Origin of the sequence: Streptomyces flavusporus, assembly GCF_046267975.1 — a bacterium.
Taxonomy (GTDB): Bacteria; Actinomycetota; Actinomycetes; order Streptomycetales; family Streptomycetaceae; genus Streptomyces; species Streptomyces flavusporus.
Genome location: NZ_CP176503.1, coordinates 9433571 through 9489695, shown reverse-complemented (window position 1 = coordinate 9489695; position 56125 = coordinate 9433571). Strand labels below are relative to the sequence as shown.

Below are 56125 nucleotides of genomic sequence, written 5' to 3'. Positions count from 1 at the left end.
CCTACCGGTATCGGCCCGCGCAGTCGGGCGTCGGCGGCGACTGGTTCGACGTACTGCCCCTGTCCGGCGCCCGGGTCGCCCTCGTCGTGGGCGACGTGGTGGGCCACGGGCTGCACGCCGCCGCCACCATGGGGCGCCTGCGCACGGCGGTGCACAACTTCTCCGCCCTCGACCTCGCGCCCGACGAACTGCTCGGCCTGCTCGACGAACTGGTCGCCCGGATCGACCTGGACGAGGTCGACGAGAGCGATGCGGCGGAGGGCGGCAACGCTCCGGTCACGGGCGCGACCTGTCTGTACGCGATCTACGATCCGGTCGTGCAGCGCTGTTCGATCGCCCGCGCCGGTCATCCGCCGCCGGCGCTGGTCCGGCCGGACGGCAGTGTGGAGTTCCTCGACGTGCCCGCCGGTCCCCCGCTCGGGCTCGGCGGTCTGCCGTTCGAGACGGTCGACGTGGAGGTGGCCGAGGACAGCCGGCTGGTCCTCTACACCGACGGGCTGGTCGAGGACCGGGAGTGGGACATCGACACCGGCCTGGATCTGCTGCGCACCGCCCTGGAGCAGGCGGGCACATCGCCCGAGGACACCTGCCGGGCTGTGCTGGACTCCCGGCTGCCGGCCCGGCCGAGCGACGACGTCGCCCTGATCGTCGCGCGCACGCGGGCGCTCGGGCCCGACCGGGTCGCCGCCTGGGACGTGCCGTCCGATCCGGCGGCCGTCGCGGAGGTGCGCGCCTCCGTCATCCGGCGGCTGACGGAGTGGGGGCTCGAGGACCTGACGTTCACCACGGAGCTGATCCTGAGCGAGCTGGTCACCAACGCGATCCGGTACGGCGGGTCACCCATCCGCGTACGGGTGCTGCGCGACCGGAGCCTGATCTGCGAGGTGTTCGACAGCAGCAGCACCGCACCCCATCTGCGATACGCGGCGATGACCGACGAGGGCGGGCGGGGTCTGTTCCTCGTCGCGCAGCTCGCCGAGCGCTGGGGCACGCGCTACCTGCCCGGCGGCAAGGTCATCTGGGCCGAACAGCCGCTGCTGTGAGGTGACCGGCTGACGGCCGTACGCGGCACCGGGCCCGGACACCGGCGTGCCGGCGTCCGGGCCCGGTCTTGCGGCGGACCGGTGTCAGCCGCCGTCGAGCCTGCTGCGCAGGAGTGTCTTGCCCAGTTCGGCGCCCTTGCGGCTGTCCGCCTGGGCCTTGCGGAACAGGTCCACGACCTCGGTGTCCTTGTCGCGTTCGGCGTCCTGGATGTAGGTCTCCAGGCGCAGCGCGTTGCTCAGGCATGCCTCCACGTACCAGATCAGGTTGTAGTCCTTGTCCGGCGTGCCGGTCACGCCGCCGGTCTCCGTGCCGCTGGTCATGCGGGCCTCCTCCTTAGCTCTGCCGAGGCGAGTACGTCAGCGCGGCACGGGTACCCCGCTGTCCGCCGTACACACGGTCGGAGCGGATCGACCCGGGGCGTGTCGAGCACATGCCCGACCGTCGAACGGAACCGCCCCAAACGCCAGCCGCGCCACCCCTTCCGCCGGATAGAAATATCTACAAGCATGCATATGCCTGGTCGGCATGCGGCCGACGGAGATCCTCCGGAGCGGAACATGAGCGATCTGATCTGGACGCGCGGAGTGGAGTGGCTGGCCGCCGCCGCGCCGGACCCCAAGGAGTGCAAGCGGGAGTGGGACCGCGGCGACGGTGTCGCCCTCTTGGCGGCCGGGCGTTTCTGGGACGTACTGACCGTCCCCGATCAGCTGGGCCTGTTCACCCTGGATCTGCTGTGGCGGCCCTCGCTGCCGGTTCCGGGTCCGACACTGATGGACACCGCCGCACACCGGGTGGGGTTCTTCCTCCCGCCGGACCCGGACAGCCGGTGGATCGGCGCCGGTCTGCGGCACGCGGGCAAGGGCTCCTGGGTGGCGGTTCCTCCGCCGTACCGGTCGGCCCGGTTCCTGGAGTGGCTGATCCCGCCCGACGGGACCGGGGCGCTGCACGCGCCCGCCACCCTGGAGCTCGCCCTGCGTCAGGCGAACGGCACTCTCTCCGTGCTGGAGCCCCTGTGCGGCCAGTAGCGCGTCAGAAGCTCCGCTCCGCTCTGCAGGTCCTCGCCGGCAGGGCGGCGAAGGAGACCCACTGGACTTCCGGATGGGCGGGCACACACCGCCCCTCGGCCCGCCACTGAGCGACGAGTTGGGCGTAGATCAGCGAGCGGCACCAGCCCCCGCCGGTCAGTTGAGCATAGGGGCCGGGTACGGGATCGCTTGCCGGCCGGCGCCGCGGCGCCCGGGAAGGTCGGTCCATGCCGAGGGCAACGCCCGAGGCCGTACCGGTGGTACGCGAACACGCCGGGCACTCACCGGACCGGGTGAGCGCACCCCCCGATTGGAGTAACGCCGGCCTACCTGTACCCGGCCGACCGGGTTCGTCACTCTCAACTCGCCCGCTGAGTACGGCAATTCCGACAGATTGCCACCGAAGTGAACAGCGAACAGGCAGTTTCGACCCCAAGCCTCATCACCTCATGCAAGAACGGTCGCTGCCGGTTGTAGTGTGCTGTAAGTGCCCCCAGGACAGAGACTTTTCGAGCCTGTCCTGCCCGACCTCCCTCCTGGAACCCATTCGATGATCGAATTACCGGACCTGGTCGTCGGCGGTCTGGCCGTCGGCACACTGTCCGCGCTGGCCCTCGGCGGCGGGCTGCTCCGGTCCCGCCGGCAACAGGCCCTGCAGCAGGCCGAGATCGCCGCGCTGCGCCGCCAACTCGACGGCACCCTCCAGGCGTTCATCGCGGAAGTCGGGTACCTCGCGGCGCAGCGCGTTCCCGCGGCCGCGCGGCAGCTGGCCCATCCGCATGTCGCGATGCCGGGCCCGCGGCATCCGCATTTCGCCGACACACCACTCGGCGGCGCCCTGGACGACGTACTCACCGCCCTGCGCCTCGAGTTGACCGGCCAGCGCACCCGGATCGACGCGGCGGCCCAGGCCGGGATGCGCGGTGCGACCCGGGAGATCCAAGCGGCCCTGTACCGGCTGCAGGACGCCCTACGGGGACTGCAACAGCAGTACGACGACCCCGAGTTGGCCCAGACCCTGTTCGAACTGGACCACGAGAACGAACAGTCGCTGCGTCGGGCGCAGATCGCCGCGGTGGTGTGCGGGGCCTGGGTGGGGCTCGCCCGTGAGGAGTCCCACCTGGTCGACGCGGTGACCGGCGGTCAGGCCCGGCTCGCGGGCTATCACCGGGTGCGGGTGCACAACCATCTCGCGGCGGGCACGGCCCTGGTGTCGCACGCCGTCGAGCCGGTCGCGATCATCGTCGCGGAGCTCCTCGACAACGCGCTGCGGCACTCCGCGCCGGACACCGACGTGACGGTCAACCTGGAGCACGTCCACCACGGCGTCTGCGTCACGATCGACGATGCCGGCCTCGGCATGACCCAGGACGAACGGGCCCGCGCCCAGCGGCTGGTGGCCGGTTCCGAGCCGATCCTGCTGACCGACCTCGGTGATCCGCCCCGGATGGGTCTGGCCGCGATCGGCCAGCTCACCCGGCAGTTCGACCTGAGCGTGGACCTCTCCTCGCCCTCCCCGTACGGGGGCGTGCGCGCGGTGCTGCTGGTCGACAGCCATCTGCTCAGCCGTATCGACCCCGAGGAGCGTCCGCCGGCGGCCAGCGCCCCGCGGTCGACCCGCCGGGAGCCGGATGCCGGGACCGACGAGGCCGTCACGTCCGCCCCGGCCCACGCGTACGGCATCGAGCAGGACGACGACGCCGACGGTGTCGTGTCCGAGCACGACGGTCCACGGGACGCAGGGGGGCTCCCGCAGCGGCGTCGCCGCAGCCGTGCCACTGCCCCCGACACGCCCGCGCCCCGGAGACCGGCGCGCCGGCCCGAGGAGGCCGCGGCCGCCCTCGGCGCCCTGCAGTCCGGTACCGCGGCGGCCCGCTCCGGGACCGGGACCACCGGTGGGGAGACCCGGCCACGGGGGTGGGCCGAGGCAACCGCCGACGACACGGAGATGACCGACCAATGACCGACTACGAAGGGGGAGCGGCTCGATGACCAGCCGCGATGCGGGCGACACGGCATGGGTGCTCGAACCGATCCTGCAGGTACCGCATGTCGTGGCCGCCGTTCTGCTCACCCGGGACGGGCTCGTCACCGGGTACACCGACGCGCTGACCCGGCCGTCGGCCGAGCGGGTGGCGGCCATCACCAGCACCGTACAGGGCGCCTGCCGGACGGCCGCGGCGGCGTTCGCCGACCGGGAGCGGGCCGAGGTGCGCCAGGTGGTCATCGAGTCCGACCACGGCTATGTGCTGATCGTGCCGACGGACCACGGCACGGTCGTCGCCGCGTACGGGGACGCCGAGGTGCGTCTGGACCTGCTGGCGCACCGGGTGCACTCGCAGGTGGCGCGGCTCGGCGAGAAGGCGATGGCCGCCGCGCCCCGGGGAGCCGACGGCGGCGCGTCGGCATGACCGGCCGCCCCGGCGGCCGCCCCCTGGTTCCCGCGTATCTGTCGACCGGCGGCGTGGCGCGGCCGAGCCGTCCGCAGCTGGAGCGGCTGTCGGTGCTCACCGGCACCGGCGAGCCGGCGCCCGGCGATCTGCCGGCCGCCCAACTGGCCCTGCTGGAGGAGCTGGACGACGGATCGCTGACGGTGGTGGAGGCCGCGGCGCTGCTCCGGCTGCCGGTCTCCGCGGTGCGGGTGCTGGCCGCCGGCCTCGTCGACCGGAACCTGGTGCTCGCCCGCGCGCCGATCCCACCCGCCGAACGGTTCGACCCCGACCTGCTGAAGAGAGTGGCCGATGGCCTCCGCGCCCTCAAGCACAACTAGCGGCATCCACCTGCCCCACAGCGCCCGTGACCTGGTGAAGATCCTGGCCGCGGGGCCGTTCGGGGTGGGCAAGACGACCCTCATCGACTCCGTCTCCGAGATCCGCCCGCTGCACACCGAGGAGCAGCTCACCGAGGCGTCCGCGCAGGTGGACGATCTCGCCGGGGTGCGGGAGAAGTCGACGACCACGGTCGCCATCGACTTCGGCCGGATCAGCCTGCCCGGCGGGATCGTGCTGTATCTGTTCGGCACGCCCGGGCAGGAGCGGTTCCGGTCGCTGTGGGACGACATCGCCTACGGGGCGCTCGGCGCGCTCGTTCTGGTGGACAGCCGCCGTGTCGACGCCTCGTTCGACGTGCTCGGTCTGGTGGAGGAGAGCGGCCTGCCGTACGCGGTCGCCTTCAACGCCTTCCCCGACGCGCCCCGCCACCACACCGAGGAGCAGCTGCGCGCCGCCCTGGACCTGGAGGCGGACACGCCGATGGTGACGTGCGACGCCCGGGAGAAGGACTCCTCCATCGACGCGCTGCTCGCCCTGGTCCAGCATCTGATCGACCGCCACCCTCCGGAGCGCCGGTGACCACCCATCCCCCTGCCCAGCAGACCTTCTCCCGTTCGGTGCCCGTGCGGCTGTGGGAGGACGGCTTCGCGCTGGATCCGTACCGCTACTACGCCGACCTGCGCGCCCAGGGCCCGATCGGCTGGGCGGAACTCGCGCCGGGTGTGCCGGCGTACGTCGTCACGGACCGGCGGGCCGCGCTGGACCTGCTGCACGACACCGAGACGTTCTCGCACGACCCCCGGCCGTGGGAGGCCACCGTCGCCGACGACTCGCCGGTCCTGGGGATGATGCGCTGGCGTCCCAACACCCTGTTCGCCGACGGTGCCGCGCACCGTCGCTACCGCACCTCGCTGATCGACACCTTCGACCTGGTCGAGCCGCACGATCTGCGGGCGCGGGTGCACCGGGCGGTGCATGTGCTGGTGAGCCGGTTCGGGCCGCGGGGCGAAGCCGACCTGGTGGGTGACTTCGCCCGGCCGCTGATGGCCCTGGTGTTCAACAGCCTGTTCGGGCTGCCGGACAGCCAGAGCGACCGGCTCAACGCCGCCCTGGGCAAGATGATGGAGGGCGGCGCACAGGCGGCCGAGGGCGAGGCGGAGTTCGGCGGATACGTCCTGGAGCTGATCGCGGCCAAGGCCGAGGAGCGCGGCGACGACCTGCCGAGCCGGCTGCTGGACCATCCGACCGGGCTCACCCCGGAGGAGGTCACCTGGCAGGTGTTCCTCACCCTCGGCGCCGGGCACGAACCGACCGCGAACCTGGTGTCGAACGCGCTGTCGCGGATCCTCGGCAACCCGGACTACTACTCCACCCTGACGAGCGGCGCCCGTCCCGTGACGGACGCGGTCGTGGAGGTGCTGCACCACGAGACGCCCCTGGCCAACTACGGCATCCACTTCGCCCGCAGGCCGCTGTCCTTCCACGACGTGTGGATCCGGGCCGCGGTGCCGGTGGTCATCTCCTACGGGGCGCTGGCGTACTTCGCCGAGCAGGAGCACGGGGCCGACCGGCACCCGGGCGACGCCTCGCACCTGTCGTGGTCGGCCGGCCCGCACACCTGTCCGGTCAAGCAGCACACGCTGCTCATCGCCACCGAGGCGATCGAGCGGCTCACCCAGTGGCTGCCGGATCTGGAGCCCGTCCTGCCCCGTGAGCGTCTGACCTGGCGGCCGGGTCCCTTCCACCGGTCGCTCACCGCGCTGCCCGTGCGTTTCACCCCTCGCTCCCCCGACCAGCCAGGAGACCGCCCGTGACCGTGACCGACCGCATCGCCCTCGACCCGTTCGGCGCCGACATTCCCGGCGAGAGCGCCCGGCTGCGCGCCCTCGGTCCCGTCGTGCCCGTGGAGCTGCCCGGCGGCATCCCCGCCTGGGCTCCGACCGGCTACGACGTGCTCAAGCAGCTGATCCTCGACCCGCAGGTCAGCAAGGACCCGCGGCAGCACTGGAAACTGTGGCCGCAGATCGGGGACCACCCGTCCTGGGGCTGGATCCTGGGCTGGGTCGGCGTGGTCAACATGCTCTCCTCGTACGGCGCCGACCACACGCGGCTGCGCAAGCTGGTCTCGCCCAGCTTCACGCACCGGCGCACCGAGGCGATGCGTCCGCGCGTCGAGGCGGTCACGGCCGAGCTGCTCGACGCACTGGAGTCGGCCAGGGCCGACGGTGGCGTGGTGGACGTGAAAGCGGGCTTCGCCCAGCCGCTGCCCATGCGCATCATCTCCGACCTGTTCGGTGTGCCGGACGAGCTGCGCGAGGACACCGCGCGGCTCATCGCGGCGATCATGGACACCACGGATCCCAGTCCGGAGCACGCCGCGCTCGTGCAGCAGCAGATCGGCACGGTACTGCCCGCCCTCATCGCCCACCGCAGCGAACACCCCGGCGACGACCTGACCACCGAGCTGATCCGGGTGCGCGACGAGGACGGCGACCGGCTCAGCGACGAGGAGCTGCTGTACACGCTGCTGCTGGTGATCGGGGCCGGTTTCGAGACCACCGTCAACCTCATCGGCAACGCGGTCGTCGCCCTGCTGCGCCGGCCGGAGCAGCTGGCGGCAGTGCGGGCCGGGGAGATCACCTGGGATGCGGTCGTCGACGAGACTCTGCGGGTGCATCCGTCCATCGCCGCGCTGCCGCTGCGATTCGCCGTCACGGACCTCGAGGTCGGGGATGTCACCATTCCGGCCGGGGACGCCATCATCACGACGTACGCCGCCGCCGGTCTGGATCCGGCGCACTACGGGCCGGACGCGGATGTCTTCGACGCCTCGCGGGGCGCCGACGACCATCTGGCGTTCGGGATCGGTGTGCACCGGTGCATCGGCGCGCCGCTGGCCCGCATGGAGGCGCTGACCGCGCTGCCCGCCCTGTTCGAGCGTTTCCCCGAGCTGCGGCTGGCCGTCGGTGAGGGCGAGTTGCGGCAGGTGCCGTCGTTCATCGCGTTCGGGTGGCAGGAGGTGCCGGTGCGGCTGGACGTGTGAGGCCCGGCTCCGGACTCGGTGTGGCAGGGACGCGACCGGTCCCCCGTTCCGGTCGTGCCCCTGCGGCTCGTTGAACCTACGTGCAGGGCGGATGGATTGTGAACCGCGTCGATGCCCGCTTCGCGGGCCGGAGGACTCAACCGTGCACAGGTGAGTCCGGATGGCCCGGATTCGCCCCCTGCAGGCCGGGCTGGTCGAGGTCGCCCAGCGCGAGGTGCGCCAGAACCACTTCGTAGAGGTCGCTGCCGCCGGAGAGCAGCTGCCGTTCGAGGACGGGCTCGGCGCTGCGCACATGCTCCCGTACGGTCTGCGCGTGGACGCCCAGCAGCTGCGCGGCCCGTTCGGCGTTACCGCCGGCCGCGATCCAGGTGCGCAGGGTACGGCGCAGGTCCCTGGCGTCGGTGTCGAGGCGTCCCAGCAGGTCGCGGGCCCAGGTACGCACGGCGGGCCCGGCCAGCAGCTCGTCGAACCCGGTGCAGACCGCATCGCCGAGATCGCCGACGTCGCCGGGGACCTCCACGAGGCCGGCCTGTGTGTTCAGCGCCAGATGGACGGCTGCCCGGACGGTGAGGTCCGACAGGTCCGTGCGCAGCAGGCCCTCGACGCGTTCCATGCGGGCACGGACGGTGTTGCGGCTGACACCGAGGACCCTGGCCGTGTTGACGGCGGTGAACTCCAGGCCGAGTCGGGTGGTGGCGAGGAGTTCGGCGCGGGTGTGGTGCGGCACGGTGTCCAGGGGCCGCAGCAGACCGACCGTCCAGTCGCGCAGCGCGGTCGGGTCCATCAGGCGCTCGGGGTGGGTGCGCTCGGCGTACACGGCCGCCTTGTCCGGGCGGAAGTGCGCCACGGCGAGGGCGCTGACGGCCTGGCCGTACGCGGTGGCGGTCTGGGCGAGGCTCTGCCGGGCGCTGCCGCCGAGGAAGGTGTCCGGGCGGCCGTCGACCAGCGAGCGCAGCTCCGCGGCCGCGGCCTCGCCGGGGGTCAGGACGATCACATGCGAGTCCACGGCCGGGCAGCGCACCACGAGGGCCTGTTCCGAGGTCGCGTTCAGGCATTCCTCGGCGAGCCGGTCGCGGTCGTCGGGGCGGCTCTCGGCCACGTAGACGCAGGCGGTGTCCGTGTCCAGGAGGCCGGGCCAGAGGCCGGCGGCGACCCGGCGGGCGGAGACGGTGTCCTCGACCATGAGCAGTTGCAGGATCGCCAGGCGCAGGTCGGAGGCGGCCCTGCGCAGACGGTGTCCGGCCGCGGCGCTCTCCCGCGCCCGCAGCAGGAGTTCGAGCACTCCAGCGGTGTGGGTGACGATGTCGGAGGTGCGCCGGTCGAAGGGGGCCGGGCGGGTCACCGCCAGCACGCCGGCCGACGCGGGCCGCGGCAGCTCGACCCTGACCAGCCGCTGGTGGTGTCCGCCGTCCTGCAGCGCGGCGGAGGCGATCCGGCCGACGGCGATGTCCGCGACCAGGTCCTCGTCGAGCGGTGTCCGCGTTCCGGCGAGGAGGGTACCGGCGTTGTCCTGCAGTGACACGTCCGCGTCCGCGGCGTCCGCGAGCCAGGCGACGACCCTGCGGACGTCCCGCGCGGACGGTCTGAGATGGTCGAGTAACTGCTGTGCCCACGTCGGATCCGTGCCGTCCGCCACGTCCACGCGACGGCCCTCGTCATCTCGGCCAGCCACGTCGGCCCTGCCTCCTTCTGCTCGTTCCGTACCCCACGTCGGGGTCACCGGTCGGGGACGTTACCTCAAGCGTGGTCGAGCGTCCCTGTGGCTTTCACGGGCCGGACGGCATACGGCGGCAGGAAACGGGCCCGACCAAGGCCCGGCCGCGGCCCTCGACGCGACTCCCGTGCGGGCACGGGCCAGTCTGCCCGTTCGTCGCCGCTTCCCGGGCATAAGCTCGGTAGATGGCGAAGTACTACGACGTGCACCCCGACAACCCCCAGCCGCGCACCATCGCCCAGGTCGCCGACAGTGTCCGCTCGGGGGCGCTCATCGCATATCCCACGGACTCCTGCTACGCGCTCGGCTGCCGACTGGGCAGCCGGGACGGCATCGAGCGGATCCGGACCATCCGCAAGCTGGACGACCGGCATCACTTCACCCTCGTCTGCCAGGACTTCGCGCAGCTCGGCCAGTTCGTGCGGGTCGACAACGACGTGTTCCGCACGATCAAGGCGTCGACGCCCGGCAGCTACACGTTCATCCTGCCGGCGACGAAGGAGGTGCCGCGCATGCTGCAGCACCCGAAGAAGAAGACCGTCGGCGTGCGCATCCCCGACCATGTCGTCACCCAGGCCCTGCTCACCGAACTCGGTGAACCGCTGCTGTCCAGCACCCTGCTCCTGCCGGACGAGGACGAGCCGATGACCCAGGGCTGGGAGATCAAGGACCGGCTCGACCACGTGCTGGACGGCGTGGTCGACTCCGGCGACTGCGGGACCGAACCGACGACGGTGATCGACTTCTCCGGGGGCGAGGCGGAGATCGTCCGGCGCGGGGCGGGTGACACCACGCGGTTCGAGTGAGCGGCGGGGCAACGGGTTTCTTACCCGCACATGTCACGATGGCCGCCGCGGGCCTGTCGAGCCGACGGGCCCCACGTCGCCGACCGCGCAGAAGGCAGCCAGCCATGACCGCCGTACAGGGAACGGACGTTGACATCCCCACCGAGGACGGCACCGCCGACGCCTATCTGACCCACCCCGGCGACGGCGGCCCGCATCCGGCGGTCCTGTTCTACATGGACGCCTTCGGGCTGCGGCCGCAGCTCAGGTCGATGGCCGACCGGCTGGCCGGAGCCGGGTACACCGTCCTGGTGCCGAACGTCTTCCATCGTCACGGGCGCGCCCCGGTCGTGGAGTTGCCCGAGTTCATCGACGATGCGGCACGCGGCGGGCTGTTCGAGCAGATCCGCCCGGCGGCGCAGTCCCTGACGCCAGAGGTCGCGATGCGGGACGCCGGCGTGTACCTGCGGTGGCTTGCGGACCGCCCCGAGGCGGCGGACGGCCCGGTCGCGGTGACCGGCTACTGCTTCGGCGCGCGGCTGGCGCTGCTCACCGCCGGGACGTATCCGGAGCGCGTCGCGGCGGCGGCCGGTTTCCACGGCGCACAGCTGGCGACCGACGCGCCGGACAGTCCGCATCTGGTGGCGGACCGCATCACCGCGGAGCTCTACTTCGGACATGCCGACGAGGACCCGTCCATGCCCCTGGAGCAGATTCAGCGCCTGGAGGACGCGCTGACCGCGGCGGGCGTCCGGCACCGCTGCGAGGTCTACTCGGGCGCGCCGCACGGGTTCACGCAGGCCGACACCTCGTCGTACCACGCCGAGGGGGACAAGCGTCACTGGGCGGCACTGCTGGACCTGTTGGACCGCACCTTCTGATCCGCCGGCGGCGCCCGCGGTCCCGAGCCGCCGGCGCCGCCGTCAACGTCTTTCTCTGCCGCACTCATTGACATGCTCGCGCCTTGACGCAACGCTGAGAGCGCTCTCAACACCAGGTACGGACCAACTCCCCCCACACCCGCACGGAGGTGGAGAGTGCTCGCAATCCTCAGACACCGGTGGCCGGCCGTGGCCGCGGCGGCGGCCCTGCTCGGCGCGCTGCTCACGTTCGGCACAACGCCGCCCGCGGACGCGGCGGTGCCCGCGACGATCCCGCTCCAGATCACCAACAACTCCGGTCGCGGCGATCCGCTCCACGTCTACATCCTCGGCACCTCGCTGACGACGGGTCAGCAGGGCTGGGCCGACGCGAACGGTACGTTCCATCCGTGGCCGGCGGGCGGCAACCCACCGACGCCCGCCCCGGACGCGTCCGTCCCCGGACCGGCCGCCGGGCAGTCCAGTACCATCCGGATCCCCAAGCTCTCCGGCCGGATCTACTTCTCGTACGGCCAGAAGCTCGTGTTCAAACTGGCCACGGGCGGTCTGGTGCAGCCGGCCGTGCAGAACCCGAGCGACCCGAACCGCGACATCCTCTTCAACTGGTCCGAGTACACGCTCAACGACTCGGGCCTGTGGCTGAACAGCACGCAGGTCGACATGTTCTCCGCGCCGTACTCGGTCGGCGTGCAGCGCGCCGACGGCAGTGCGAGCAGCACCGGCCGGCTGGAGCCGGGCGGCTACAACGGGGTGTTCAGCGCGCTGCGGGCCCAGTCGGGCGGCTGGGGCGGACTGATCCAGACGCGGTCCGACGGCACCGTGCTGCGGGCGCTGTCCCCGCTGTACGGGCTGGAGACCGGGACCCTTCCCACTTCGGCCATGGACGACTACATCGACCGGGTCTGGCAGAAGTACGCCACGACGACGCTGACGGTCACGCCGTTCGCGAATCAGCCGGACACCAAGTACTACGGGCGCGTCTCCGGCGGCGTCCTGAACTTCACCAACGGCTCCGGGACGGTCGTCACCAGCTTCCAGAAGCCCGACGCGAGCAGCGTCTTCGGCTGCCACCGGCTCCTCGACGCCCCCAACGACGAGGTGCGCGGCCCGATCTCCCGCACCCTGTGCGCGGGCTTCAACCGCTCGACGCTGCTCACCAACCCGAACCAGCCGGACACCTCGGCGGCGAACTTCTACCAGGACGCCGTGACCAACCACTACGCCCGGATCATCCATGACCGGATGGCCGACGGAAAGGCCTATGCGTTCGCCTTCGACGACGTCGGCCACCACGAGTCACTCGTCCACGACGGCGACCCGCGGCAGGCCTATCTGACCCTCGATCCCTTCAACTGAGCTGTCCCTCCAAACGACCGGTGCGCCGTTGGTGCGGTGCACCGGTCGAGCGGCGATCTCGGGAGCGTCACCAGTGCCCCGGCTCGGTGCCGACGACCGGCTCCGACGGCTTGCCGTCCACCCCGACCGGCACGTCCCCGGCGAGCATCACCCGGTGCATGATCCGGGGGAAGCCGAGGTGGGCGTTGTCGCTGGGCGCGAGGTGGATGGTGGCCCGGTTGTCCCAGAAGGCCACGCTGCCCGGCTCCCAGCGGAAACGGACGGTGTACTCGGGGCGGACCGCCTGCTCCAGCAGCATGTCCAGGATCGCCCGGCTCTCGGCGCGGGAGAGGTCGGCGATCTGCTCGACGTAGTAGCCGTTGACGTACAGCACCCGCTCCCCCGTCTCCGGGTGCACGCGCACCAGCGGGTGCACGGAGGCGACCTGATGGTCCAGCAGATGCCGGACATAGGCGTCGTCGCCGGGCCGCGGCTGGTAGCCGACGCCGAGCCGGTGCTCGGCCCGCAGCCCGTCCACGAACTCACGTACCGGGGCGGACAGTCCGGCGTACGCCGCCGCCAGATTCGACCAGGTGGTGTCGCCGCCGTACGGCGGGGCGGTCTCGGCGCGCAGGATGGTCGCGGCAGGCGGGTCGACACGGGCACCGTGGTCGCAGTGCCAGCCGCGCAGCAGGGTGTGCCGGCGGCGCTGCAGCCACTCGTCGTGCTCCATGCCGAACCGCCCGCCGAGCTCCAGCCGGTCGGCGGTCGTCTCGATCTCCGGGAAGTCGGCCGGTGACGCTCCCCCGCGCCGCCCGAGGACGACCGGTTCGCCGAACCGGCGCGCGAACGCCACATGCGCGGCATGGTCCAGCCGCTGCCCGCGGAAGAAGACGACCTTCCAGCGCAGCACCGCCGCCCGGATCACGGCCACCTGGGCGTCGTCCAGGCCGTCGGCCAGATCGACGCCCGCGATCTCGGCCCCGATGTGCCCGGCGACCGGCTGCACCTCCAGCCCGGCGTCCCGCGCCGCCTGGTCCGTCGTACGGCTGTCCGTCGTCATGCGCACTCCGTTGGTCGTGGATGTCTCGACTTCCGGAGAGATCGTGACAGCGATCGCCGACCGAGGCGACAGCGCCACACTTCAAGACGACGGACCCGCCGGTCTCACACCGTGAACTCCCGTATCACCGTGTTCCGGAACACCGCCCGGCCGCCGATCGTGAACAGTGCGAGCCGGTCGTCGAGGAGATACGGGAAGACCTCCGACGAGTGCACGTACCGGCCGTCGTCGACGAACATCTCCACCGACGTGCGGTCGACGAGGATCCGCAGCCGCACCCGGCGGGCGGAGGGGTCGAAGGGGCTCTTGCTCTCCTGCCATCGGCCGGAGGCGTCGGGGTTCACGGTGGGCCGGCGGTTGAGGAAGGCGTAGTCGCCGTAGACGCCGGCGTCGATGTGGCGGACACCGTCGGGGGAACGGCGCAACTGGAGGCCGGCGCCGGTCAGTTGGTCCCAGGTGATCTCGCACGTCACCTCGTAGGCCGTGCCCCGGTGGTCGAGGACTCGGGTGCCGTCCACCTCCAGGTCGCCGAGGTTCAGCGTGCGGGACACGTACGAGTCCAGTGCGGCAACGGGACGTGAGGCGAAGTAGTACATGCCGGACGGAGCGCGCTTGAGCACGATCTCGCGGACGATCGAGTCGGTGCCGTTGAAGCCGTCGCAGTCGATCGTGGGTGTGGTGTTGGCGTAGTCCCAGTTGTTCAGCCAGCCGATGGCGTACCGCGTGCCCTCGTCGAGTCGGCCGTCCGCGTCCCGTTTGTCGAAGGTGACCGCCCCGTACCAGTCCCAGCCGTGGTCCAGCCACTGCGGCTCGGACGCGTCGGGCGTGAAGGTGGTGCCGTCGAAGGCTCCGGTCCAGTAGGCGTAGGTGTTGGGCAGTCCTGAGCCCTTGCCGTTGGCGCTCGCCCCCAGCACCCAGCGCACGGTGCCGTCCTCGGCCCTGATGCGGAACAGGTCGGGGCACTCCAGCACGCCGATGCCGTCCTTGACGAAGCCGCTCACATAGGTCCAGGACCTGAGGTTCGACGAGTGGTAGAAGCCGATCTTGTTGTTCTCGGCGAGCGCCATCACCCACCGGCCGCGCTCCCCGTCGCGGATCACCTTCGGGTCGCGGAAGTCGCGCACGCCGGGGTTGGCCAGCACCGGATCGGTGCCGTGGTGGGTGAAGGTGCGGCCGCCGTCGGTGGAGTAGTACAGGTACTGGGCCTGCGAGTCGGCGCCCTCCACGGGTTCCATGGTGGCGAGCACGACGACCGCGCCCGCCCCGAAGCCCGCGGTGTCGTCGGTGTCCACGACCGCCGAGCCGGACCACACGTCGCCGTTGGGTGTGGTGTCCTTGGGCACGGCGATCCCTCGGTCCGTGAAGCGGACCAGGTCGGTGCTGGTGGCCAGGCGCCAGGCGGTGCCCGCGGTGGTGCCGCCGGTGAAGTAGTCCGGGTTGTACAGGTAGTAGTAGTGGTACTCGCCGTCGACCCAGATCGGGCGCTGAGGGTCGTTCTTCCACTGGTCGGGGACCGTGAAGTGATACCGGGCACGGTAACTCGCGCAGTCGGCCCGGGTCTTGGGCCCGGCCGTGGCGGGCACGGCAGGCAGTAACGCGGCCGCGGTCCCCGCGGCCGAACCGGCGAACAGTGCTCTTCTGGTCATCCCACGCATCACGCATCGTTCCTCTCGTCAGAACGGCGGCTCCGTGGACCAGGACTGTGCGGCCTAACTCGTTAAAGGTCAAGTGTTCGCGGGCCTTGACAGGCAGGTGACACGCTTCTCATCATCTGGGGCATCACACCTTGGCTAACACGAGTTAGGCCCTCCGAATGACCGACTCGCACCTCACTCGCCGCGCGCTGCTGCGGTACGGCGCCTACGGCGCGGGTGCCGCCGCGCTGGCCGGCACCGCAGCGAGCTGGGACCGGCTCACCGGAGCCGACATCCCCGGCCGGGACGACGGCTCCCTCGTCGTCGCCACCCTCGGCCCCGCCTACGGGCCGGAGGCCGTCCGCACGCTCACCGAAGGTTTCAAGCAGGTCCACCCCGACATCAAGCTGCGGATCAACGCCGTGCAGGCCGTCGACTGGTCGGACTTCTTCGCGAAGATCCTCACCCAGATCGCGGCAGGCACCGCGCCCGACCTCGTCTACGTCGCCACCGAGGGCGTGCAGTTGTTCGCGCAGCGCCTCGGGGTCCCGCTGGACGACTGGGTGAAGCGGGACGCCGGGGAGCTGCGTGAGTACTTCGCCGACGTCCATCCCTCGCTGGTGGAGTCGATGATGTACGAGGGCAGCCTGTACCAGCTGCCGGTCGAGTTCAACGCGGCCGACATCTACCTCAACACCCAGGTGCTCAAGCGCGCGGGCGCGGACTTCCCGGCGGCCGACTGGACCCGCGACGACTTCACCGCGCTGCTGCGGGACATGAAGAAGTCCAGCGGCTCGCAGTTCACCCCGTACTTCTGGACCAACCGGCTGTGGGGCGGCGTGGTGCCCTGGTTGTTCGCCAACGACACCAACCTGCTCGCCGAGTCCAAGGCGCCGGGCGGCGCCTGGCTGTGGGACTCCTTCTATCCGGCCGCCCAGCGGCAGGGGCGCGGGGGCGGTTTCCGCTGGACCACCCCGCAGGCCACCGACGCCCGCGTGGAGGAGGCGTACGACTATCTCGCCTCCCTCATCCAGGAGGGCCTGTGCACCCGCCCCGAGGGCGGCAACGGCCAGAACCTCATCGGTGTGTTCTCCACCGGACGGGTCGGCGTCACGCCCGCGGGCGGCTTCTGGGCGGGCGGCCTGCACCTGGCGGGCATGCAGGCCGACGGCTTCGACGTGCAGTACTTCCCGCGCTGGCGCACCCAGCGCATGCAGTACGGCGCCGCCGGCTACGCGCTGCTGCGCACGTCGAAGCGGCAGGAGGAGGCCTGGGAGTTCATCAAGTACGCCGCCCGCCGGGACACCCTGATGCGACTGTTCGAGACCAACCAGACCACCCCGGCCCGCCGTTCGATGCTGACCGCCGACCGCTACCGGGAGATCGGCCCCAAGCACTGGCAGGTCTTCTACGACACCCTCGACAAGTTCCCCGACACCGGGCCGATCCCCGCGCCGCCGCAGGTCGCCGAGGTCGAGCAGGTGCTGCTCAAGCACACCGGTACCGCCCTGGCCTCCCGGCGCTCGGTGGCCCCCGCGCTGCGCCGCATGCAGGGCGACCTGGAGAAGGCCATGGAGCGTGACGTATGACGAACACCCAGATACCGGCCGTACGGCCGGAGCAGCCGACGGCACCACCGCCTGTCGCGCCCCGGCCCTCCGCCCGTGACCGTGGCACCCGACTGCTGGCCACGCTGTTCCTGGCGCCCACCGTCGTCGGCATCGTCGTCTTCACAGTCGTGCCGATCGTCGGCTCAGTGGTCCTCAGCCTCTTCCACTGGAACGTGATCGACGACCCGAGCTTCGCCGGGGCCGCCAACTACCGTGAGGTGTTCGGCGATTCGACCGTTCTGGTCTCCTTCCGCAACACGCTCGTGTTCATGGTGTTCGCGGTCGCGCTGCAACTGCTCATCGCCCTGATGCTGGCCCTGGCGGTGAACGGGCGCATGCCGGTGTGGCTGCGGTCGGTGTTCCGCTCGGCGTTCTTCTTCCCGCTGGTGCTGTCCGCCGCGTCGATCTCGGTGGTGATGAAGTACCTGTTCAACCAGGACTTCGGGGTCGTGAACTGGCTGCTCGGCTTCGTCGGGATCGCGCCGGTGCCGTGGCTGACGTCCGAGAACGCGGCGATGGCGACGGTCGTCCTGGTCTATGTCTGGCAGCAGTTCGGGTTCTCGTTCCTGCTGTTCGTCGGCGGCCTGAACAACATCCCCAAGGAGATCCACGAGGCCGCCTCGCTCGACGGCGCGACCGGACTGCGCAAGCACCTCGCCGTCACGCTGCCGCTGCTGTCGCCCACCCTGCTGGTCGCGTCGGTGGTCGGCATCATCAACGCGCTGCAGGTTTTCGAGCAGCCGTACGTCCTCACCAATGGCGGGCCCGGTGACGCCACCCGGACCGTGGTGATGGTCATCTACGAGAGCGCGTTCGAGCAGCTCCGCTTCGGTGAGGCGTCGGCGGTGGGCGTGCTGCTGTTCGTGCTGATCATGGCGGTCACCGCACTCCAGTTCCGGCTCAGCCGGCGTTTCGTCCACTACCAGTGAGCCGGGTGAGTCCCTTGAGCCAAGCAACCCTGTCCCTGAGCCGTACGCGGTACTCGCTCGCGCCGTGGGCTCGGATCGTCGGGCTGACCGTGTGCGCCCTGCTGACCCTGGGCCCGGTCATCTGGACCGTCTCCACCTCGCTGCGCACCCCGGCCGAGGCCTTCGACCTGCCCCCGAAGCTCATCCCGACGGACCCGTCCGCCGACGCCTACCGCGGGGTTTTCGACCAGATCGACGTCTGGCTGCTCGCTCTCAACTCGACGCTGGTGACCGCGCTGATCGCGGTGGGCCAGATGATCACGGCCGGGCTGGCGGGATACGCCTTCGCCCGCCTCGAGTTCCGGTTCAAGAAACCGCTGTTCGGGCTGGTCCTGGCGACCATGATGGTGCCGCTGCAGGTCACCATCGTGCCGGTGTTCCTGGTACTGAAGTCGATGAGCCTGACCGACACCCTGCTCGGCCTGATCATCCCGGCCTTCCCGACCGCCTTCGGGACCTTCCTGATGCGCCAGTACTTCCTGGGCATGCCGAAGGACCTGGGCGAGGCGGCAATGCTGGACGGCTGCGGGCCCTGGCGGACCTTCCGGTCCGTGTACGCCCCGCTGGCCGCACCCGGACTCGCGATCGTCGGCGTACTGGCCTTCAACTACCACTGGAACGAGTTCTTCCGCCCGCTGATCCTCGAGACCTCCGGCCAGAACTACACCCTCCCCCTGGGCCTGGTCTCCCTCCAGGGCAACCTCGGCACCGGCTCCATCTCGGTGGTGCTCGCCGGTGTCGTCCTCTCCATGATCCCCGCCGTCGCCGTGTTCGTCGTCGGCCAGCGCCCTCTCCGTGAGGGCATCACGTCCGCAGGAGTCAACCGTTGAGCCTCACCGCTCAGTCCACGGACCCCGGCGCCCCGCGCTTCCGGGTCCGTCCCCCCGCCAACTGGATCAACGACCCGAACGGCCCCTTCCGCTGGCGGGACCGGTACCACCTCTTCTACCAGCACAACCCCGACGCCCCGGTGCACACGAACGTCCACTGGGGCCATGTCTCCAGCGCCGATCTCGTCCACTGGGAGCACCATCCGATCGCGCTCTCCCCGACCCCCGGCGGCCCGGACGAGGCAGGCTGCTGGTCGGGCTGCGTGGTCGACGACGACGGCGTGCCGACGGCCGTGTACACGGGCGTCGACCGGCAGCACACCGGCCTCGGCTCGATCTGCCTGGCGCGGGCGTTGATGCCGGAGGACGAGACACTGACCGACTGGAGGCCACTGCCCACGCCGGTAGTGACCGGGCCGCCCGGCGACCTGGACGTGGTGATGTTCCGCGACCCGTTCGTGTTCCACAGCGGTGGCCGGCGGTGGGCCCTGGTCGGCGCGGGGCACGCCGACGGGACTCCGTCGGTGCTGCTGTACGACTGTGACGACCTGGCCGACTGGCGGTTCGCCGGGGTGCTCCTCGACGGCAACGACCCTGTCGCGGCGGACGCGTTCGGGGACAAGGCGGTCGGCTGGGAGTGCCCGCAGCTGTACGCGACGGCGGGCGGGGAGTGGGTGCTGGTGGTGTCGCTGTGGGACGGAAACCCGTGCGCCACCGGTTATCTGACGGGTCGCCTCCAGCCGTACGGCGAGGACGCGTTGCGCTTCGAGGCCCGCACCGGCGGGCGGCTCGACCACGGTCGGGACTTCTACGCGCCCGCCGTACTCCAGGAGCCGGACCGGGCGCTCATGTGGGGCTGGTCCTGGGAGGCACGTGAGCAGAGCGAGGTCGATCGTGCGGGGTGGGCCGGTGTCCTGACCGCGCCGCGGGTGGTGGACGTCCATCCCGACGGCGCCCTGCGGGTCGTACCGGCTCCGGAACTCGAACTGCTGCGTGCGGCCGAGCCGTTCGTCACCTCACCGGGTCATCGCACGCCGCTGCCGGAGGCGTACGACCTGACCGTGACCGCATCCGGCCGGACCACCGTGAGTCTGCTGCGGTCCGCCTCGGGCGCGGAGCTGACGGTCCTGCTGGACCCGGACGCGGGCACGGTGACACTCGACCGCGGTGACTGGCCGCGAACTCGGCCGGACGGTTCGGCGCCGATCATGATGCGGGCGCCGGCCGACGAGGTGCGGATCCTCGTCGACGGCTCGCTGTTCGAGCTGTTCGTCGGCGACCGGGCCACGGTCACCGAGCGGGTCTACCGGCGACCGGACGATGTGCCCGAGCTCGTCGTCACGGGTTCCGGGGCCACGGTCACCGGCTGGGAGCTGGTCCCACCGACGCACGGCTGATCACGGGGCAGGCGAGGCGCCGTACCGTCGCGGGCGGCGTCCTGCCCGTGTCGATGGAGTCGAGGACCAGCCGTGCGGCGGCCTCGCCCATCGCCCGGTGGGGCAGCGCGACAGTGGTGAGGGGCGGCGTGAGGAACTCGGCCATGTGTTCCTGGTCGTCGTAGCCGACCACCGACAGCTCGCCGGGGACGGCGATGCCGAGCCGGGTCGCGGCATGCAGGACACCTGCCGCGACCCGGTCGTTGTAGCAGAAGATCCCGGTGGGGCGCCGGTCGGCAGGGGCGCCGGCCAGGATGTGGAGCGCGCCCTCGTGCCCTCCGGTGATCTCGCCTCCGCTCCGTACCACCCATTCCTTGGGGACGGTGATGCCCTCGGCACGCAGGGCGTCCCGGAAGCCGCGCAGGCGGTCGACGGAGGCGATGTCGTCCTGGCCGCCCACCATGGCGACCCTGCGGTGCCCCTCGTCCAGCAGCAGCCGGGCCGCCGTACGGCCTCCCGCACGCTCGGCGGGGATGACGGCGGGCAGCGAGTCGTCCTCGGGCAGGCAGTTGGCGAGGACGGAGTGGGTGCGGTGCAGGCCCTCGGGGACGCGGACGCGGCGCAGCGACATGGCCGCGTAGATGATGCCGTCCACGCGTCGGTCGAGGAGTTCGGCGACGGCCGCGTCCTCCTTGGCCGGATCGCCGCCGGAGTCGATGGTCAGGACGAGGTGCTCGCTGTCCCAGGCGGTCTCCATCGCGCCGCGCAGCAGCCGGCCGGCGAACGGCGACGAAGCGATCTCGTCGGTGACCAGGCCGATCACGGCCGTACGGCGGCGGCGCAGGCCTCGGGCGACAGGGTCGGGGCGGTAGCCGAGCTCGGCGGCGGCCCGGCGGATGCGCTCCTGGGTGGCGGGCGAGAGATTGCCCTCGGCGCGGCCGTTGAAAACGAAGGAGACAGCCGTGTGCGACACACCGGCGAGCCGGGCGACGTCCCGTGACGTGGGACGCCCCGATCCCGTCGGCTGCTTCTCCTCGGTGCCGCCCATGCCGTCCGCTGCCCTCATCCCCCACCCGTCCGGTTGATCAATCCTCACCCTATCCGTGACGCTGGATGTACGGCACAGTCGAGGGAAGGTCGGACGGTGATCAGCATCCCGCTGCACACGCTCAACGACGGTACGAAGATCCCCGCCATCGGTCTGGGTACCTGGCCGCTGGACGACGCACAGGCGGAACAGGCAGTTCTCGACGCCCTGGAGCTGGGCTACCGCCTCGTCGACACGGCGACGAACTACCGCAACGAGACGGGGGTCGGCCGTGCCGTCGCCCGCAGCGGTGTCCCGCGCGAGGAGGTGGTGGTGACGACGAAGCTCCCGGGCCGGCACCACGGCTACGAGGAGACCCTCGCCTCCTTCGAGGAGTCCCGCGCCCGTCTCGGCCTGGACTATGTGGACCTCTATCTCATCCACTGGCCGCTGCCCCGCCTCGACAAGTACGTGGACTCCTGGAAGGCCATGATCAAGCTGCGTGAGGACGGCCTCGTCCGGTCGATCGGCGTCTCCAACTTCACGGCCGAGCACATCGAACGGCTGGAGAAGGAGACCGGAGTCCTGCCCTCGGTCAACCAGATCGAGCTGCACCCGCTGTTCCCACAGGACGACCTGCGCGCCTTCCACACCGGCAAGGGCATCCTCACCGAGAGCTGGAGCCCCCTGGCCCCCGGCACCGACGTCCTGGACGATCCCGTCGTGACCGGCATCGCCGACGCCCTCGGGGTGACCCCCGGCCAGGTCGTCCTGCGCTGGCACATACAGTTGGGCGCCCTGCCCGTCCCGAAGTCGGCGAACCGGGAGCGGCAGCGCGAGAACCTCGACATCTTCGGCTTCACCCTGGATCCCGGCCGGATGAGCGCCCTTGCCGACCGGGCTCATCGGCGCCTCGGCGGGGCTCCCGAGGTGCACGAGGAGTTCTGAGCGGGCGTTGCGGGCAGCGCGTCGGCGGGGTTACTCGGGGCGCTCGGGAAGGAGGCGCTCGTGGGCGAGGAGGACCGGCTGCGGGACTAGCGCGGCAAGCGTGACTTCGGGCGGACCCGTGAGCCGGAGGGGCGTGCGGCGACTCCCGGCGCGGAGCCGTTGAGCCACGACCGCAAGGGGCGGGCGGCGCACAAGGGCGGGGTACGCCGGATCCCCGTCGGGCCCGTTCGGTGCGAAGCGGTCGTACGCTCGGCCAGGTGGCCGCGGACGTCCGGGAGGACTGAGCGCCCGTCGCGCGTTCAGCGCAGGTGGCGTTCGAAGTGGTCCATGGTGGTGTCCATCGAGTCCCGCCACCGCGAGGAGAAGGTGTGCCCCTCGCCGGGATGCTGCACCAGCCGGACGTCCTTGCCCGCCGTCTCGAACGCGGCGGCGGTCTGCTCCGACCACCTCGGGGGGCAGGTGTCGTCGGCGGTGCCGTGGTGGATCAGCAGCGGCTCGGTCACGCGGTCGACGTAGGTGAGGGGTGAGATCTCCTTCCAGAAGGCGGGGTTCTCCCGGGGGCTGCCGTGTTCGGCCTCGATCTCGGCGACGACCGGGTCGCCATTGCGGCGCTGGAAGTGGTCGAGGTTCTCGGCGGGGCGCGAGCTGACCGGTGCGTAGACCACGGCGGCGTCCACCAGGCCCGGTGCCACCACCAGCGTGTTGTACACGACGCCGCCGCCCATCGACCGGCCGAGCAGGCCGATGCGGTCGTTGTCGATCTGGGGGAGGCCGGACGAGCGCAGGGCCTGCACGGCGGCGATGACGTCCTCGGTGTAGCCGAGGCGGAGGTTGACGTCGTTGTCGGGGTCGTCGTCGGAGCCGGCGTGGTTGCGGTAGTCGGTGTGCAGGGCGACATAGCCGTTGCGGGCCAGCAGGTCCTGCTCCCGGGCGAGTCCGCGACCGGTGGTGTAGACGTCGGGATCGATGTAGCCGTGCGCCAGCACCAGCGCCGGGAAGGGGCCCCTGCCCTCGGGAACGTTCATGAGGCCGGAGATGGTCAGGCCGTTCGCCTCATAGGTGATCGCGTACTGGGTGTAGGCGTCGGTGCGCAGCCGTACAGTGCCGAGCCGGAGGCCGGATCCGCGGTGCTCCCGGGCGATGAGGCCGGGGATCGACACGGGGTCGGGCGGCTTGGACGTGGGGGCGCTGGGGGCCGGCGACGCGGTGCGGGTGGGCGTCGGCGGGGCGGTGTGTGCGGGGTCGCCGTCCCCGTCCGTGCAGCCGACGGCGGCCGCCAGCACCAGGCAGACGGTGACGCAGGCCTTGCCCACCAACCGCATGCCGCCAGTATCACCGACGGGGCGCGGTCGCGTCGGGCTCTCGTACGATCAGGCCCGATGTGCGCGCAGGGCGATCAGGGCACGGTCGGCGTGTGTGTTCATGCGAAGTTCGCTGCGGACGACCTCGAGGACCGTGCGGTCCTGCGCGATGACGAAGGTGACGCGCTTGGTGGAGGCCAGCTGGAACCCCCGCTTCACGCCGAAGCGTTCACGGACCGTGCCGTCGGCGTCGGACAGCAGCGGCATGCCGAGCGTGTGGCGTCCGGCGAACTCCTGCTGCCGCTCCACCGGGTCGCCGCTCACGCCCACCGGCCGTGCGCCGACGGCGGCGAACTCCGCGGCCAGATCACGGAAGTGGCAGGCTTCGGCGGTGCAGCCGGGGGTCATGGCGGCGGGGTAGAAGAACAGCACCACCGGCCCCTCGGCGAGGAGTTCGGACAGGCGCCGCGGCGTACCGGTCTCGTCGGGCAGTTCGAAGTCCTCGACCTTGTCGCCGACGACCGGCTGGGACGGGGGCACGGTTCCTCCTCTGGTGGCCTGGCGCGTGAGCTTACTGGACGGTAAAGAGGTGTCCGGAAGGCGCCCTCCACGAACGGCGGTTGTGAGCCGTGGCTCAGGAGGGGGCCGCCTGGGCGGTGGGTCGCTGCTCGGTGTCGTCGTCGACGGCCGCGGCGAGGAAGTCGTCGACCATGCGGTGGAAAAGGGTGGCGAGCTGCCGCAGTTCCTCCGGCGACCAGTCGGCCAGGGCCAGCTGCATGCCCCGGGCGCCGACGTCCCGGATCCGCTCGATGGCCTGCCGGCCGGTCTCGGTCAGCTCGATGCGCTGGGCGCGCCGGTCGTCGGGGTCGGGTACGCGGGTGACGTATCCGGCCTTCTGCAGCTGCTGCACGGTGCGGGTGACGTGCGAGGCCTCCACGCCGAGCCGGTTGGCCAGCTCCCCCGGGCGCATCGGCTCCGAGTCCGCGACCTGGCGCAGCAGCGCCACGGCGGCGCGATCCAGCGGCACCTCGGCCAGGGCCATCAGCCGGTCGTGCTGCCGGGCGCGGGTGCTGAGGTAGGTGATACGGGTCAGCGCCCGCTCGATCTCGGTCACTTCCGGGGAAGCGGGCGCGGCGGGGATCGGGGGTGTGGGCATGGGACCCACTTTACCATCTCATTGCGTAACTCAAGTAATTTACCCGCACCCTCGGCCGCGGGCACGGACTCCTGCCAGCCCGCGCCCACCGCGATGTCCTGCCGCCACACCCGGATCGCCCGCGGCGGCATCCTGTCGATACAGCCCCGCGCCCCTTTGGGGCGCTGCCCGGACCACCGCTGGGCCGACCAGCTGACGGTCACCAGCACCGGCGACGGCCCCGCACCACTGCCGACGGCGCCCCGGCACCGTCGGCAGTGACCTCCACGCGGGGCACCCTCCCCGGGGGGAATCGAGGTCACCACCCGACTGACGCCGTACCCCACCGCCCAGGCAGGGGAAGACGGAACCCATGACCATCCGCGTGCTGCTCGCCGACGACCAGGCCCTGCTGCGGGCCACCTTCCGCATTCTGATCGACTCCTGCGAGGACATGGAGGTGGTGGGCGAGGCCACCGACGGTGCCCAGGCGATCGACCTCGCCCGTACCCACCGGCCCGACCTCGTCCTGATGGACATCCGTATGCCCGGCACCGACGGCCTGGCCGCAACGTCCGCCATCTGCGCCGACCCGGAGCTGTCCGCGACCCGCGTGCTGATCCTGACGACCCTCGAGATCGACGAGGACGTCGCCGAGGCGCTGCGGGCCGGCGCGAGCGGCTTCCTCGGCAAGGACGTCACCGCCGATGGGTTCCTGGACGCCCTGCGGACCGTGGCCTCGGGCGAGTCCCTGCTCTGCCCACTCGCCACCCGCGCCCTGATCACCCGCTTCCTGGCCACGCCCGCCGAGGGCTCCCGGCTGGCCACCCCGGAGGACCTCACCGCGCTCACCGCCCGCGAACGCGAGGTGATGGGCCGGGTGGCCGAGGGGCACTCCAACGAGGAGATCGCCCAGAAGCTCCTGCTCAGCCCGCTGACCGTGCGCGCACACGTCCACACGGCGATGACGAAGCTGGGCGCCCGGGACCGGGCCCAACTGGTCGTCATCGCCTACCAGTCGGGCCTGGTCCGGGCCGTACCGCCCCCCTCCGTCGGCCGCTGACCCCACCCGCCGTTCAGGGGAATCCTGCGGGCGGGGCGCGTGGCACCGCCCCGCCCCGTCGACACCTAGGCCCGTGACCCTGCCGCTGATCGCCCCGATGCTCGCCACGCCCGGCACGCTGCCGCCCGCCGCACAGGACGCGCGGTGGGCCTACGAGACCAAGCAGGACGGTCAGCGTGCGGTGGTCTACCTGGCCGGCGACGGCAGTGTGCTGCTGCGCGCCCGGTCCGGCGAGGACATCACCGCCACCTACCCGGAGCTGCTGCCGCTGGGCGGCGCCCTCGGCAGCACGCCCGCGGTGCTGGACGGGGAGGTCCTGGCACTGGACGAACAGGGGCGCGCCGACTTCCAGTTGCTGCAGTCCCGTATGGTCCTCGCACACGCGCCGTCCCGAGCGGCCCGCCGGGCGGCGGAGCAGCCGGTCCACCTCGTACTGTTCGACGTGATGCACCTGGCGGGGCACTCACTGATCGGGCAGTCCTACGTCCGGCGGCGCGCCCAGTTGGAGGGGCTGGGCCTCGACGGACCGTTCTGGTCGACGCCGGGCGCGCTCGTGGGGCACGGCGAGCAGGCGCTGCAAGCCACTCTCGAGCACGGCCTGGAGGGCCTGGTCTGCAAACGGCTGGACTCGGTGTACGAGCCGGGGGTGCGCTCCCGGGCCTGGATCAAGGTCCGCAACATGCGCGGCGAGGACGTCGTCGTGGGCGGCTGGCTGCCCGGCAAGGGGCGGCTGACCGGCCTGCCCGGCTCGGTACTGCTCGGCCAGCGCGACTCCGCCGGACGGCTGCGCTACGTGGGCAACGTGGGCACCGGCTGGAGCGAGGCCGAGCGGACGGAACTGGCGGCGCTGCTGCGGACGCTCACGACCGACGTGTGCCCCTTCCACCCCGTGCCCCCCGTGGCGGGCGCCCGCTGGGTGCTGCCTCGGCTGGTCGGCGAGGTCCGCTACAGCACCCGCACCACGGCCGGGCTGCTGCGCCAGCCGTCGTGGCTGCGGCTGCGGCAGGACCTCACGCCCGAGGAGTCCACCGCCGACCTGCCCGAACACCTCGCCTGACACTGCGTCAGCAGGAAGTTGTCGGCTGTCCTTCACCAGGGGGACACTTGTGACCTCTTGGCCTGGAAGGGAATCCCGGGGAAGCTGAACTGCCCTTTCCCCCACAGCCGTTGGGCTGCGCCCGAATCAGGAGGAGGACGCAGTGTCGTCACCGAAGTCCACTCTGCACCGCAGGAGATGGCTCACCGGCCTGGCCGGCGCCGTCGCGCTCGTCATCGCCTTCCCCGCCACCGCCTTTGCCGCCCCGCCGCCCGCGCTGCCCATGAACGCCGACAGCCAGGAGCGGACGTATCAGCCGGCCTTCGACTACGACACGGACGGCTGCTACTCCACGCCCGCCATCGGCCCCGACGGCACCGTCAACGGCGGCCTCAACCCGACCGGCGCACTCAACGGCAACTGCCGGGACGCCTCCGACCTCGACAACACCAACAGTTACTCGCGCTACAAGTGCAACAACGGCTGGTGCGCCTACATGTACGGCCTGTACTTCGAGAAGGACCAGGCCGTGGCGGGCAGCAGCCTCGGCGGTCACCGCCATGACTGGGAGCACGTCGTGGTGTGGGTGCAGAACAACCAGGTGCAGTACGTCTCGACGTCCAACCACGGTTCCTTCACCGTGCACACCGCGTCGCAGATCCGTTTCGACGGCACCCACGCGAAGATCGTCTACCACAAGGACGGCGTCAGCACGCACTGCTTCCGTGCCGCCAACTCCAATGACGAGCCGCCGGAGAACCACAAGGGCACCTGGCAGTACCCGCCGCTGGTCGGCTGGAACGGCTACCCGGCCGGCGTGCGCGACAAGCTGACCTCGTACAACTTCGGCAGCGCCAGCTTCGGTCTGAAGGACGGCAGCTTCAACTCCCACCTCGCCTCGGCGAAGCCGTCGGGCATCGCGTTCGACCCCAACGCCTGATCCGCGGTCTCGGGAGCGACGGGGACCGGCAACGGTCTATCGTGTCCGCATGCCGGTCCCCGATCTGATCCGCATCGTCTCCCGCGACTCCCCCATGGCGCTCGCCCAAGTGGAGCGTGTACGCGCCGAGTTGGCGGCCCTGCACCCGGACGTGCGCACCGAGGTCGTGCCGGTGAAGACCACCGGTGACAAGTGGATGGGCGATCTCGCCAAGGTCGAGGGCAAGGGCGCGTTCACCAAGGAGGTCGACGCGGCACTGCTGGCCGGTGCGGCCGATCTCGCGGTGCACTGCGTCAAGGACATCCCCGCCGACCGGCCGCTCCCGGCGGGCACGGTGTTCGCCGCGTTCCTCAAGCGCGACGACATCCGCGACGCCCTCGTACACCCGGGTGGCCACACCCTCGACGAACTCCCGCCCGGCACCCGGGTCGGCACCTCCTCCGTACGCCGCGTCGCCCAACTGGCCGCCACCCACCCGCACCTGGAGTGCGTCCCGTTCCGCGGCAACGCCAACCGGCGGCTGGCGAAGCTGGCCGCCGGCGAGGCGGACGCGCTGCTGCTCGCCGTCTCCGGCCTGGAACGCATCGGGCGCCGCGACGTGATCAGCGAGGTCCTCTCCCCCGAGACGATGATGCCGCCGATCGGCGCGGGCATCCTCGCCCTGCAGTGCCGCGAGGGCGACACTGACCTCATCGGCGCCGTCAGCGCGCTCGGTGACCCGGACACGCACCGGGAAGCGACGGCGGAGCGCATGTTCCTGCACGTCCTGCAGGGCCACTGCAACAGCCCGATCGCCGGGTTCGCCCGGGTGGACCGCGGCGGCGAGCTGTCCCTGCGGGCCTGTGTGTTCACCCCCGACGGCAAGACGCGGCTCAACGCCCACGAGTGGGCCGGCCGCCTCGACCCGGCCACCCTCGGCACCTCGGTCGCCGTGGCCCTGCTGCGTCAGGGCGCCCGCGAGATCATCGACGGCATCCCGCACTGACCCGTCCGGTCAGGCGGTGCCCTCCTCCGCCTGGCCGCGCAGGAAGTTGCTCACCTGGTGGGCGAGGCTCTCCCGGCCCGCCGTGGAGGGGGCACAGGAAGAACCCTCGGACAGGCCGGTGCCGCCCGCCCACAGCCGGCGGTCGGTCCAGTCGTCGTCCACCCGCAGCTGCACCTGGACGTCGACCCGGTCCAGGGCGGCCTCGGGTCCGGCCGCGTACAGCACGGCGGTGGCGCGGCGCAGCGGGTAGACGTCGTAGCCCTCGATGAACTGTGAGTTGCGCCAGTCCAGGAACGCGCTCTCCCCGTCGGGGCCGATCCGTACGTCGATCTGGCCGTCCTCGAGGTGGATGCCGAACCTTCGCTCGCCGCGGTTCTCGACGGTCACGCGGACCCGGAAGTACGTCAGTCCTTCGGCGGCGTCGTCGCGTCCCCGCGGCGGGTCGGCCCGCTCCAGTCGGTGGACGCGGACGCGCAGGCCGGCATGCTCGTCGTACTCCTGCCAGTCCCCGACCACGTTCGGCTCGTACACGGTGCACCTCTCGAACTCTCGAAGCTGCTTCCTATCCGTGGGCTCAGCGCACTGTCAAATGAGCGGAATGCGCTGTGGCCAGGGAATTCCCCCGTTTGATCGCTGATCAAGCCGTGCCCAGGGAGAACCGGCACGGGCGGGTTCACCGGCGTGCCGCACATCACGTCCGGACACGAGATCAGCGGACCAGCCGTCGGCCGGATGTCGACGGTGGAGAACCGCCTGGTCGCAAGGTGTCATGCCATTCACGAAAGGTGTTTCATCCCGGTTTGTCCAGGGAATCTGCATGGCAGTGCTTCGGACAGGAGGCACGTTCGTGGGAACCGGCTCGCCGGCCCCGGTGTTTCCGTGCGGTCCGAGCGCGCCTCCCACGGTGTCTGTCCACCCGGCACCTGCTGAGGGAGGCGCGCGGATGCGTACCGCCGGCAGAACGAAACAACACCCTCACGACGACGCCCCCGACACCGCCGCCGACTTCGAACGGCTCCAGCAGCTCCCCGAGGGTCCGGAACGCAAGGCTCTCCGCGACGAGCTGGTGCGACTCTGGCTGCCCATGGCGGAGCGCATCGCCGTCCGGTTCCGGGGCCGCGGCGAGGCCCTCGAGGACCTGTACCAGGTAGCGGCACTCGGCCTCGTCAAGGCCGTCGACCACTACGACCCCTCCCGCGGCCGCGCCTTCGAGGCGTACGCCGTGCCGACCGTCACCGGCGAGATCAAACGCCACTTCCGTGACCACATGTGGACGCTGCACGTACCCCGGCGCGTCCAGGACCTGCGCAACCGGGTGCGCCGCTCCGTGAAGGAACTGGCGCACACGACCCCGGGGCGGGCCCCGACCATCGCCGAGATCGCCGCACACGCGCAGCTGAGCGAGGACGAGGTGCGCATCGGGATGGAGGCCCTGGAGTGCTTCACCGCGCTGTCTCTGGAGGCGGAGATGCCGGGCACCGACGGTTACGCCCTCGCGGACGCGATCGGCGGTCCCGACCCGCGCTACGACGTCGTCGTCGACCGAGTGGCGGTGGCGCCCTGTCTGCAGGCACTGCCGGAACGTGAGCGCACCATCCTGTACCTGCGCTTCTTCCAGGGCATGACCCAGAGCTGCATCGCAGAGCAGTTGGGCATCTCCCAGATGCACGTCTCCCGGCTGCTCAGCGCCTGCTTCGCCCGGCTCCGCGAGGAACTGCTGGCCGGGACGGCCCGCTGAGGAGGCTTCACTGAGGGGGCGCGCCGGGAATCTGCGTCGGACCGTGCCGGTCGAGGGCGTCCTCCAGTTCGACGCGGATCTCCGGGGGCAGCTCCCCCCTGCGGCCCCAGATCAGAATCAGTTCCGCGACATTGCGGAGCTTGATGTTCGTGTGCTGGGAGACCTGTTTCAGCACCGCCCACCCCTGGTCCGGCGTCACCCGCCCCAGCGCGACCATCATGCCGATGGCCTGGTCCACCACGGCATGGGAGGCGAGGGCTTCCTTGAGCTGGGCCACTTCGTCCTGCAGTGCCTGGACCTGGTCCGTGGCGTCCGGCGGTACGCGTGTCACCTCTCCATCCTCCCACCGGTACTGCCGCCTGCCACCGGGGTACTCGGCAGGCGCCAGGACCGGTTCCGGTTGGACACTGGTGCCAGACCGGTAGCTGCCGGTCGACGAGACCAGGACGACTGCCATGAAACATGACTCGACACCCGCCTTCCCTACGACGGACGTCATGTCCACGCACACCAATGTGGGTGCGCCCTGCTGGGTGAGTCTGACCAGCCACGATGTGCGGGCCACCGAGGAGTTCTACACCGCTGTGCTGGGCTGGGAGTGGCGGAAGGTCAAACTCGGCGAGCACTTCCGGATCGCCATGGCGGACGGGGTACCGGTCGCGGGGATCGCGGCGGTGGCCACCATGTGGCAGATGGCGGTGGCCTGGACGCCGTACTTCGCGGTCCGCAGTGCCGACGAGGCGGTGGGCCGGGTCCAGGAGCGCGGCGGTACGACGGCGGTCGGGCCGATCTCCCTGCCGCCCGGACGGGCGGCGCTGCTCGCCGACCGGGACGGCGCGACCTTCGGCGTCTGGGAGGGGGAGCTGCCCTCCGACTGGGAGACCTGGCGCCGCGCGGCATCGGCCTTCATCCGGCTGCACACCCGCGACGCCTTCGACGCCGCGATCTTCTACGGCGAGGTGCTCGACTGGGCGTCCGCGCCCCCCGGGTGCTGCGAGATCAACTACGAGGGGGAGGAAGTCGTCATGCGCATGCGCGGCGAGGTCGTGGCGCGGATCGAGTCCGGCGCGCTGGGCGCGGCCCCGGACCCCAGCATCCGGCCGCACTGGCAGGTCCACTTCACGGTCGGCGACGTGGCCGCCTGCGCCCGGGCCGCGGTGACGCACGGCGGGAGCGTGCTGAGCGAGGGGGCCGAGGAGGCGGTCCTGCGCGACCCCGACGGCGCCCAGTTCACGGTGACGTCGCGTCGCGCACGGTGACGCCGGGCCGGGAGCCGCGCGCGGCGGACGCCCGGCCCGGTCCGCTCACTCCGCGTTGCGTGACGGCCGCGAGAGCAGCACGAGACTGCGGGCCTCGACGGTCACACCGGTGCCGGCCTTGTGCTCCCGCTCGTCCGGGGTGCCCTGGGGGTCAGCGGTGTCGATCAGGGCCGTCCAGCGTTCGCCGTAGGTGATGTCCGGCAGCCGGAAGTCCACCGGCTCCCAGTAGCTGTTGAGGAGCAGCAGGAAGGAGTCGTCGATCACGGGGCGGCCGTACGCGTCGGGTTCGGCGATGGCGTCGCCGTTGAGGAAGACACCGACGGAGTGCGCGTCGGAGCGCTGCCAGTCCTGGTCGGTCATCTCGCGGGCGTCCGGCAGCAGCCAGACCAGGTCGGGCAGCGGCTGTCCGGCGTGCGTCACCGTCTCGCCGCGGAAGAAGCGGCGCCGGCGCAGCACCGGGTGCGCGGCGCGCAGTGCGATGACGTACCGCGTGAAGTCCCGCAGCTCGCGCTGCTCCTCGGTCAGCCGCCAGTCGATCCAGGAGACGTCGTTGTCCTGGCAGTAGGCGTTGTTGTTGCCGCCCTGGGTGCGGCCGAGTTCGTCTCCGTGGCAGAGCATGGGAATGCCCTGCGACAGTAGCAGCGTGGCGAGGAAGTTGCGCTGCTGGCGGGCCCGCAGCTCCAGGACGTCCGCGTCGCGGGTCGGGCCCTCGGCGCCGCAGTTCCAGGACCGGTTGACGCTCTCGCCGTCCCGGTTGCCCTCACCGTTGGCCTCGTTGTGCTTGTCGTTGTACGACACGAGGTCGCGCAGGGTGAACCCGTCGTGCGCGGTGACGAAGTTGACGCTGGCCCGCGGCCTGCGTCTGCTGTGCTGGTACAGGTCGGAGGAGCCGGTCAGCCGGGACGCGAACTCGCCCAGCGTGTGTTCGCCGCCCCGCCAGAAGTCCCGTACCGCGTCCCGGTACTTGCCGTTCCATTCCGACCACAGCGGCGGGAAGTTGCCCACCTGGTAGCCGCCCTCCCCCACGTCCCAGGGCTCGGCGATCAGCTTGACGCGGCTGATCACCGGGTCCTGCTGGATCAGGTCGAAGAACGCCGACAGCCGGTCCACCTCGTGGAACTGCCGGGCCAGGGTGGCCGCGAGGTCGAAGCGGAAGCCGTCGACGTGCATCACGGTGACCCAGTACCGCAGCGAGTCCATGATCAGCTGCAGGACGTAGGGGTGGCGCATCAGCAGGCTGTTCCCGGTGCCGGTGGTGTCGTAGTAGTGCCCCCAGTCGCCGTCCACCAGGCGGTAGTACGAGGCGTTGTCGATGCCGCGGAAGGACAACGTGGGGCCCTTCTCGTTGCCCTCGGCGGTGTGGTTGTAGACCACGTCGAGGATCACTTCGAGGCCGGCCGCGTGCAGCGCCTTGACCATCGTCTTGAACTCGGCGACCTGCTCACCGCGGGTGCCGTGGGCGGCGTAGGCGTTGTGGGGGGCGAAGAAGCCGATCGTGTTGTAGCCCCAGTAGTTGGACAGGCCGCGGTCCTGCAGATGGCCGTCCTGCACGAACTGGTGCACCGGCATCAGTTCGACGGCGGTCACGCCCAGCGAGGTCAGGTGGTCGACGACCGCGGGATGGGCGAGTCCGGCGTAGGTGCCGCGCAGTTCGGGCGGCACGTCCGGGTGGGTGCGGCTGAGCCCTCGTACATGCGCCTCGTAGATCACGGTGTCGGCGTACGGCCGCCGGGGCGGGCGGTCGTCGCCCCAGTCGAAGGCCGGGTCGGTGACGACGCCGAGCATGGTGTGGCCGGCACTGTCGGCCGGGTCGGGGCCGGCCGTGGAACGCTCGTACAGCGAGGGGTGGTTGTCGATCTGGCCGTCCACTGCGGTGGCGTACGGGTCGAGCAGCAGCTTGGCCGGGTTGCAGCGCTGTCCGAGGGTCGGGTGCCACGGGCCGTGCACCCGGTAGCCGTAGCGTTGCCCGGGGCCGGTCCCGGGCAGATAGCAGTGCCAGACGAAACCGTCGACCTCGGTCAGCGGGACGCTGCGGTGCCGCCCGCAGTCGTCGACCAGGACGAGTTCGACCCGTTCGGCGACCTCGCTGAACAGGGCGAAGTTGGTGCCCTTGCCGTCGTAGGCGGCACCCAAGGGATAGGGGTGCCCGCTCCACGCGGGCACCCCGGTCTTCCGGTTCGGCTGCTGCGTCACCGCGCGTCCTCCAGAGCGCCGTCGTCCGCCGGGTTCGGCGGGGCGCCCAGTGCGGTGACCGGGAGCTCGCGGGGCACCTGAAGCCCCTCGCGCAGGTTCGGCGCGGGCGCCTTCGGCACCAGCGGGACGCGCTGGCCGGCGCGGGCCCGCTGCGAGAACCAGATGACCTTGCTGCCGGTGTCCGTGGCGCAGCAGCCCCAGCCGTCGCTCATCGCGGCGATGTGCTCCAGGCAGGCACGGAGATCCTGGTCCGGGCGGAGCCCGTGGTCGTCGCCGCCGACGGCGGTGATCAGGTGCTGGCGGTTCCACCACATCTCGATCGAGGTGTGCTTGTCCGACGCGTGTTCGTCGATGGCCTTCAGCAGCAGCTCGGCGCTGTGGCAGACGGGCTTGACGAGCAGTTCGAGGTCCCAGTACCTGAGGTGGGCCGCCAGGATGCGGCTGACCTGTCCGACGCGTTCCGGGCTGACCTCCACGTCGAGGTGGTAGTAGCAGGGCACTGCGGTCTTCATCGTCGTGGCTCCTCACCGGCGAGGCTCTCGCTCCTCCTCGCCCTAGCGGGCCGACCCCCGAACACGAAGCGTGAGCGCTGATCGCTTCTGAGTCACCCTTAACAGTGCGGCCGCTAGTCCATTCGTGCAACACGAGCACAACACACCGAGGTTGTTGAAGCTCTAACAAGACGCTGGGTCGCCGTGCATGCACTATGAGTGAAGGCCTCGATCGCCGCAACGGATCCGTGTCGCCGTGCGCACGGCCGCCGGCCCGACCGTCGGGAACGTGCCCATCGAGCGCCCGGAAGGTGACACGGCGCCATGATGCTGCTACCCGCCAGAGCCGAAGTCGCCCGGCAGCTGCGGCGGTACCGGGCCTGGGAGCGCGTGATGCTCGCGGCCCCCGCCGACCGCACGGTGCGGGCCACCTTCGAGGACTCGGGTTACACCCTCTGCGTACTGATGGGAAAGCGCTGCGCGCGCGAGGCGGCCGAGGCGGCCGAGCGCTATCTGCGCACCAGCCAGGCCACCTACCTGCTGGAGCAGCACGGCCGTCCGCGCCCGACCCGAGTCCACCGGCGGGGACCCCCGTCGGGTCGGCGTTCCCGGGCAAGGCGGTAGTCCCCTTTCCGGTGCAGGATCCCGAGCCGGGCCCCAGGGGCCCGGCTATGAGTACGACGGAGGTGAGACCCATGAGTACGACCGCGGCCATCGGCCGCATCCCGGTACGGGACGTCCACCCGGCGGTGGACGGCGGCAGGCGCCCGGCGAAGGCAGTGCCTGGAGAGACGTTCCAGGTCACCGCCACCGTGTTCCGCGAGGGGCACGACGCGGTCGCCGCCAACGTCGTCCTGCGGGATCCGCAGGGCCGCCCCGGCCCGTGGACGCCGATGCGTGAACTCGCCCCCGGCACCGACCGCTGGGGGGCCGAGGTCACCCCGGACACCGAGGGCCGCTGGACGTACACCGTGGAGGCCTGGAGCGATCCGCTCACCACCTGGCGCCGGACCGCCCGGATCAAGGTCCCGGCCGGAATCGACACCGGCCTGGTCCTCGAGGAGGGCGCGAACCTGTACGAGCGGGCCGCCGACGACGTGCCCGAGCGGACGGCACGCACGGTGCTGCTGGACGCGGCAAGGGCCCTGCGGGACGATTCGCTTCCGGTCGCGACGCGCCTTGCGGCGGCGTTGACGCCGGAGGTGGACGGTGTGCTGGCGCGGTATCCGCTACGGGAGTTGGTGACGGCCTGCGAGCCGCTGCCGCTGCTGGTGGAGCGGGAGCGGGCGCTGTTCGGGTCGTGGTACGAGTTCTTCCCGCGCTCCGAGGGCACGGCGGAGCGGGCGCACGGCACGTTCCGCACGGCCGCGCGCCGGCTGCCGGTGATCGCCGGGATGGGTTTCGACGTGGTGTACCTGCCGCCGATCCACCCGATCGGCAGCACCTTCCGCAAGGGCCGCAACAACACCCTGTCCCCCGCCCCCGAGGACGTGGGGGTGCCGTGGGCGATCGGCTCGCCGGAGGGCGGGCACGACGCCGTGCACCCGCAGCTGGGCACGATCGAAGACTTCGACTGGTTCGTGGCCCAGGCGCGGGCGCACGGTCTGGAGGTGGCGCTGGACTTCGCGTTGCAGTGTTCGCCGGATCATCCGTGGGTGGACAAGCACCCGGAGTGGTTCCGTCACCGCCCCGACGGGTCGATCGCGTATGCGGAGAACCCGCCGAAGAAGTACCAGGACATCTATCCGATCGCGTTCGACCGGGACATGGACGGCCTGGTCGCGGAGACGGTGCGGGTGCTGCGGCACTGGATGGCGCACGGGGTGCGGATCTTCCGGGTGGACAATCCGCACACCAAGCCGGTGGTGTTCTGGGAGCGGGTGATCGCGGACGTCAACCGCACGGACCCGGATGTGGTCTTCCTGGCGGAGGCGTTCACCCGGCCGGCGATGATGCACACCCTGGCGCAGATCGGGTTCCAGCAGTCGTACACGTACTTCACCTGGCGCACCACCAAGCAGGAGCTGACGGAGTATCTGACGGAGCTGTCGGGTGAGGCGGCGGCCTACATGCGGCCGAACTTCTTCGTCAACACGCCCGACATCCTGCACGCCTACCTGCAGCACGGCGGCCGCCCGGCGTTCGAGGTCCGCGCGGTCCTCGCCGCGACCCTGTCGCCCACGTGGGGGGTGTACTCGGGCTACGAGCTGTGCGAGAACACGCCGCTGCGCGAGGGCAGCGAGGAGTACCTGGACTCGGAGAAGTACCAGCTCAAGCCCCGCGACTGGGACGCCGCCGAACGCGAGGGACGCACCATCACCCCCCTCATCACCAAGCTCAACACCATCCGCAGGGAGCACCCCGCACTCCGCCGGCTCAGGAACCTCCGCTTCCACCGGACCGACAACGACGCACTCATCGCGTACAGCAAACGCACGGGCACCGACATCGTTCTGGTGGTCGCGAACCTCGACCCCCACCACACCCAGGAGGCCACGGTCTCGTTGGACATGCCGCAACTCGGCCTGGACTGGCACGAGTCGGTGCCGGTGCGCGACGAGCTCACCGGCGAGACCTATCACTGGGGCAGCGCCAACTATGTGCGCCTGGAACCCGGCAGGGCCCCGGCCCACGTGTTCCACGTCCAGCGGTCGCCCGCCGCGCCGCAGAACGGAGGGCCAGCAGCGTCATGACTGTCAACGAGCCCGTCCCGGACACCTTCGAGGACACGCCCGCCAAGGACCGTGACCCGGAGTGGTTCAAGCGCGCCGTCTTCTACGAGGTTCTGGTCCGCTCCTTCCAGGACAGCAACGGCGACGGCATCGGCGACCTCAAGGGCCTGACCGCCAAGCTCGACTATCTGCAGTGGCTCGGCGTGGACTGCCTGTGGCTCCCGCCGTTCTTCAAGTCGCCGCTGCGCGACGGCGGTTACGACGTCTCCGACTACACCGCCGTGCTGCCGGACTTCGGTGACCTGGCCGACTTCGTGGAGTTCGTCGACGCCGCCCACCAGCGCGGTATGCGCGTCATCATCGACTTCGTCATGAACCACACCAGCGACCAGCACCCGTGGTTCCAGGAGTCCCGCAAGGACCCCGACGGCCCCTACGGGGACTACTACATGTGGGCCGACGACGACAAGCAGTACCAGGACGCCCGCATCATCTTCGTCGACACCGAGTCCTCGAACTGGACGTACGACCCGGTCCGCGGCCAGTACTTCTTCCACCGGTTCTTCTCCCACCAGCCGGACCTCAACTACGAGAACCCGGCCGTACAGGAGGAGATCCTGGCCGCTCTCCGCTTCTGGCTGGACCTGGGCATCGACGGCTACCGGCTGGACGCCGTGCCCTACCTGTACGCCGAGGAGGGAACCAACTGCGAGAACCTGCCGGCCACCCACGAGTTCCTCAGACGGGTCCGCCGCGAGATCGACGCGCTGTACCCGGACACGGTCCTGCTGGCGGAGGCCAACCAGTGGCCCGAGGACGTGGTCGACTACTTCGGCGACTTCCGCGCCGGCGGCGACGAATGCCATATGGCGTTCCACTTCCCGGTCATGCCGCGGATCTTCATGGCCGTCCGCCGGGAGTCCCGCTATCCGGTCTCGGAAATCCTGGCCAAGACCCCGGCCATCCCGTCCGGCTGTCAGTGGGGCATCTTCCTGCGCAACCACGACGAGCTCACGCTCGAGATGGTCACCGACGAAGAGCGCGACTACATGTACGCGGAGTACGCCAAGGACCCGCGTATGCGCGCCAACATCGGCATCCGCCGCCGACTCGCCCCCCTGCTGGACAACGACCGCCACACGATCGAGCTGTTCGCCGCCCTGCTGCTGTCGCTGCCCGGCTCGCCGATCCTGTACTACGGCGACGAGATCGGCATGGGCGACAACATCTGGCTCGGCGACCGCGACGCGGTACGCACCCCGATGCAGTGGACCCCGGACCGCAACGCGGGCTTCTCCACCTGCGATCCGGGCCGCCTCTACCTGCCCACGATCATGGATCCGGTCTACGGCTACCAGGTCACCAACGTCGAGGCGTCCATGGCGTCGCCGTCGTCGCTGCTGCACTGGACCCGCCGGATGATCGAGATCCGCAAGCAGAACCCCGCCTTCGGTCTCGGCTCGTACACCGAACTCCAGTCTTCCAACCCGGCCGTACTGGCGTTCCTGCGGGAGTACGAGGACGACCTGGTGCTGTGTGTGAGCAACTTCGCCCGTTTCGCCCAGCCGACCGAGCTGGACCTGCGCGAGTTCAGCGGCCGCCATCCGGTCGAGCTGTTCGGCGGGGTCCGTTTCCCCGCCATCGGCGAACTGCCGTACCTGCTGACCCTGGGGGGCCACGGCTTCTACTGGTTCCGGCTCGTCCGCGTCGCATCTCGCATCGCCAGACGGCTGTGAGAGTGCGCCGACGAAAGGAGGCGTCACCATGACGAAGACCGCAACTCTCCGCCCCAGCAGGTATGAGCTCACGCAGTCCATGGCCTCGCTGGACGGGCTGCTGCGCGAATGGCTGCCCCGGCAGCGCTGGTTCGCCGGCAAGGACCGGCCCGTCACCGACCTGCGCCTGCTGTCGCTGACGGAGCTGTTCCCGGGCTGTCTGCATCTTCTGGTGCACGCCGGTCACACGGGCGGCCACGCCGGTCTCGCGGGGGTGCCCGCCCCCGGCGGCACTCCCCCGCCCGGCGACTGCTACCAGCTGCTCCTCGGGATCCGCGAGCACGCCTCACCACGCCTCGGCCGGGCCCTGATCGGCCGCGTCCACCAGGGCCCGCTGGCCGACATGACGGTCTACGACGCCCTGCAGGACCCCCGGACGGCGCAGCTGCTCCTGGAGCGGCTGCGGCACCCCGGCACGGCGGGGCCCCTGCGCTTCGAGGCCGACCCGGCCAAGGCGGTCCCGGCCGGTCTGGTGCCCCGCGTGCTGGACGCCGAACAGTCGAACTCCTCACTGGTGTACGGCGACGAGTTCATTCTGAAGGTCTTCCGGCGCATCCAACCCGGCGTCAACCCCGACCTGGAGGTGCCGGGCGCGCTGGCCGGGCAGGGCTGCGACCGGGTCCCGGCTCCCGTGGCCTGGTTCCGGACGACCCAGCCGCAGAAGGCGACACTCGGCGTGCTGCAGCCCTTCCTGCGGGACGCCTCCGACGGCTGGACGCTGGCCCTGCACGCGCTCGGCACCGGCGACGACTTCACCTCCCAGGCCCGTGAGCTGGGCCGGGCCACCGCGGAGGTGCACCTCGCGCTGGCCGTGGCCTTCCCGTCCGGCGGGCGCTGCGAGAACGGCCGTACGGCGGCCGCGATGACCGACCGGCTGGACGACGCGGCGCACAGCGTGCCGGGGCTGCGGCCGTTCGTGCCCGGGCTGCGGTCCGCGTTCAGCGCCCTGCTGACCTGCGATCCGGGGCCGCCCGCCCAGCGGATCCACGGCGATCTGCACCTGGGGCAGGTGTTGCGGGCGGGCCGTGAGTGGTTCGTCATCGACTTCGAGGGCGAACCGTCCCGCCCGCTCGCCGAGCGGCGCAGCGCCCAGTCGCCCGTCCGGGACATCGCGGGGATGCTGCGTTCCTTCGACTACGCGGCCCGCCAGCGCCGCCCGTGGCGTCCGCGGTGGGCGCGCCGGTGCCGGGAGGCCTACTGCGCGGGCTATGCCGCCCGGGCCGGCTGGGACCCGCGAAAGAAGCACGGCCTGCTCCGGGCCTACGAGACCGACCGGGCCGTTTACGAGGTGCTCTACGAAGCCAGGCACCGTCCGGACTGGCTCCCCGTACCGATGGCGGCGATCGAACGACTCGCCGTGAGAGGAGACTGAAGCCGTGGCGCTGCGCGACATCTCAATCCCGGAGCCCTCGGGCCCGCTCCCGCCCGCACGGAAGGCGGGCGGGAGCGCCCCGCCCCTGGACCCGGCCGACCGGGAGCGCCTGCTGGCCGGCTCCCACCACGACCCGCACGCCCTGCTCGGCGCGCACCCCGTCCCCGGCGGGATCGCCGTGCGGGCGCTGCGGCCGTTCGCCCGCGCGGTGAGCGTGCTGGTCGACGGCAAGCGCATCGGCCTCGTCTCGGAGGGTGACGGCCTGTTCTCCGGCGTACTGCCGACAAAGACGATCCCCGACTACACGCTTCTGGTGGCGTACGAGGACGCGGAGCACGAGGTCCATGACCCGTACCGCTTCCTGCCCGCCCTGGGCGAGCTCGATCTGCATCTGATCAGGGAGGGCCGGCACGAGCAGCTGTGGCAGGCGCTCGGCGCCGAGCCGATGACCCACCAGGGCGTCACCGGCACCCGCTTCACCGTGTGGGCGCCCAACGCCCGCGGCGTCCGCGTCACCGGGGACTTCTGCTGCTGGGACGGGACGGCGTTCCCGATGCGGTCGATGGGCGCGTCGGGTGTGTGGGAGCTGTTCCTGCCGGGCATCGGCGAGGGAAGCCGCTACAAGTTCGAGATCACGTCCCAGTACGGCGGCCGGTTCCTGAAGGCCGACCCGATGGCGCGCCGCACCGAGGTGCCGCCCGCGACGGCGTCCGTCGTGACGGCCTCGCACTACGAGTGGGGCGACCAGGAGTGGCTGTCCCACCGCGCGGACACCCCGGTCCACGAGGCGCCGTTCTCCGTCTACGAGGTCCACCTCCCGTCCTGGCGGCCGGGACTGACGTACCGTGAACTCGCCGAGCAGCTGCCGCCGTACGTCAAGGACCTCGGCTTCACGCACGTCGAGCTGATGCCGGTCGCCGAGCACCCCTTCGGCGGCTCCTGGGGCTACCAGGTCACCTCGTACTACGCGCCGACCGCGCGGCTCGGCAGCCCGGACGACTTCCGGTTCTTCGTCGACTCCCTGCACCGGGCGGGCATCGGCGTGATCATGGACTGGGTTCCGGCGCACTTCCCGAAGGACGACTGGGCGCTGGCCCGGTTCGACGGGGATCCGCTGTACGAGCCGGGGAACGCGCAGCGGGCCGAGCATCCGGACTGGGGGACGTACGAGTTCGACTTCGGGCGGACCGAGGTGCGCAACTTCCTGGTCGCCAACGCCGTGTACTGGTGCGAGGAGTTCCACATCGACGGTCTGCGCGTGGACGCGGTGGCGTCGATGCTGTACCTCGACTACTCGCGCGAGCCCGGCCAGTGGACGCCGAACGCCTTCGGCGGGCGGGAGGACCTGGACGCGATGGCGTTCCTGCAGGAGATGAACGCGACCGTGTACCGGCGGGCGCCGGGCGTGGTGACGATCGCGGAGGAGTCCACCGCCTGGGGCGGGGTGACCCGGCCGACCGACAGCGGCGGACTGGGCTTCGGGCTGAAGTGGAACATGGGCTGGATGCACGACTCGCTGGAGTACATGAGCAAGGAGCCGATCCACCGCAAGTACCACCACCACGAGATGACCTTCTCGATGATCTACGCCTACAGCGAGAACTACGTGCTGCCCATCTCGCACGACGAGGTCGTCCACGGCAAGCAGGCCCTGGTGTCGAAGATGCCCGGCGACTGGTGGCAGCGGCGCGCCAACCACCGCGCGTATCTGGGCTTCATGTGGGCCCATCCGGGCAAGCAACTGCTCTTCATGGGCCAGGAGTTCGCCCAGGGCGGGGAATGGTCCGAGGCGCACGGCCCGGAGTGGTGGCTCCTCGACCCGGACTACTGCGCCGCGGGTGATCACCGCGGGATCCAGGACCTGGTCCGCGACCTCAACGCGCACTACCTGCGTATCCCGGCCCTCTGGCAGCGCGACACCGACCCGGCCGGTTTCCAGTGGGTGGAGTGCGAGGCGGCCGACGACAACGTCTTCGCGTTCCTGCGGTACGACGCCGCGGGCACGCCCCTGCTGGCGGTGTCGAACTTCTCCCCGGTCGTCCGCCACGACCACCGTCTCGGCGTCCCCGGCGACATCCCCGCCTGGCAGGAGATCCTCAACACCGACGCCGCCCGCTACGGCGGCAGCGACATCACCCGGCCCGACCCGGTCAAGGCGGAGGCGGAGGGCTCGCACGGCCGTCCGGCGAGCATCCGGCTGACCCTGCCGCCGCTGGCCACGGTCTGGCTGCGGCCGTCCTGACGGGGCGGTTTCCGGGCTACAGGTGTCCGGGCGGCCTTCCGGGGCAGTCGGGGGACGTACGACGGGATGTCCCCCGTGGTCGTAGAGGGTCGTCGAAGGGCCGCTTGACGTGCGCACGGTCGGAGTGGAGGAGGAGCTCCTCCTGGTGGACCCGGAGACCGGAGAGGCGCGGGCCCGGTCCGGCGCGGTGCTCGCCCGGGTCGCTCAGGACGACGTGGACCAGGACGTGTTCGAGAAGGAACTCCATGAGCAGATGCTGGAGTTCGCCACACACCCGCAGTCGGACATGGGCGACCTGGGCGCGGAGATCGTCCGCTGCCGCAAGGAGGCAGCCCGGCATGCCGGGAAGATCGGGTGCGCGGTCGCGGCGCTCGCCACGTCGCCGCTGCCGGTCAGCCCCGCCGTCGGTATCCACCGCCGCTACCAGTGGATGGAGGAGCAGTACGGGATCGCCACCCAGGAACAGCTTGTGCTCGGCTGCCACGTCCATGTCTGCGTCGAGTCCGACGAGGAGGGCGTCGCCGTCGTCGACCGGGTGCGGCCCTGGCTCGCGGTGCTGTCGGCGCTGAGCGCCAACTCCCCCTTCTGGCAGGGCAAGGACACCAGCTACAGCAGTTATCGCAGCCGGGTCTGGCAGCGCTGGCCGTCGGCCGGACCGACGGAGATCTTCGGCTCGGCACAGCGGTATCACCAGCGGGTCGCGGACATGCTGGCCACCGGCACCATCCTCGACGAGGCGATGGCCTACTTCGACGCCCGCCTGTCCCGGAACTACCCCACGGTCGAGATCCGGGTCGCGGACGTCTGTCTGCACGCGGAGACCGCCGTCCTCGTCGCGACCCTCGCCCGAGGGCTCGTGGAGACGGCGGCGCGCGAGTGGCGGGCGGGCCGGGAACCGGCCGATCACAGCGTGAGCCTGCTGCGGCTGGCCGCCTGGCGGGCCGCCCGCTCGGGGCTGACGGAGGTGCTGCTGCACCCGGCGGTGATGCGGCCGGCGCCCGCCGAGACGGTCGTACGGGCGCTGCTGGAACACGTCGGGGAGGCGCTCGCCGACAGCGGGGACCTCGACCGGGCGCAGGAGTCCTGCGACAGGCTGCTGCGGCGCGGCAACGGCGCCCGGGTGCAGCGCGAGCTGCTGAAGCGGACGGGCAGCCTGCGGGACGTCGTCGTCGAGTGCGTACGCCACACCCAGACGTGACAGGCCCTACAGCATCAGCACCACGCCGTACGCCAGGAAGAAGGCCGCGACCAGCACGGCGAGAACGATGATCAGTGTGAGCGGGCCCTTGGCCCAGCCCTTGGTCGGGTTGTGCGTCTCCCGGGGGCCCGCGCCGGGCAGGCTGCTCTCCGCGGGTGGGGTTTCCCCTGGGGGTACGCCGCCGCCCGGTTCCAGGCCTGTCGTGCGCTCGGGCTCCGGATCGGGATTGGTGTGACTCATGCCCTCCGAGTCCCCCGAACACGCCGAGATCATCAGGACGGGTTCAGTTCTCCGTTCCTGGCACGAACCGGTCTCACCTGGGCTAGATTCGACCACCGTCGATAACAGTTCTCGTCGGCGGGGTCACAGCCCGTACACATCAGGAGCAGCGCATGCGCGACTTCGCCCTCGCTCCCCCGAGCGTTTCGCCGCTGACCGGCGGGCTCGCCGACAGCCTCTTCGAGACGGCGGCCCGCAATCCGACCCTGCCGCTGATCGCACGCCGCCCCGACGCCGCCTCCACTGTCTGGGAGGAGGTCACCGCGGTCGAACTGCGGGACGAAGTGGTCGATCTGGCCAAGGGTCTGGTCGCGTCCGGCATCTCCCCGGGCCACCGCGTGGCGATCATGGCCCGGACCCGTTACGAGTGGACGGTGCTCAGCTACGCCCTGTGGGCGGTGGGCGCGGAGGTCGTGCCGATCTATCCGACGTCGTCGCGCGAGCAGGTCGAGTGGATCCTCCGGGACGCGGGCTGTGTGGCCGTGGTGGTCGAGGACGAGCAGGGCGTGATGACGGTCGGGTCCGTGTGTGCGACGCTCGGGTCCCTGCGGCAGGTGTGGCAGCTGGACGCGGGCGCTCTGGAGGAGCTTGCCGCGCGCGGCCAGTTCATCCCGTCGGCGACGGTCGACTCGCTGCGCCGGATCGTGCTGCCGGACTCCACCGCGGTGATCGCCTACACCTCGGGCACGTCGGGCCGTCAGCTGGGCTGTGCGCTGAGCCATCGGAACCTGGCCAGTCCCTGCGACACCCTCCTCGCGGGCTGGGGCCACACGGCGGCACCCCCCGGGGAGCAGGGGCGGGTTCTCGCTTTCCTCCCCTTCTCCCATGTGTACGGCCTGATGATCCAGGGCCTGTGCGTCCGCGGGGGCCTGCTGATGGGCCTTGAACCCGATGTGAGCCCTCAGTCGCTGTCGTCGGCGCTGCGCTCGTTCCGGCCCACGTACTTCTACGCCGTACCGTCGGTCTTCGAGAAGATCTACAAGAACTTCCTTCGGACGGCCCAGCAGGCGGGCCGCGGCGCGCTGTTCGAGCGGGCCGCGGAGACCGCCCGGGACTTCGCCACGGCCACCGAGCGGCAGCGGCTGGGCCGGGGGTCGGGACCCGGTCTGGATCTACGGCTGCAGCACGCGCTGTACGAGCGGACGGTGTACCGCAGGCTGCGGGCCGCGCTGGGCGGAAGGGCGGCCCGGGGGACGTCGGGAGGCTCGCCGCTCAGCCGTGAACTGTCCCTCTTCTACGAGGGCATCGGCATGTACGTGCACGACGGGTACGGGCTGACCGAGACCGGCGCCGCGGTCACCATGCAGCCGCTGGGCCGGGAGAAGTCGGGCACCGTCGGGCAGGCGCTGCCGGGCATGGAGCTCGAGGTGGCCGCGGACGGGGAGATCCTGGTGCGCGGGCCGTCGGTGTTCCAGGGCTACGTCAACGACCCGGCCGCGACGGCGGCCGCGCTGAGGAACGGCTGGCTGGCCACCGGCGACCTCGGCCGGCTGGACTCCGAGGGCTATCTGACGATCACCGGCCGCAAGAAGGACGTCATCATCACCAGCAGCGGCAAGAGTGTCGCGCCGACGGCGCTGGAGCAGCGGCTGCGGATGCATCCGCTCATCCACCAGGCGGTCGTCGTGGGCGACAACCGTCCGTGCGTGGGGGCCCTGATCACCCTGGACCCGGAGTTCCTCGTGCACTGGCGGGCGGGTCTGATCATGCAGGGCGACACGCCGTTGCGGGAGGCCCGGGAGGAGAACGCGCTGCGCGAGGAGGTCGCGCGGGCGGTCGCCGCGGCGAACAGCACGGTGTCGCGCTCGGAGTCCATCCGGGTGTTCCGCGTGCTGCCGGAGCCGTTCGACGTGGCGAACGGGCTGCTGACACCCTCGATGAAGCTGCGCAGGGATGCGATCGTGCAGCGCTACGCGGTGGAGATCGACGCGATGTACCAGGCGCGCTCGCGACCGCCCCGGCTGGGCGCGGCGGACGATCTGTCGGGCTTGGACGGCTTGGACGGCTTGGACGGCTTGGACGACTCGGACAACGTCTTCCGATGAGCTCGCCGACCGGCCCGCCGTCGGACGCGTAGGGTCGGCGTCCCCCGGGAACCCGCAGAACTGGGGGCGCAGGAGACACGGGGACAGCCCTGGAACAGGAAGGGCTGGAAAGGCGACATGGCAACCGAGCCGCGTTGGGACGACACACTGGCTGCCCAGGGCATCCCGAGCCGCACGACGGGCTTCGCGGGTGGGCCGCACGACGTCACGGGTGCGCGCCTGGCCGCGGAGAGGTTCCTGAGCGACCTCGCGCGCGTCGTGCCGCCGTCCTCCCGCGAACAGTGGGACGACGTCCTGCTGGTGGTCACCGAGCTGGCCGCCAACGCGGTCCAGTACGCCCCGGGTCCGTTCCAGTTGCGGATGCGCCGCACCTACGACGGAGTGCATGTCACCCTGCACGACACCAGCACCACGCGGCCCGCTCCGCGTCCGTTCCGTCCGAGCCAGGGCGGCGGAGGCATCGGCTGGCATCTGATCCACGCGCTGTGCGACCAGGTCAGTGTGGTGACCGCCGACCAGGGCAAGGATGTGCACGCGTTCCTGCCCTGGTGAGCGTCCGCCCGGCGCGATTCACGGTCCGAACGGGCATGCTGGTCTCCAGCCGTTCGTCTGCCTGCCGCGCCCGACTGGCGCAGCGGCTGAGGGCACGGTGGGATCGATGAGGTGTGAAGCCACGATCCAGGGCACGCGCATGGCGTCGAGGCAGACCGCCCCGGAACCGCGGAAGGGATGGACATCGTGACACGACCCAGGATCCTGGTGGTGGGCGCGGGCTTCGCGGGAGTGGAGTGCGTACGGCGCCTGGAACGCCGACTCTCACCCGACGAGGCCGCCGTCACCCTGGTGACACCGTTCGCCTACCAGCTCTATCTGCCGTTGCTGCCCCAGGTCGCCTCCGGTGTGCTGACCCCCCAGTCCATCGCCCTGTCCCTGCGCCGCAGCCGTAAGTACCGCACGCGGATCATCCCGGGCGGAGCGATCGGCGTGGACCTGAAGGCCAAGGTCTGCGTCATCCGCACCGTCACGGACGAGCTCGTCGACGAGCCGTACGACTACATCGTGCTGGCTCCCGGGAGCGTCACCCGGACGTTCGACATCCCGGGGCTCGTCGACAACGCCTTCGGCATGAAGTCGCTCGCCGAGGCCGCCTACATCCGCGACCACGTCATCTCCCAGCTCGACCTCGCCGACGCCAGCCATGACCCCGCCGAGCGCGCCTCCCGGCTGCAGTTCGTGGTCGTCGGCGGCGGTTACGCGGGCACCGAGACGGCCGCCTGCCTGCAGCGCCTCACCCACAACGCCGTCAAGCGCTACCCCCGGCTGGATCCGCACCTGATCAAGTGGCACCTGATCGACATCGCCCCCAAGCTGATGCCCGAGCTGGGCGAGAAGCTCGGCCGCAGCGCGCAGGAAGTGCTGCGCGGGCGCGGCATCGACATCTCCCTCGGCGTCTCGATCGCCAAGGCCGGCCCCGAGGAGGTGACCTTCACCAACGGGCGGGTGGTCCCCACCCACACGCTGATCTGGACGGCGGGCGTCGTCGCGAGCCCGCTGATCGCCACGCTCGGCGCGGAGACGGTGCGCGGGCGGCTCGCCGTCACCGCCGAGATGAACCTGCCGGGACACGACGGCGTGTTCGCGCTCGGCGATGCCGCCGCGGTGCCCGACAAGGCCAAGGGCGAGGAGGGCGCGATCTGTCCGCCCACGGCCCAGCACGCCTTGCGCCAGGGCAAGAAGGTCGCCGACAACGTCATCGCGACGCTGCGGGGCGAACCGATGCAGCCGTACGTCCACAAGGACCTGGGCCTGGTCGTCGACCTCGGCGGCCGCGACGCGGTCTCCAAGCCGCTCGGCGTCGAACTGCGCGGCCTGCCCGCCCAGGCCGTCGCCCGCGGCTACCACTGGTCGGCACTGCGCACCAACGTCGCCAAGACTCGCGTCATGACCAACTGGCTGCTCAACGCGGTCGCCGGCGACGATTTCGTCCGCACCGGTCTCACGGCCCACCGGTCCGCCAAACTCAAGGACTTCGTGTACAGCGACTCGTATCTGACGCCGGAGCAGGTCCGGGCGCACATCGAGGGGAAGGACACGGCGGCGGGGTGACGGCCCGCCGCCGTTCCCTCGCGGTCGCCCGGCCGGCGACGTGTCGGGTCAGGCCGCCGCCGAGTGGTGACGGGTCCTGCGTCGGGCCCTCCTGTGCCCGAGGGCCTCGTTGCGCACGCGGGCGCAGCTTCGGCTGATCAGGCGTGAGACATGCATCTGGGAGATGCCCAGCCGGTCGGCGATACGGCTCTGCGTCATGTCCTCGAAGAAGCGCATGTAGAGGATGGCGCGCTCGCGTTCCGGCAGATTGCGCAGACTCTCCTTGGCCGACTCGCGGTCGACCACGACGTCGTACGAGCCGTCCGGCGCGCCGAGCGTGTCGGCGAGGCTGTAGCCCTCGTCGTCGGTGGAGAGTTCGGCGTCGAGCGAGAGGGTGCTGAAGCTCTCCAGCGCCTCCACTCCGGTGGAGACCTCGTCCTCGGTCAGCCCGCTGTGCGCCGCGATGTCGGCGACGGTGGGCTCGGGCGAGCCCGGGCTCTGGGCCAGTTCCCGGCGGGCGACCCGTACCTTGTTGCGCAGCTCCTGGACTCGGCGGGGCACGCGCAGGGCCCACATCCGGTCCCGGAAGTGCCGCTTGACCTCGCCGGTGATGGTGGGCACGGCGTAGCTCTCGAAGGCGCCCCGGGCCGGGTCGTAGCGGTCGATGGCCTTGACCAGCCCGAGCGCGGCCACCTGACGGAGGTCCTCGAGGGATTCGCCGCGGTCGCGGAACCGGCCGGCGATGCGGTGGGCCATGGGCAGCCATGCGCTGACGAGTTCATCGCGGACGGCATCCCGCTCGGGGCCGTCCTCCAGGGTGTGCAGTTGGGTGAAGAGGTGGGTGGTGTCGGGAGCGTCGTCATGGCACCGCCGGTGGTGCGCGGCGGAGTGGTCGGACGTGCCAGAACGGCTTGTCGACGTATCGATGGGCATGCGGAATCGCTCCTGAACGGTCTTTTCAGGGACTTCAGGGACTACCGCGGGAAGGGCGCCGATCCGGGTCCCGGAGACCCGGGAGCGCATACCGCTCCCCGCTGGTGCGCCTCCGGTCCGAAGCACGAGAATGCATCTGCCCTGCCACCGCGAGAACAAACGCCACGACGGCGAAGACCGGTCAGCCCAACGGCACCACGGCGGTGATGCGTTTGCCGCCCGAGGGCAGTCCCGCCACCCGCACGTCCCGCGCCAGCCGGCACACGATCGGCCAGCCACGGCCCCCTGACCGACGCCTCCCCTGCGCGTCGATCGGCGCCGTGACCACCGGCAGCCGGTCGCTGCGGTCACTGACGGAGACCCGCACCTCCCGCCCGTCCACATCGACAGCGACGTCGGTGACACCGCCGCCGTGCAGGATGGCGTTGGACGTCAGTTCCGACGCCACGAGCAGGGCGTCCTCGAGGGCGTCCTCGTCGCACGGGATGCCGGTGACCCGGCAGCGGCTCGCCACCGCATGCCGTACCGCCCGGCGGACATCGGCCGGACGGCACGTTGCGCTGCCTGCGGGCTCGGTCCAGTGCTGCGCGCTCACTTCTTCGCTCCCTGACTGATCGACCGGGAAGGACACCACCGAGTCGAAGAAAACGGGCTTTCGTCCGGCCGTGCCGCCCACACTGTTCGGCTCACCCCTGAGGGGCCCGCCAAACCAGCCGGAACAAGTCGCCGGAAGCCCGCGCACCCGGCCATCGAAGCGGAACACGGGGGTACGCGGAGGACATGACCGATGTCGTGGACTCAGACGAGCTGTTGCGGCGCATCCAGCGCGGCAGGGCCTGTGCGGAACAGGAGGAACGCGCGTGGCGGGCGCGCAGCGACGCCCTGGCGGCGGGCGACCCGGACGGAGCCCGGGACGCGGCCGTACGGCGGCTGGCCTACGAGGTGGTGCTCAGGGTGCTGGACGAGATCCTCACCCCCGGCAGGCACGCCGAGGTCGGCTGAGCGGGCGCCGTGCACGGGGTGATTTGCGGTCGGCGATGTCGGGAACCCGGCTGCCATGGCCGTCGATCACACCCGCGCCCCCGTCCTGGAAGCCCTCGCCGAATACCGGCGCACCGGGCGGTTGTCGTTCACGCCGCCCGGGCACAAGCAGGCTCGTGGCGCCGATCTTGCGGTGCGCCAGGTACTGGGTGACGCGGTGTTCCTCGGTGACGTGCTGGCGTCGGGCGGCCTCGACGACCGGCTCACTCGGGGCCGAGTACTGCAGCGTGCCCAGGAGTTGATGGCGGACGCCGTCCACGCCGAGCACACGTTCTTCAGCACGTGCGGGAGTTCCCTGTCCGTGAAGGCGGCGATGCTGGCCGTCGCCGGTCCGCACGAGCGGCTGCTGATCGGGCGGGACGCGCACAAGTCCGTGGTGTCGGGGCTGATCCTGTCCGGTATCGAGCCTGTGTGGGTCGAGCCCCGCTGGGACGCCGAGCGGCATCTCGCGCATCCGCCGTCCGCCGCGGCGTTCGACCGGGCGTTCGCCGAGCATCCCGACGCCAAGGGCGCGCTGGTCACCAGTCCGACGCCGTACGGCTCTTGTGCGGATCTGCGGGCGGTCGCCGAGGTCTGTCACCGGCGGCCGGTTCCGCTGATCGTCGACGAGGCGTGGGGTGCGCATCTGCCGTTCCACCCGGAGCTGCCGTCCTGGGCGATGGACGCGGGCGCCGACATCTGTGTCACGAGCATCCACAAGATGGGCAGCGGTCTCGAACAGGGCTCCGTCTTCCATCTGCAGGGCGACCTGGTGCCACCCGAACTGCTCGGGATGCGGGCCGACCTGCTGGGCACGACCAGCCCGTCGGTGCTGATCCTCGCCGGGCTCGACGGCTGGCGCCGGCAGATGGTGCTGCACGGGTGGGAGCTCCTGGGTGCCGCCCTCGACCTCGCCGCCCACGTCCGGGCCGCCATCGAGGAGATCGACGGGATGCACGTCAACGACCGTGCCGACTTCTGCGGCCGGGGAAAGGCCGACGACTTCGACCCGCTGCCCGTGATCATCGAGGTGGACGGGCTGGGCATCACCGGGTACCAGGCAGCCGACTGGCTGCGCGGGTTCCGCAACATCGAGACGCACCTGGCCGACCACCGCCGCATCGGCGCACAGCTCACCCACGCCGACGACCACGAGACCACCGGCGAACTGCTCGCCGCGCTCAAAGACCTCGCGGCCGCCGCGCCCGACCTGGGGCCCGCCCCGCAGGTGGAGGTGCCGTCGCCGTCCGGGCTCCGGATGACGCAGGACCGTCTGCCGCGCGACGCGTTCTTCGGTCCGGCCGAGAACGTGCCCGTGGCCGAGGCGGCCGGCCGGGTGGCGGCGGAGATGGTCACGCCCTACCCACCGGGCATCCCGGCCGTCCTGCCCGGCGAACGGCTCACCGAGCCGGTGCTGCGGTACCTGCGCTCGGGGCTGGCCTCCGGGATGAACCTGCCCGACCCCAGCGACCCGGAACTGGACACGATCCGCGTCGTGACCTCACAGGAGCAGTGAGGCCGAAGTGAAACAGCTCACGGGACCCGGTTCCGTGTTCGGACTACACCCTGTGATGGTTTATCGTTCATTCATACGTGGTGACGGAGTCGACCGCATCGTCCTCCGTACATCACCGCCAACGGCCCTGGCTGGCTTCCCCCGTCCAGCCAGGGCTCTTTCATGTCCGCGTTGCGGCAACCGCCGGATCGGGCGGAATTTCTGGGTTCGCCGAGGTGCTCCGCGCGCCCTCAGCGGCTGAAATGGGCATAGGAACAGCACCGGGACCGATCGCCGGCGAGGAGCTCCGCGCCATGACCAAAGCGACGAAACTGCTGACCGCCCTTCCCCCGCCGCAGCGCGGGCGACTGATGGCGCTCGGCCGGGAGGTGTCCTTCCCCGAGGACACCCGGATCTTCGAGGCGGGCGGCACGGCCGACCGTTTCTGGGTCATCCGTTCCGGGGCGGTCTCGCTCGACCAGCAGGTGACGTCGCTGCAGCGGGTGACCGTCGCCACTCTCGGCTCGGGCGATCTGCTGGGCTGGTCCTGGCTGTTCCCGCCGCACCAGTGGGACTTCGGCGCGGAGGCCTTCAGCCCCGTACGCGCCTACGAGTTCGAGGCGCAGCCCGTGCTCGAGCTGTGCGAGGAGGATCCGCAGCTCGGCATGACGCTGGTGCGGATCGTCGCCGAGATCCTCGCGTACCGGCTGGAGATGACCCGCGGCCAGCTGATGGAGCAGTACTCGCTCCACCGGCGCAGCGGCCTGTAGGGGATCAGACGCCGCCGGCCGCGCCGCGGTGGCCGGACCGGTGCGGGCGCTCGCGCCGCGCGGTCAGCTGCCGGCGATGAGCGTGACGCCAAGGACGATCATGGTTGCGGCGACGAGTCCGTCCAGCACCCGCCAGGCGGCGGGCCGGGTCAGCCAGCGGCCGAGCAGCCGGGCCCCGAAGCCGAGCGCGGCGAACCAGCAGAGGCTGGCGACCGCGGCACCGATGCCGAACGTCCAGCGCAGCGGACCCTGGTCGGCGGCGACGGACCCGAGCAGGAACACGGTGTCGAGGTAGACGTGCGGGTTGAGCCAGGTCATCGCCAGACAGGTGAGCACCGCCCGCCGACGCGACCCGGCGGTCTCGCCCTCCGTACGCAGGGCTTCCTGTCCGGGCTTGAGGGCACGGCGGGCGGCGAGGGCGCCGTAGCCGAGCAGGAACGCCCCGCCGATCCAGCCCACCACGGTCAGCGCTCCGGGCCAGGCCACCACCATTGCGCCGACACCGCCGACGCCGAGGGCGATCAGGAGGGCGTCGGACAGTGCGCAGATGCCGACGACGGCGAGGATCGCCTCTCGGCGGACGCCCTGGCGCAGGACGAAGGCGTTCTGGGCGCCGATGGCGACGATGAGCGAGAGGCCGGTGCCGAATCCGGCGGCCGCGGCGGTCAGGGTGTGGGACATGCCATCGACGCTAGGGAAACGACGTCTGGAGGTACAGCTAAAGATTCTTACGTATCCTTAGCCATCGTAATGGCCCTCAGGAGCGGAGCGGGTGATGACGGAGCTTCCTCTCGACCAGGTGCAGACCCTGCTCGCGGTCGTGGACGAGGGCACCTTCGACGCGGCGGCGGCCGCCCTGCATGTGACGCCGTCGGCGGTCAGTCAGCGGGTGAAGGCCCTGGAGCAGCGCACCGGACGGATCCTGCTGATGCGGACGAAACCGGTGCGGCCGACGGAGTCGGGGGAGGTCGTGGTGCGGCTGGCGCGCCAGCTGGCCCGGCTGGAGCGGGACGCGCGCGCCGAGCTCGGCATGAGCGGCGCCGGGGAGGCGACCCGTGTGTCGATCGCGGTGAACTCCGACTCGCTGGCGACCTGGTTCCTGCCGGCGCTCACCCGCGTCCCCGAGGAGCTGCGGCTCTGCTTCGAACTGCGCCGCGAGGACCAGGACCACACCGCGGCGCTGCTGCGCGAAGGGCTGGTGATGGCGGCGGTGACGTCGTCGTCGGTTCCCGTGACGGGGTGTTCCGTGCGCGCGCTCGGCACGATGCGCTACGTCGCCGTGGCCCGCCCGGACTTCGCCGAGCGGCATCTCGACGGAGAGCTGCGGGAGACGCTCGCTCAGGCGCCGGTCGTGGTCTTCGACCGGCGGGACGACCTCCAGGACGGTTTCGTCCGCCGGCTGCGGCGTGGCAGGGGCGGCGCGAGCCCGGTACGGCACTTCGTGCCCACCTCGGACGGCTTCGTCGAAGCCGTCGCCGCGGGCCTCGGCTGGGGCGTGGTGCCCGAGGTCCAGGCCGACCCGCTGCTGCGCTCCGGCCGCCTGGTCCAGCTCGCCCCCGACCGCGCGGTGGACGTTCCGCTGTACTGGCAGCAGTGGAAACTGGACTCGCCCGCCCTCGCGGCGGTGGCGGACGCCGTGACGGCCACAGCCGTGCAAACCCTGCGCCCGCGCTGAGGAGCCCACGCCCCAGGGGGTCAGCGTCCGCTGCGGCGCAGCGGCCCCCAGGCGTTCTCCTGGCGGGCCACCTCGGCCCGTGCCTCGTCGATCACCCGGGAATCGACCCAGCACATCGGACGGGCCTGTGTCACGAGGGGCTCGTTGTCGGGGCCACGGGCCGTCTCCCGGCCCTTGAGGACCCAGGGCCGGACGCCGGGGCCCTTGTCGTGCGGCAGGTGCGCGTAGTCGTGCAGGCGACGGGCCACCCATAGCTCCACGGGCCGCCCCTCCCACCACTCCTCCATGTCGAGCGGGTTGGCCGACAGCCCGGACATGGGCACGCCCGTCAGATCGTCGGTGCTGGAGTCCCTCGGGAGGTCGGTCCCGGGGCCGCGCGACCAGCGGACGTACAGGCCCCGGTGCCGCTGTACGAGGCCGGCGAGGTCGGCGAGTGTGCGTACGACCGGCAGATCGTCCGATGCGCCCATGTCCTGACCTCCCTGTGCGCCCGTCCGGCGACCGGAGTACCCGCACGAGGCCGATGGAATCGGACGGGGAGCCTCCGGTCGCTCGGGGCCGGACTCGTCGGGCGGGGCACCTCCCCCGGCGTCCAGGGTCCAGTCAGGTGAGGCACCCTCCGGGTTCCACGGCTGCTCCCACCCGCCCGGCGTACGCTCCCGGCACGAGCCGCCGGGAGAAAGGCCCCGAACGTGAGTGTCCGTGTGCGCCGCATCTACGAACCGCCGGAAGCCGAGGACGGCGTGCGCGTCCTGGTCGACCGCCTCTGGCCGCGCGGCCTGGCCAAGGACGCGGCCCACGTGGACGAGTGGCCGAAGGCCCTCACCCCGTCCACCGAACTGCGCCGCTGGTACCACGCGGGCGAGGGGTCGTACGAGGAGTTCGCACGCCGCTACGAGGCCGAGCTGACCGAGCCCGAGGCGGCCGAGCTCCTCGACCGGCTGCGCGCGTCGGCACGCGGGGCGACGGTGACGCTGCTGACCGCCGCCAAGTCCCCGGAGCAGAGCCATGCGGCGGTACTGGCCTGCCTCCTTCAGGAGTGAGGAGACGGGCCGTCGGTGTGCCTCAGGCGGTCTGCCGTGCGGCCGCCCGGCCCGCCGCGCGCCCCGAGAAGAGGCAGCCGCCGAGGAAGGTGCCCTCCAGCGCGTTGTAGCCGTGGACGCCGCCGCCGCCGAAGCCGGCGACCTCACCGGCCGCGTATAGACCGTCGATGGGCGTCCCGTCCGCTCCCAGCGCGCGGGAGTCGAGGTCGGTCTGGATGCCGCCAAGGGTCTTGCGGGTCAGGACGTGCAGCTTGACGCCGATCAGGGGGCCGGCCGCCGGATCGAGGATGCGGTGCGGGGTGGCGACCCGGCCGAGGCGGTCACCGATGTAGCGGCGGGCGTTGCGGATGCCCTGCACCTGGGCGTCCTTGCTGTAGGGGTTGGTGATCTGCAGGTCGCGGGCCTCGATCTGGCGCCGGATGCCTTCCGCGTCCAGGAGCGGCTTGTCCGTCAACTGGTTCATCTTCTCGACCAGTTGCTCAAGGTTCGGGGCGGTCACGAAGTCCGCGCCGTTGCGCAGGAACGCCGCCACGGGGCCCGGGGCGCCCTTGCCGAGCACCCGCTCCTTCAGGAACCCGGCGCGGTCCTTGGCGGTGATGTCGGGGTTCTGCTCGGAGCCCGACAGTGCGAACTCCTTCTCGATTATCTTCTGGCTGAGAATGAACCAGGAGTGGTCGTAGCCGGCGATGTCCGCCTCGGTGCGCAGGTACTTGAGGGTGCTGAGGGTGTCGTAGCCCGGCAGGCACGGGTCGGGCAGGCGGCGGCCGAGCGCGTCGAACCACATGGCGGACGGCCCGGGCAGGATGCGGATGCCGTGGCCGGGCCAGATCGGGTCCCAGTTCTGCAGGCCCTCGGTGTAGTGCCACATGCGGTCGCGGTTGACCAGCCGTACGCCCGCCTCCGCGCTGATGTCGAGCATCCGTCCGTCGACGTACGCGGGGACGCCGGTGACCATCTCGGTGGGCGGGGTGCCGAGGCGCTCGGGCCAGTAGCGGCGCACGATCTCGTGGCTGGCGCCGATGCCGCCGGTGGTGACGATCACGGCCTGGGCGGTGAGCTCGAACTCGCCGACGCGGTCGCGGTTGGAGGCGACACCGCGGGATGAGTCGTCGTCGGCCAGGACCGTGCCGCGTATGCCGCGCGCCGCGCCGTCCTCGAGCACGAGCTCGTCGACCTGGTGCCGGTGGTAGAAGGTGAGCAGCCCGTCGCTCGCGGCCTGCTTGGCGTACCGGGCGAACGGCTCGACGACGCCCGTGCCGGTGCCCCAGGCGATGTGGAAGCGGGGCACGGAGTTGCCGTGGCCGTGGGCGCGCAGGTCGCCGCGCT

Annotated in this window: 55 protein-coding genes (2 of these 55 cut by a window edge); 37 read left to right on the top strand and 18 right to left on the bottom strand. The window is 71.2% G+C overall.

From position 1 onward, the window contains the following. A protein-coding gene (locus ACKTSN_RS44755) for a SpoIIE family protein phosphatase (protein ID WP_409474297.1) crosses the window boundary here: on the top strand, positions 1-1043 show its 3' portion. The gene continues 1777 nt to the left of window position 1, outside the view; 1043 of the gene's 2820 nt are visible here — the last part of the coding sequence; the start codon falls outside the window, past its left edge; its stop codon occupies positions 1041-1043. 84 nt (positions 1044-1127) lie between these two features. Here the strand turns inward: ACKTSN_RS44755 and ACKTSN_RS44750 are convergent, their stop codons facing one another. After that, a complete protein-coding gene (locus ACKTSN_RS44750) occupies positions 1128-1364 on the bottom strand; it encodes a hypothetical protein (RefSeq protein WP_409474296.1) in 237 nt (78 codons plus the stop codon). 237 nt (positions 1365-1601) lie between these two features. Here ACKTSN_RS44750 and ACKTSN_RS44745 point away from each other — a divergent pair, with 237 nt between their 5' ends. The 7 genes from ACKTSN_RS44745 (at position 1602) to ACKTSN_RS44715 (ending at position 7883) form a co-directional block, all read left to right on the top strand. After that, positions 1602-2069 (top strand): hypothetical protein, encoded by a 468-nt coding sequence (locus ACKTSN_RS44745; protein ID WP_409474295.1) that lies wholly within the window; start codon positions 1602-1604, stop codon positions 2067-2069. Between the two features lie 550 nt (positions 2070-2619). Then, positions 2620-4032 carry an ATP-binding protein gene (locus tag ACKTSN_RS44740; protein WP_409474294.1) on the top strand — a complete coding sequence of 471 codons (1413 nt, stop codon included), beginning with the start codon at positions 2620-2622 and terminating at the stop codon, positions 4030-4032. 25 nt (positions 4033-4057) lie between these two features. Then, positions 4058-4480, top strand: coding sequence for a roadblock/LC7 domain-containing protein (locus ACKTSN_RS44735; RefSeq protein WP_129797836.1), 423 nt, complete (start codon positions 4058-4060; stop codon positions 4478-4480). Then, positions 4477-4839, top strand: coding sequence for a DUF742 domain-containing protein (locus ACKTSN_RS44730; RefSeq protein ID WP_409474293.1), 363 nt, complete (start codon positions 4477-4479; stop codon positions 4837-4839). The genes ACKTSN_RS44735 and ACKTSN_RS44730 overlap by 4 nt, the downstream gene beginning before the upstream one ends. Further along, positions 4811-5419, top strand: coding sequence for a GTP-binding protein (locus tag ACKTSN_RS44725; RefSeq protein WP_409474292.1), 609 nt, complete (start codon positions 4811-4813; stop codon positions 5417-5419). The genes ACKTSN_RS44730 and ACKTSN_RS44725 overlap by 29 nt, the downstream gene beginning before the upstream one ends. After that, complete coding sequence (locus ACKTSN_RS44720; protein ID WP_409474291.1) at positions 5416-6654, top strand: cytochrome P450; 1239 nt, start codon at positions 5416-5418, stop codon at positions 6652-6654. The genes ACKTSN_RS44725 and ACKTSN_RS44720 overlap by 4 nt, the downstream gene beginning before the upstream one ends. Further along, entirely contained in the window at positions 6651-7883 is a 1233-nt protein-coding gene (locus ACKTSN_RS44715) for a cytochrome P450 family protein (RefSeq protein WP_409474290.1), read from the top strand. The genes ACKTSN_RS44720 and ACKTSN_RS44715 overlap by 4 nt, the downstream gene beginning before the upstream one ends. Before the next feature lie 136 nt (positions 7884-8019). Here the strand turns inward: ACKTSN_RS44715 and ACKTSN_RS44710 are convergent, their stop codons facing one another. Continuing rightward, on the bottom strand, positions 8020-9555 hold the full coding sequence (locus tag ACKTSN_RS44710; protein ID WP_409474289.1) for a helix-turn-helix domain-containing protein: 1536 nt from the start codon (positions 9553-9555) through the stop codon (positions 8020-8022). 227 nt (positions 9556-9782) lie between these two features. On the opposite strand from ACKTSN_RS44710, the gene ACKTSN_RS44705 reads away from it, so the two are divergent. The 3 genes from ACKTSN_RS44705 (at position 9783) to ACKTSN_RS44695 (ending at position 12619) form a co-directional block, all read left to right on the top strand. After that, a complete protein-coding gene (locus ACKTSN_RS44705) occupies positions 9783-10403 on the top strand; it encodes an L-threonylcarbamoyladenylate synthase (RefSeq protein WP_409474288.1) in 621 nt (206 codons plus the stop codon). Positions 10404-10507: 104 nt separating this feature from the next. Next, positions 10508-11263: a dienelactone hydrolase family protein gene (locus tag ACKTSN_RS44700; protein WP_409474287.1), complete on the top strand. Its 756-nt coding sequence runs from the start codon at positions 10508-10510 to the stop codon at positions 11261-11263. 156 nt (positions 11264-11419) lie between these two features. Next, positions 11420-12619: a glycoside hydrolase family 64 protein gene (locus tag ACKTSN_RS44695; RefSeq protein WP_409474286.1), complete on the top strand. Its 1200-nt coding sequence runs from the start codon at positions 11420-11422 to the stop codon at positions 12617-12619. A gap of 67 nt (positions 12620-12686) precedes the next feature. Here ACKTSN_RS44695 and ACKTSN_RS44690 read toward each other — a convergent pair whose 3' ends face one another. Continuing rightward, positions 12687-13661 (bottom strand): TauD/TfdA dioxygenase family protein, encoded by a 975-nt coding sequence (locus ACKTSN_RS44690; RefSeq protein ID WP_409474285.1) that lies wholly within the window; start codon positions 13659-13661, stop codon positions 12687-12689. Positions 13662-13765: 104 nt separating this feature from the next. Then, positions 13766-15316 carry a glycoside hydrolase family 32 protein gene (locus tag ACKTSN_RS44685; protein ID WP_409474284.1) on the bottom strand — a complete coding sequence of 517 codons (1551 nt, stop codon included), beginning with the start codon at positions 15314-15316 and terminating at the stop codon, positions 13766-13768. Positions 15317-15474: 158 nt separating this feature from the next. Here ACKTSN_RS44685 and ACKTSN_RS44680 point away from each other — a divergent pair, with 158 nt between their 5' ends. From ACKTSN_RS44680 to ACKTSN_RS44665, 4 genes are read left to right on the top strand one after another with little or no spacing between them, the layout of a single operon-like run. Continuing rightward, the gene (locus ACKTSN_RS44680; RefSeq protein WP_409474283.1) at positions 15475-16884 is read left to right on the top strand and encodes an extracellular solute-binding protein; all 1410 of its coding nucleotides are present in this window, start codon (positions 15475-15477) and stop codon (positions 16882-16884) included. Beyond that, the gene (locus ACKTSN_RS44675; RefSeq protein ID WP_409474282.1) at positions 16881-17834 is read left to right on the top strand and encodes a carbohydrate ABC transporter permease; all 954 of its coding nucleotides are present in this window, start codon (positions 16881-16883) and stop codon (positions 17832-17834) included. Before ACKTSN_RS44680 ends, ACKTSN_RS44675 begins: the two co-directional genes overlap by 4 nt. A 14-nt stretch (positions 17835-17848) precedes the next feature. Beyond that, positions 17849-18703 (top strand): carbohydrate ABC transporter permease, encoded by an 855-nt coding sequence (locus ACKTSN_RS44670; protein ID WP_409474281.1) that lies wholly within the window; start codon positions 17849-17851, stop codon positions 18701-18703. Further along, positions 18700-20100: a glycoside hydrolase family 32 protein gene (locus ACKTSN_RS44665; RefSeq protein WP_409474280.1), complete on the top strand. Its 1401-nt coding sequence runs from the start codon at positions 18700-18702 to the stop codon at positions 20098-20100. Before ACKTSN_RS44670 ends, ACKTSN_RS44665 begins: the two co-directional genes overlap by 4 nt. Here the strand turns inward: ACKTSN_RS44665 and ACKTSN_RS44660 are convergent. After that, positions 20063-21127: a LacI family DNA-binding transcriptional regulator gene (locus ACKTSN_RS44660; protein ID WP_409475081.1), complete on the bottom strand. Its 1065-nt coding sequence runs from the start codon at positions 21125-21127 to the stop codon at positions 20063-20065. The genes ACKTSN_RS44665 and ACKTSN_RS44660 overlap by 38 nt on opposite strands. Positions 21128-21223: 96 nt before the next feature. On the opposite strand from ACKTSN_RS44660, the gene ACKTSN_RS44655 reads away from it, so the two are divergent. Next, positions 21224-22054, top strand: a complete 831-nt coding sequence (locus ACKTSN_RS44655; RefSeq protein ID WP_409474279.1) for an aldo/keto reductase — start codon at positions 21224-21226, stop codon at positions 22052-22054. 299 nt (positions 22055-22353) lie between these two features. Here the strand turns inward: ACKTSN_RS44655 and ACKTSN_RS44650 are convergent, their stop codons facing one another. The 3 genes from ACKTSN_RS44650 to ACKTSN_RS44640 all read right to left on the bottom strand — a co-directional run bounded on the left by ACKTSN_RS44650 (position 22354) and on the right by ACKTSN_RS44640 (position 24511). Continuing rightward, positions 22354-23376: an alpha/beta hydrolase family protein gene (locus ACKTSN_RS44650; protein WP_409474278.1), complete on the bottom strand. Its 1023-nt coding sequence runs from the start codon at positions 23374-23376 to the stop codon at positions 22354-22356. A 48-nt stretch (positions 23377-23424) separates the two neighbouring features. Further along, positions 23425-23895, bottom strand: a complete 471-nt coding sequence (locus ACKTSN_RS44645; protein WP_409474277.1) for a peroxiredoxin — start codon at positions 23893-23895, stop codon at positions 23425-23427. A gap of 94 nt (positions 23896-23989) precedes the next feature. After that, positions 23990-24511: a MarR family winged helix-turn-helix transcriptional regulator gene (locus ACKTSN_RS44640; protein WP_409474276.1), complete on the bottom strand. Its 522-nt coding sequence runs from the start codon at positions 24509-24511 to the stop codon at positions 23990-23992. Between the two features lie 93 nt (positions 24512-24604). Between ACKTSN_RS44640 and ACKTSN_RS44635 the strand changes: the two genes are divergently transcribed. The 5 genes from ACKTSN_RS44635 to hemC all read left to right on the top strand — a co-directional run bounded on the left by ACKTSN_RS44635 (position 24605) and on the right by hemC (position 28514). Continuing rightward, a complete protein-coding gene (locus ACKTSN_RS44635; protein ID WP_409474275.1) occupies positions 24605-24772 on the top strand; it encodes a hypothetical protein in 168 nt (55 codons plus the stop codon). 91 nt (positions 24773-24863) lie between these two features. After that, on the top strand, positions 24864-25553 hold the full coding sequence (locus tag ACKTSN_RS44630) for a response regulator (protein ID WP_409474274.1): 690 nt from the start codon (positions 24864-24866) through the stop codon (positions 25551-25553). Between the two features lie 73 nt (positions 25554-25626). Continuing rightward, complete coding sequence (locus tag ACKTSN_RS44625; RefSeq protein WP_409474273.1) at positions 25627-26610, top strand: ATP-dependent DNA ligase; 984 nt, start codon at positions 25627-25629, stop codon at positions 26608-26610. A gap of 142 nt (positions 26611-26752) precedes the next feature. After that, on the top strand, positions 26753-27529 hold the full coding sequence (locus ACKTSN_RS44620) for an NPP1 family protein (protein WP_409474272.1): 777 nt from the start codon (positions 26753-26755) through the stop codon (positions 27527-27529). Positions 27530-27578: 49 nt separating this feature from the next. Then, entirely contained in the window at positions 27579-28514 is a 936-nt protein-coding gene (gene hemC / locus ACKTSN_RS44615) for a hydroxymethylbilane synthase (RefSeq protein ID WP_409474271.1), read from the top strand. 9 nt (positions 28515-28523) lie between these two features. Here hemC and ACKTSN_RS44610 read toward each other — a convergent pair whose 3' ends face one another. After that, positions 28524-29045, bottom strand: coding sequence for a hypothetical protein (locus ACKTSN_RS44610; protein ID WP_409474270.1), 522 nt, complete (start codon positions 29043-29045; stop codon positions 28524-28526). Positions 29046-29457: 412 nt separating this feature from the next. Between ACKTSN_RS44610 and ACKTSN_RS44605 the strand changes: the two genes are divergently transcribed. Beyond that, positions 29458-30252 carry a SigB/SigF/SigG family RNA polymerase sigma factor gene (locus ACKTSN_RS44605; RefSeq protein WP_409474269.1) on the top strand — a complete coding sequence of 265 codons (795 nt, stop codon included), beginning with the start codon at positions 29458-29460 and terminating at the stop codon, positions 30250-30252. Positions 30253-30259: 7 nt separating this feature from the next. Here the strand turns inward: ACKTSN_RS44605 and ACKTSN_RS44600 are convergent, their stop codons facing one another. Then, a complete protein-coding gene (locus ACKTSN_RS44600) occupies positions 30260-30583 on the bottom strand; it encodes an ANTAR domain-containing protein (protein ID WP_240797341.1) in 324 nt (107 codons plus the stop codon). 124 nt (positions 30584-30707) lie between these two features. Here ACKTSN_RS44600 and ACKTSN_RS44595 point away from each other — a divergent pair, with 124 nt between their 5' ends. After that, on the top strand, positions 30708-31511 hold the full coding sequence (locus tag ACKTSN_RS44595; RefSeq protein WP_409474268.1) for a VOC family protein: 804 nt from the start codon (positions 30708-30710) through the stop codon (positions 31509-31511). 45 nt (positions 31512-31556) lie between these two features. Here the strand turns inward: ACKTSN_RS44595 and glgX are convergent, their stop codons facing one another. Further along, positions 31557-33674, bottom strand: a complete 2118-nt coding sequence (gene glgX, locus ACKTSN_RS44590; RefSeq protein WP_409475080.1) for a glycogen debranching protein GlgX — start codon at positions 33672-33674, stop codon at positions 31557-31559. Between the two features lie 26 nt (positions 33675-33700). Beyond that, a complete protein-coding gene (locus ACKTSN_RS44585) occupies positions 33701-34216 on the bottom strand; it encodes a pep a2 (RefSeq protein ID WP_409474267.1) in 516 nt (171 codons plus the stop codon). Between the two features lie 306 nt (positions 34217-34522). Here ACKTSN_RS44585 and ACKTSN_RS44580 point away from each other — a divergent pair, with 306 nt between their 5' ends. From ACKTSN_RS44580 to ACKTSN_RS44555, 6 genes are all read left to right on the top strand, one after another. Beyond that, complete coding sequence (locus tag ACKTSN_RS44580; protein WP_409475079.1) at positions 34523-34819, top strand: DUF5133 domain-containing protein; 297 nt, start codon at positions 34523-34525, stop codon at positions 34817-34819. Positions 34820-34890: 71 nt separating this feature from the next. Further along, entirely contained in the window at positions 34891-36888 is a 1998-nt protein-coding gene (locus ACKTSN_RS44575; protein WP_409474266.1) for an alpha-1,4-glucan--maltose-1-phosphate maltosyltransferase, read from the top strand. Then, positions 36885-38603, top strand: coding sequence for a maltose alpha-D-glucosyltransferase (treS, locus tag ACKTSN_RS44570; protein ID WP_409474265.1), 1719 nt, complete (start codon positions 36885-36887; stop codon positions 38601-38603). The genes ACKTSN_RS44575 and treS overlap by 4 nt, the downstream gene beginning before the upstream one ends. 28 nt (positions 38604-38631) lie before the next feature. Next, a complete protein-coding gene (locus tag ACKTSN_RS44565; RefSeq protein WP_409474264.1) occupies positions 38632-40014 on the top strand; it encodes a maltokinase N-terminal cap-like domain-containing protein in 1383 nt (460 codons plus the stop codon). Between the two features lie 4 nt (positions 40015-40018). Continuing rightward, positions 40019-42256: a 1,4-alpha-glucan branching enzyme gene (glgB, locus tag ACKTSN_RS44560; protein ID WP_409474263.1), complete on the top strand. Its 2238-nt coding sequence runs from the start codon at positions 40019-40021 to the stop codon at positions 42254-42256. A gap of 109 nt (positions 42257-42365) precedes the next feature. Continuing rightward, positions 42366-43454, top strand: coding sequence for a glutamate--cysteine ligase 2 (locus ACKTSN_RS44555; RefSeq protein ID WP_409474262.1), 1089 nt, complete (start codon positions 42366-42368; stop codon positions 43452-43454). A gap of 6 nt (positions 43455-43460) precedes the next feature. On the opposite strand, the gene ACKTSN_RS44550 is transcribed toward ACKTSN_RS44555, so the two are convergent. After that, positions 43461-43694: a DUF6480 family protein gene (locus ACKTSN_RS44550; protein ID WP_409474261.1), complete on the bottom strand. Its 234-nt coding sequence runs from the start codon at positions 43692-43694 to the stop codon at positions 43461-43463. Positions 43695-43846: 152 nt separating this feature from the next. Here ACKTSN_RS44550 and ACKTSN_RS44545 point away from each other — a divergent pair, with 152 nt between their 5' ends. The 3 genes from ACKTSN_RS44545 (at position 43847) to ACKTSN_RS44535 (ending at position 47884) form a co-directional block, all read left to right on the top strand. After that, positions 43847-45778, top strand: coding sequence for an AMP-dependent synthetase/ligase (locus ACKTSN_RS44545; protein WP_409474260.1), 1932 nt, complete (start codon positions 43847-43849; stop codon positions 45776-45778). Between the two features lie 117 nt (positions 45779-45895). After that, a complete protein-coding gene (locus ACKTSN_RS44540) occupies positions 45896-46330 on the top strand; it encodes an ATP-binding protein (RefSeq protein WP_224736644.1) in 435 nt (144 codons plus the stop codon). Positions 46331-46507: 177 nt separating this feature from the next. Next, positions 46508-47884, top strand: coding sequence for an NAD(P)/FAD-dependent oxidoreductase (locus ACKTSN_RS44535; protein ID WP_409474259.1), 1377 nt, complete (start codon positions 46508-46510; stop codon positions 47882-47884). A gap of 48 nt (positions 47885-47932) precedes the next feature. Here ACKTSN_RS44535 and ACKTSN_RS44530 read toward each other — a convergent pair whose 3' ends face one another. Further along, positions 47933-48796, bottom strand: coding sequence for a SigB/SigF/SigG family RNA polymerase sigma factor (locus ACKTSN_RS44530; protein ID WP_409474258.1), 864 nt, complete (start codon positions 48794-48796; stop codon positions 47933-47935). A gap of 181 nt (positions 48797-48977) precedes the next feature. Next, on the bottom strand, positions 48978-49391 hold the full coding sequence (locus ACKTSN_RS44525; protein ID WP_409474257.1) for an ATP-binding protein: 414 nt from the start codon (positions 49389-49391) through the stop codon (positions 48978-48980). Positions 49392-49576: 185 nt separating this feature from the next. On the opposite strand from ACKTSN_RS44525, the gene ACKTSN_RS44520 reads away from it, so the two are divergent. The 3 genes from ACKTSN_RS44520 (at position 49577) to ACKTSN_RS44510 (ending at position 52081) form a co-directional block, all read left to right on the top strand. Then, positions 49577-49798: a hypothetical protein gene (locus tag ACKTSN_RS44520; protein WP_409474256.1), complete on the top strand. Its 222-nt coding sequence runs from the start codon at positions 49577-49579 to the stop codon at positions 49796-49798. Between the two features lie 55 nt (positions 49799-49853). Then, entirely contained in the window at positions 49854-51332 is a 1479-nt protein-coding gene (locus ACKTSN_RS44515) for an aminotransferase class I/II-fold pyridoxal phosphate-dependent enzyme (RefSeq protein ID WP_409474255.1), read from the top strand. A gap of 293 nt (positions 51333-51625) precedes the next feature. Next, entirely contained in the window at positions 51626-52081 is a 456-nt protein-coding gene (locus ACKTSN_RS44510; protein ID WP_409474254.1) for a cyclic nucleotide-binding domain-containing protein, read from the top strand. A 63-nt stretch (positions 52082-52144) separates the two neighbouring features. Here ACKTSN_RS44510 and ACKTSN_RS44505 read toward each other — a convergent pair whose 3' ends face one another. After that, positions 52145-52762 (bottom strand): LysE/ArgO family amino acid transporter, encoded by a 618-nt coding sequence (locus ACKTSN_RS44505; protein ID WP_409474253.1) that lies wholly within the window; start codon positions 52760-52762, stop codon positions 52145-52147. A gap of 94 nt (positions 52763-52856) precedes the next feature. On the opposite strand from ACKTSN_RS44505, the gene ACKTSN_RS44500 reads away from it, so the two are divergent. Next, a complete protein-coding gene (locus tag ACKTSN_RS44500; RefSeq protein ID WP_409474252.1) occupies positions 52857-53756 on the top strand; it encodes a LysR family transcriptional regulator ArgP in 900 nt (299 codons plus the stop codon). A 20-nt stretch (positions 53757-53776) separates the two neighbouring features. Here the strand turns inward: ACKTSN_RS44500 and ACKTSN_RS44495 are convergent, their stop codons facing one another. Beyond that, positions 53777-54226: a DUF6098 family protein gene (locus ACKTSN_RS44495; protein WP_409474251.1), complete on the bottom strand. Its 450-nt coding sequence runs from the start codon at positions 54224-54226 to the stop codon at positions 53777-53779. A 222-nt stretch (positions 54227-54448) separates the two neighbouring features. Here ACKTSN_RS44495 and ACKTSN_RS44490 point away from each other — a divergent pair, with 222 nt between their 5' ends. Beyond that, positions 54449-54799 carry a DUF488 domain-containing protein gene (locus ACKTSN_RS44490; protein ID WP_409474250.1) on the top strand — a complete coding sequence of 117 codons (351 nt, stop codon included), beginning with the start codon at positions 54449-54451 and terminating at the stop codon, positions 54797-54799. 22 nt (positions 54800-54821) lie between these two features. On the opposite strand, the gene ACKTSN_RS44485 is transcribed toward ACKTSN_RS44490, so the two are convergent. Beyond that, on the bottom strand, positions 54822-56125 hold the 3' portion of the coding sequence (locus ACKTSN_RS44485; RefSeq protein WP_409474249.1) for an FAD-binding dehydrogenase. It continues 370 nt past the right edge of the window; the window shows 1304 of its 1674 coding nt (coding positions 371-1674); its start codon lies beyond the right edge, outside the window; it ends in the stop codon at positions 54822-54824.

Excerpts from the sequence above, each read along its gene's own strand:
- ACKTSN_RS44520 (WP_409474256.1), top strand. The coding sequence starts at position 49,577 with ATGACCGATGTCGTGGACTCAGACGAGCTGTTGCGGCGCATCCAGCGC.
- ACKTSN_RS44595 (WP_409474268.1), top strand. The coding sequence starts at position 30,708 with ATGAAACATGACTCGACACCCGCCTTCCCTACGACGGACGTCATGTCC.
- ACKTSN_RS44580 (WP_409475079.1), top strand. The coding sequence starts at position 34,523 with ATGCTGCTACCCGCCAGAGCCGAAGTCGCCCGGCAGCTGCGGCGGTAC.
- ACKTSN_RS44690 (WP_409474285.1), bottom strand. The coding sequence starts at position 13,661 with ATGACGACGGACAGCCGTACGACGGACCAGGCGGCGCGGGACGCCGGG.
- ACKTSN_RS44510 (WP_409474254.1), top strand. The coding sequence starts at position 51,626 with ATGACCAAAGCGACGAAACTGCTGACCGCCCTTCCCCCGCCGCAGCGC.
- ACKTSN_RS44650 (WP_409474278.1), bottom strand. The coding sequence starts at position 23,376 with ATGCGGTTGGTGGGCAAGGCCTGCGTCACCGTCTGCCTGGTGCTGGCG.
- ACKTSN_RS44680 (WP_409474283.1), top strand. The coding sequence starts at position 15,475 with ATGACCGACTCGCACCTCACTCGCCGCGCGCTGCTGCGGTACGGCGCC.
- ACKTSN_RS44740 (WP_409474294.1), top strand. The coding sequence starts at position 2,620 with ATGATCGAATTACCGGACCTGGTCGTCGGCGGTCTGGCCGTCGGCACA.
- ACKTSN_RS44700 (WP_409474287.1), top strand. The coding sequence starts at position 10,508 with ATGACCGCCGTACAGGGAACGGACGTTGACATCCCCACCGAGGACGGC.
- ACKTSN_RS44630 (WP_409474274.1), top strand. The coding sequence starts at position 24,864 with ATGACCATCCGCGTGCTGCTCGCCGACGACCAGGCCCTGCTGCGGGCC.
- ACKTSN_RS44750 (WP_409474296.1), bottom strand. The coding sequence starts at position 1,364 with ATGACCAGCGGCACGGAGACCGGCGGCGTGACCGGCACGCCGGACAAG.
- ACKTSN_RS44575 (WP_409474266.1), top strand. The coding sequence starts at position 34,891 with ATGAGTACGACCGCGGCCATCGGCCGCATCCCGGTACGGGACGTCCAC.
- ACKTSN_RS44550 (WP_409474261.1), bottom strand. The coding sequence starts at position 43,694 with ATGAGTCACACCAATCCCGATCCGGAGCCCGAGCGCACGACAGGCCTG.
- ACKTSN_RS44725 (WP_409474292.1), top strand. The coding sequence starts at position 4,811 with ATGGCCTCCGCGCCCTCAAGCACAACTAGCGGCATCCACCTGCCCCAC.
- ACKTSN_RS44500 (WP_409474252.1), top strand. The coding sequence starts at position 52,857 with ATGACGGAGCTTCCTCTCGACCAGGTGCAGACCCTGCTCGCGGTCGTG.
- ACKTSN_RS44565 (WP_409474264.1), top strand. The coding sequence starts at position 38,632 with ATGACGAAGACCGCAACTCTCCGCCCCAGCAGGTATGAGCTCACGCAG.
- ACKTSN_RS44705 (WP_409474288.1), top strand. The coding sequence starts at position 9,783 with ATGGCGAAGTACTACGACGTGCACCCCGACAACCCCCAGCCGCGCACC.
- ACKTSN_RS44735 (WP_129797836.1), top strand. The coding sequence starts at position 4,058 with ATGACCAGCCGCGATGCGGGCGACACGGCATGGGTGCTCGAACCGATC.
- ACKTSN_RS44605 (WP_409474269.1), top strand. The coding sequence starts at position 29,458 with ATGCGTACCGCCGGCAGAACGAAACAACACCCTCACGACGACGCCCCC.
- ACKTSN_RS44745 (WP_409474295.1), top strand. The coding sequence starts at position 1,602 with ATGAGCGATCTGATCTGGACGCGCGGAGTGGAGTGGCTGGCCGCCGCC.
- ACKTSN_RS44505 (WP_409474253.1), bottom strand. The coding sequence starts at position 52,762 with ATGTCCCACACCCTGACCGCCGCGGCCGCCGGATTCGGCACCGGCCTC.
- ACKTSN_RS44675 (WP_409474282.1), top strand. The coding sequence starts at position 16,881 with ATGACGAACACCCAGATACCGGCCGTACGGCCGGAGCAGCCGACGGCA.
- ACKTSN_RS44685 (WP_409474284.1), bottom strand. The coding sequence starts at position 15,316 with ATGCGTGGGATGACCAGAAGAGCACTGTTCGCCGGTTCGGCCGCGGGG.
- ACKTSN_RS44660 (WP_409475081.1), bottom strand. The coding sequence starts at position 21,127 with ATGGGCGGCACCGAGGAGAAGCAGCCGACGGGATCGGGGCGTCCCACG.
- ACKTSN_RS44635 (WP_409474275.1), top strand. The coding sequence starts at position 24,605 with ATGTCCTGCCGCCACACCCGGATCGCCCGCGGCGGCATCCTGTCGATA.
- ACKTSN_RS44535 (WP_409474259.1), top strand. The coding sequence starts at position 46,508 with ATGGACATCGTGACACGACCCAGGATCCTGGTGGTGGGCGCGGGCTTC.
- ACKTSN_RS44540 (WP_224736644.1), top strand. The coding sequence starts at position 45,896 with ATGGCAACCGAGCCGCGTTGGGACGACACACTGGCTGCCCAGGGCATC.
- ACKTSN_RS44545 (WP_409474260.1), top strand. The coding sequence starts at position 43,847 with ATGCGCGACTTCGCCCTCGCTCCCCCGAGCGTTTCGCCGCTGACCGGC.
- treS (WP_409474265.1), top strand. The coding sequence starts at position 36,885 with ATGACTGTCAACGAGCCCGTCCCGGACACCTTCGAGGACACGCCCGCC.
- hemC (WP_409474271.1), top strand. The coding sequence starts at position 27,579 with ATGCCGGTCCCCGATCTGATCCGCATCGTCTCCCGCGACTCCCCCATG.
- ACKTSN_RS44515 (WP_409474255.1), top strand. The coding sequence starts at position 49,854 with ATGGCCGTCGATCACACCCGCGCCCCCGTCCTGGAAGCCCTCGCCGAA.
- ACKTSN_RS44640 (WP_409474276.1), bottom strand. The coding sequence starts at position 24,511 with ATGCCCACACCCCCGATCCCCGCCGCGCCCGCTTCCCCGGAAGTGACC.
- ACKTSN_RS44495 (WP_409474251.1), bottom strand. The coding sequence starts at position 54,226 with ATGGGCGCATCGGACGATCTGCCGGTCGTACGCACACTCGCCGACCTC.
- ACKTSN_RS44730 (WP_409474293.1), top strand. The coding sequence starts at position 4,477 with ATGACCGGCCGCCCCGGCGGCCGCCCCCTGGTTCCCGCGTATCTGTCG.
- ACKTSN_RS44530 (WP_409474258.1), bottom strand. The coding sequence starts at position 48,796 with ATGCCCATCGATACGTCGACAAGCCGTTCTGGCACGTCCGACCACTCC.
- ACKTSN_RS44585 (WP_409474267.1), bottom strand. The coding sequence starts at position 34,216 with ATGAAGACCGCAGTGCCCTGCTACTACCACCTCGACGTGGAGGTCAGC.